Below are 56933 nucleotides of genomic sequence, written 5' to 3'. Positions count from 1 at the left end.
CGCGGACCTTTAGCGCCGTTCCTCGTCCCTCAAGGCCTGCACTTTTCCCAGGAAAGCCACTTCTGCACGTAGGCGCTCGTTTTCACGGCGCAGCTGCTGCAATTCGGACTCTGGCTGCGCCCCTGTCACGGGAGGTGACTTAGGTCGACCCTTTGGTTTCGGACGCAAGCCGTCTTCGCCGTCATCTCGGTAATAACGAGCCCACTTTTTGATCAGATCCGGAGAGGACAGCCCAAGCTCTTTTGCCAGAGCAACTCTGCCCTCTCCGGCCAGATACCGCTGCACAACGGCGAGCTTGAACTCAAACGAAAACCGCCGCTTGGTTGACTTGGCCACTAGTGTCGAACCTCCGCGCACTCTCCACCGCTGATGTAGCCGGCTGACAGCGTGTGAACGGACTCCTAGCTTTGTTGCCACGGACTTGGCGCCCCAACCGGTCTCGAACAACGCTACCGCGGCTTCGCGCTGTTCCTCAGATAACGAACTGCTGTCCTGCATAAAACTGCTCCCCGAGAGTCGAACTGATTTTTCAGTCCAACTTTCGGGGAGCAGTTCAAATCCGGCAGCGGCCTCTCGCCACACTGGGGGTGTCGGGTCAGGAGGCCCGGCGGGCCCGGGCGGCGCGGCGCTTCAGCGCCCGGCGCTCGTCCTCGCTCATGCCTCCCCACACGCCGGCGTCCTGGCCGGACTCGATGGCCCACTGCAGGCAGGTATCAATCACTGGGCAGCGCCGGCAGACGCTCTTGGCCTCTTCGATCTGCAGGAGTGCCGGCCCGGTGTTCCCCACGGGGAAAAACAGTTCCGGGTCCTTGTCCAGGCATGCCGCGCGGCTACGCCAATCCATGCTGATCACATACTCCTTTAAATGGTGTCCGGTGGTTTTTGTGAAAACATTCACGAACAGACTCATAGAAAAGGGAGCCCGACCGGCCCCCTCTGCGCTTCGCCATCAAGCGTTTCATGTTAAATCCGCGTAAACAAGAGGTCGTGCGGACTTAACCGGCCGTAATACCTGAGTCATTCGTCACAGGGTGATATGGTTCGGCTCCAAGGGGGAGCCGGTGCCCGGCTATCTGGAGCCGTTAATCCGACTATCTAAGGTAGGGTGCGAGTGTGTCAATGCCTGCACCCTCATCCCTCCCTGCCGCCCGTCCGATCGCCATCAAAATCGTCGCGGCGGCAGTGGTCCTGGAAGCACTGGTGCTCTTGGGCGGAGCCGCCCTGTACGCCTACGGGCTGGCCACCCAGACCCCGATCTCGCTGTCCAGCAGCGTCTTCCTGCTGGTCCTGATGCTGGTCTTCGGCCTCTGGCTGCTGGTCGTCGGGCATTACCTGTTCCGCGGGTACCGCTGGACCCGCGCTGCTGCCCTGGTGTGGCAGATCTTCGTGGTCGTCGTGGCCATCTCCATGATCCAAGGCGGCCAGCTGCTGCTGGGCCCGGTCCTGTTGTTGGCGGCCGCAGCCTCCTTCGTCCTGCTGCTGACCAAGCCCGTGACGGATTTCCTGGTCAAGGGCTCCGCACCCCGCGCCCTGTAGCCACCGCCACCTGCAGCGGGACGGCCCGGCCGGCCTCAATCCGGTAGCCCCGTCCCGGCGGTCTCCACCCGTCGTCGAGCCGCACACCGAAGAAGTCCGCGTCCGCGCCCGCCCGCGGCGCCAGGACCAAGCCGCGCCCGCGTGCCCTGGCCTGCAAGGCCAGCGGAACCTGCTGCGGCAGCAACGGACCGGGGCGCGCAGCCACCACGGCCGAGGCGCCGGCGACGACCAGGGCCGCGACGGCACCGTGGGCACGCACGCCCAGGTCCTCAGCGTCGTCGACCAGCAGGACTGCGCCGCGGCCGACGGCCACGCGGCCGGCCCAGAAGTCGTCGGCGTCTCTGCCGTGCGGCGGTGCGACACAGGGCCTCAGTCCCTCCAGCGCCCGCTGCAGCAGGACCATAAGGTTGGTCTTCCCGCTGCCATCGGGGCCCAGCACCAGATACACCTCGCCGGCGGCCAGCGGCAGCGTGGAGGGCTCAAGCTCGTCGCCCTCCACACCGATCACCGGAAACCCGCGGGCCGCGCGCGGCAGCGTGGCCGCGGAAACCGTCAGCGGCAGCGCTTCCACCCGGAAGGGGCGGGCGCGGGCCGCCACCGGCGGCGGGCAGCCGGCCGGATCGGTGGCCAGCTGGCAGACCCCGCCGTCGCCGCCGACCCGTCCCTGCACCAGAGCCCTGCCGGGCACGGCGTCCATGGGCGGAAGCCGGGGCCAGCCCAGCAACGTTTCGGGACCGGCCCCGGTCGGCAGGTAGAGCCGGTTGCCCATGAGCGGCAGGAAACGGCTGCCCGACAGTTCACGGTCTCCGGTCACGGCCAGGACGACCCCGGTCGCCCCGCCGTCGCGGGCCAGATCCTGCAGGCAGTCTTCGGCCCAGCCGAGCCGGCCGGCCCGGAAGCCACCGAGCCAGCGGCCCCACCCGCTGACCAGGACGAGCAACGGAACGGCGGCCGCCGGTTCGGCCGGACCCCCGGCCGAGGTTAGGCTGCCGAGCCGGGAGGAAACCTCGTTGGCCAGGCGGCGCAGCACCCTTGCCGCCCGTTCGCTGTCCTGGGGGCCGACGTAGGCGCCGGTCCGGCCGGCGTTCGCGGCGAAGCCCAGCGAACCGTCACCGTCCAGTACGTAGCAGTGGCGTTCCACCGGCCCGCCCAGGAGCTGCGCCGCCAGGACCCGCAAAAACTCCCGGTGTCCTCCACCCCCTACCCCGAGAACGGCCAGGTGGCCGTCGTGCTCCGGCTGCCAGCGCAGCGGCACCTGCCGTTGCCGGGACGGCATGTCCAGCAGGCCGATCGGGATGCTGCCCCCGTCCTGGGGCGCGGCGGCGGCGGAAACCGGGCTCCCGCCGTCGCCGCCGCCGGGAGACCGGGCGGGGCCGAACAATCCGGGCACCGCCAGGTTGGCGACGGCTAGGCTCGCCGGCAGGGCCGGCGGCAACGGCCGGGCTTCCGGCAGGCCGAGGCCACGGGAGGCGGCCGCTGCCTCGGCCACCAGCTGCTCGACCACTCCGGTGCCCTCGGAAGCCGGCGCTGCCGGTGGTTCTGCCGCCAGCCATCCGTCCACGGTCCGGAAGAGCGGGAAGTGTCCGGCGGCCGGCAGGGTGCTGCAGGCGGACTGAAAGGGGACCGCATCCTGCGTGCCGACGCGCAGGTAGGCCCGGCCCCTCGCGGTCACCGGAATGTCGGCGGCCACGGCCGAGTCCAGCAGGTCGCGGGACTCGGCCGTGTTCTGCGTCCGCAGCACGATCATGGTGGTGATATTCGCGCGGATGTCCGAGGAGACGGCGCCCTGCGGCCGTTGCGTGGCCAGCACCAGGTGGATGCCCAGGGCGCGGCCCACCGTGGCCACGCGCATCAGCTCGGGAAGCGCCTGCGGGGCGTCCTCGGCCAGCATCCGGAATTCGTCTACGACGACGACGAGCCGCGGCAGCGTGCCGGGCGGGCAGGCCGCGATGTCCCCGACGCCGCGGCCGGCCAGCAGGGCCTCGCGGCGGCGCACCTCCGCCTGCAGCCAGGCCAGGGACCGGCCAACTGCCTCCAGCGTCAGGTCCGTGAGCAGGCCGGCGCAGTGCGGCAGCCGGGCCAGCGGGCCGAGCCCGGAACCGCCCTTGAAGTCGATCAGCAGGAAATTCACCGTGGCCGGGGACCTGGTCAGCGCCAGCGAGAGAACAAGGCTCCGCAGCAGTTCGGACTTGCCGGAGCCGGTGGTGCCGGCGACCAGCAGGTGCGGGCCGTGGACGGCCAGGTCGAGCGCCAGCGGTCCGGCGGCGCCGGCACCCGGCAGGGCGGTGAGGCCGGGATGGCAGTCGCCGCGGGACCAGCGCTCCGCCAGCGGCTCCCGCGGCAGCATCGACTGCAGGCGGCAGCGCGGCGGCACCGAACCGGTGGTCGGCAGCGTCGCGCCCGGCCCGGCCGCGGCGGCCAGCCGGGCAAGGCGGTCCAACGTGGGGGCCTGCATCAGATCCGCCGAAAACACGACGTCCCCGCCGTCTGCGCTCAGGCGTGAAGACTGTCCGGCCACGATGATCCGGGTCCCGGGACCGGCCGGACCGCCGAACCAGAGCTGCGCGGCCGGCCGTCCGTAATCCGCCAGTACGCGGGCCGCCTCGCCGCCTCGTCCGGCTACCAGCAGCACGAGGCTGCCGCCGCCGGCGGCGAGCCGCTCCGCCAGTTGCCCGGGCCGGTCCACCAGTTCCACGCCGGGCAGGAACCGGGCCGACGCGCGGACGGACTCCGGCAATGCGTAGCAGACGACGCGCAGGTCGGTTCCCGCCACCCGTGCGGCCAACTGCAGCAGGGCCGAACGCAGCAGCCCGTCCAGCCCGGACGGTGTTCCCTGGATCCGCAGCGGGGACCCGGCGAGCACGTCCACGCACAGCGGAACATCCCTGGCGGGAGCCTGGACCACCGGCGCCGACGCCGAACCGATGTGTGCCGGCAGGCTGGCCGTCCCCAGCCGCAGCCACACGTGGGCCGGGCGGGCCGGAGGGGCGGGGACCCCGGCGGGACACCGGACCCCCGTCCCGGCCCGCAGCAGGGACACGGCCAGATCCGCGGCGCCCGGGGCCGCGAGGTGCCGCCGCCGGGCATCGGCTGCCGCCGCCGCGTGCACCGCGGCCCGGTAGCGGCGGCGCTGCCGGCGCCCGGCGGCGTAGGGCACGCCGGCGGCCAGCAGGGACATGGCGCTGAAGACCAGGAAGAACCACAGGCCCGTCAGCAGGGCCAGCGCGAACCCGGCGAGCAACGGAAGCCCGGCCAGCAGCAACGCCGTCCTGGTCCGTTGCTCCGGAGGCTTTTCAGCCACGGGCACCGGATCGGCCAGGTCCGTGTCCGGCCAGAATGGTTCGTCCGGTTCGCTGCCCACGACCAGCAGCAGCCGGGTGGCACCGATCCGCACGCTGCGGCCCGCCCGCAGCACGACCTGCCGGGTGCGCCGGCCACGCCAAACGATGCCGTTGGACGAGCCGGCGTCGCGCAGCACCACCTGGCGGTCGGTGACGTCCACGGTGGCATGCAGCCGCGACAGCGCCGGATCCGCGATGGTCAGCGCGCAGGCATGCCGACCGACGCTGAAGCTGCCGCGCCCGAGGGCGAACAACCGGCCGGCGTCGGGCCCGGCGGTGACGGCCAGCAGCAGCGGCGGCAGCGCGGGCGGTTCCCGGCACGGCACCACCACCGCGTCCGGGGCGCAGACGACGACGGCGCCATCGACCAGCGGGGACACTCCGGCGGTGAGGGAGGACAGGCTCAGTCCGGCCACCGTGAAGGCAGCCCCGGGCAGGCGCGCGCCCAGCCAGGCCGCCAACGGCGCGGCGCTGCTTCCGGATTCCAGCCCCGCGACGGCATCGGCATGCGCCGCGACCCAGGCCGCCGCGGTGGCCGGAAGCCCGGGGGCCGCCGCCAGCGTCAGATGAAGGACCATGACAAGGAACCTAGGCCGAAGGCAGTCCCGCTTTCCCCTGCATCGCTCGGTATGTGGATAACCTGCGGAACCGGAGGCTGGCGCGAACAAGCGATACCCTTGACTCTGGGCCGAAGGGCCGACACACCGACACCACGAGAAAAGGCCTTAGCTCTTGAAGATCGCTGTCATTGCTCTGGGAAAGATCGGGTTGCCGTTGGCCGCCCAGTTCGCCTCGAAGGGGCACGAGGTCGTCGGCGTGGACGTCAACCCCGCCGTGGTCGACCTGGTCAACGCGGGCAGTGAACCGTTCCCGGGGGAGGCTGGGCTCCAGGACAGGCTGGCAGAGCTGGTGCCTGCGGGCAGGCTGCGGGCGACCACCGACTATGCGGACGCGGTGCCGGGAGCGGACGCCGTGGTGCTGGTGGTTCCGCTGTTCGTGGACGCGGAGGCCAAGCCCGACTTTGGCTGGATGGATGCCGCCACGCAGGAGCTGGCCCGGCACCTGACGCCGGGCACGCTGGTCTCCTACGAGACAACGCTGCCGGTGGGAACCACCCGGACCCGGTGGAAGCCGATGCTCGAGGCCGGCTCCGGCCTGGTCGAGGGCGAGGACTTCCACGTGGTCTTTTCCCCGGAGCGGGTGCTGACCGGGCGGGTGTTCGAGGACCTGCGCAAGTATCCCAAGCTCATCGGCGGGCTGTCCGGGGCCGGTGCGGCGGCGGCGCAGGAGTTTTACGAGGCGGTGCTGGACTTCGACGACCGTCCGGACCTGCCGCGCGGCAACGGCGTCTGGGACCTGGGCTCGGCTGAGGCCTCCGAGCTGGCCAAGCTCGCCGAGACCACCTACCGGGACGTGAACATCGGGTTGGCGAACCAGTTCGCCCGCTATGCCGCGACCGCCGGGATCGACATCTACCAGGTGATCGAAGCGTCCAACTCCCAGCCCTACAGCCATATCCACCAGCCCGGCATCGCCGTCGGCGGGCACTGCATCCCGGTGTACCCGCGGCTGTACCTGTGGAACGATCCGTCGGCCACGGTGGTGGCCGCGGCCCGGGCCGCGAATGCGGGCATGCCGGACTACACGATCGGCCTGCTGGAGGGCGCCTACGGCGACCTGGCCGGCGCGCGCGTGGCCGTGCTGGGCGCCGCCTACCGCGGCGGCGTGAAGGAGACGGCGTTCTCCGGGGTGTTCGGCGCGGTGGAGGCGATCAACGCCCGGGGTGGCACCGCCGTCGTGCATGATCCGATGTTCAGCGACGCCGAACTCGCCGCCCTGGGCTTCACGCCCTACCGGCTGGGCGAGCCGGCCGACGCCGCGGTGGTGCAGGCCGACCACGCCGAATATGCGCAGCTGGGACCGGACGACCTTCCCGGCGTGAAAGTGTTCGTCGACGGCCGGCGGGTCAGCTCGGCCGAACGGTGGCCGGGCGTGGCGTACCGGGTGATCGGCAAGGCCTGAGGGCCGGGCGAAGACGCAATGGACGGTGGAGCAGCGGTCGTGAACGGAAAGAAGGAACCCATGGCGTTCATCGCCGATACGGCGGACGTCGCCGACGCCGCCCGGCTGGGCGAGGGCACGAAGATCTGGCACCTGGCGCAGGTCCGCGAGGGCGCGGTGCTGGGAGAGAACTGCATCGTGGGACGGGGCGCCTACATCGGCACCGGGGTGCAGGCCGGGGACAACTGCAAGATCCAGAATTATGCGCTGGTGTACGAGCCGGCGCGGCTGGGCCGCGGGGTGTTCATCGGCCCGGCGGTCGTGCTGACCAACGACACCTACCCGCGGGCGGTTGCCCCGGACGGGTCGCTGAAGAGCGCCGACGACTGGACGCCGGTGGGCGTGGACATCCGCGACGGCGCGTCGATCGGCGCGCGGGCGGTCTGCGTGGCCCCGGTGACCATCGGCGCCTGGGCCACCGTGGCGGCCGGCTCCGTGGTCACCCGCGACGTGCCCGACTTCGCCCTCGTGGCCGGGGTTCCGGCCAAGCGGATCGGCTGGGTGGGCCGGGCCGGACAGCGGCTAATCCAGGACCCGGCGGACCCGTCGGGGTGGGTGTGCCCGGCGACCGGCGCCCGGTACCGGGAGGACGAGGGCGTGTTGCACGAAGTGTCGGACGAAACCGGAGGAGAACAGCTGTGAGCAAGGACTTCATACCGGCGGCGAAGCCGATCATCGGGGACGAGGAACGGGCCGCGGTGGACGCCGTGCTGGCCTCCGGCATGCTCGCCCAAGGGTCGGAGGTCGCAGCCTTCGAGCGGGAGTTCTCGCAGGTGCTGCTGGACGGCCGACACGCGGTGGCGGTCAATTCCGGGACCTCCGGCCTGCACCTGGGCCTGCTGGCCGCCGGCATCGGTCCCGGCGACGAGGTCATCGTCCCGTCGTTCACCTTCGCGGCCACCGCGAACTCGGTGGCCCTGACCGGCGCCACCCCGGTGTTCGCCGACATCGAGCCGGAGCACTACTGCCTGGACCCGGAGGCGGTCCGGGCCGCGGTGACCGGGCGGACCAAGGCCGTCATGCCGGTGCACCTGTACGGACACCCGGCGGACATGGACGCGCTGGGCAGGCTCGCCGCGGAGAAGTCGCTGCTGCTCTTCGAGGACGCCGCCCAGGCCCACGGCGCGTCGCTGGGCGGCCGGCCGGTGGGCACGTTCGGCGAGTTCGCGATGTTCAGCCTGTACCCGACCAAGAACATGACCTCCGGCGAAGGCGGCATGGTGTCCACCGGCAGCGACGAGGTGGCGCGCCGGCTGCAGCTGCTGCGCAACCAGGGCATGGAACGCCAATACGAAAACGAACTGGTCGGCTTCAACGCCCGGATGACCAACCTGCACGCCGCGATTGGCCGGGTGCAGCTGGGCAAGGTCCTCGGCTGGACCGAACGGCGCCGGGCCAACGCCGCGTTCCTAGACGCGAACCTGGACGGCGTGGGCACGCCGAAGGTGGCCGCCGGGGCGGTCCACGTCTACCACCAGTACACCGTGCGGATCGGCGCGGGGGAGCGGGACCGGTTCGCCGCGGCGCTGAAGGACGAATACAACATCGGGTCCGGGGTCTACTACCCGATCCCGAACCACCGGCTGCCCTCCTTCAACGTCGCCGCGGACCTGCCGGTGACCGAAGCCGCGGCCGCCGAGGTGCTCTCGCTGCCGGTGCACCCCTCGCTCGACGCCGAGGACCTGGACCGGATCGCCACGGCGGTCAACGCCCTCGCGAAGGCAGGGGCGTGAGCATGGCGGGGACCGGCAAGACCGTGCTGCGCGCCGGGCTGATCGGCCTGGGCATGATGGGCCGCCACCACGCCCGGGTGCTCCGCGAGACCGAGGGCGTGGAACTGGTGGCCGTCGCGGACGCGTACGGCGACCCGCACGGCGCGGCGCCCGGCCTGCCCGTTTTCGGCGGCGTCGAGGAACTGATCGCGGCCGGTATCGACATCGCCATGTGCGCGGTGCCCACCGGCCTGCACGAGGAGGTCGGCCTGGCCCTGGCCGAAGCCGGCGTGCACACCATGGTGGAGAAGCCGATCGCCGACACCGTGGCGGGCGGCGAGAAACTGGCCGCCGCGTTTGAATCGCGCGGGCTGGTCGGCGCCGTCGGCCACATCGAACGGTACAACCCGGCGCTGCAGTCGCTGCGCGCCCGGTTGGAGGCCGGCGAACTCGGCCGCATCTTCCAGATCGCCACCCGCCGGCAGGGCCCGTTCCCGGCCCGGATCGCCGACGTGGGCGTGATCAAGGACCTGGGCACCCACGACATCGACCTCACCGCCTGGCTGGCGCAGTCCGAGTACCAGTCCGTCAGCGCGCGCACCACCATCCGCTCCGGCCGCGAGCACGAGGACATGGTCGCGGCCACCGGACAGCTGGCCAACGGGGTGATCACCAGCCACCTGGTCAACTGGCTCTCGCCGATGAAGGAACGGGTCACCATGGTCACCGGGGAGCGCGGCGCCTTCGTGGCGGACACGCTGACCGCCGACCTGACGTTCTACGAAAACGGCACCATCGACACCGAATGGGAATCCGTGGCGAACTTCCGCGGCGTCTCCGAAGGCAACATCACCCGCCTGGCCATCCCCAAGCGGGAACCGCTGAAGGTCGAACACGAGGCCTTCCGCGACGCCGTGCTCGCCACGCGCGGACTGCCGCCCGGTTCCCCGGCCGCCCAACACGACGGCGGTGCGCGCCCCGGCCGCCCGGCGGCCAGCATCGTCACCATGCGCGAAGGGCTGAACACGCTGCGCGTCGCCGAAGCCATGATCGCCAGCGCGAAGGAATCCCGCACCGTCGGGCTGCACGCCTGATGGGCCTGCGGATCGTGGTGGCCACCCGGATCTATGCGCCGGAGGCCGGCGCCGCGGCCTACCGGCTGGCCGCCACCGTGCGGGCCCTGACCGAGGCCGGCCACCAGGTCACCGTGCTCACCACCCGGCCCCCGAAGGGGCTCCGGGCCGCGGCGGGGGAAACCGCCGGCCACGGCGCCCGGATCCTCCGCTGGCCCGTGCTGCGGGACGCCAGCGGCGCCGTGCGCGGGTACCTGCAGTACGCCAGCTTCGACATCCCGCTGTTCTTCCGCCTGCTGGCGCAGAAACCCTTCGACGTGCTGCTCGTGGAGCCGCCGCCGACCACCGGCGTGGTGGTCCGGGCCGCGGCCGCGCTGCGGCGCCGCCCCTACGTGTACTTTTCCGCCGACGTCAGCTCCGACGCGGCGGCCGGAATCGGCGTGCACCCGCAGGTGGTCAAGGTGCTGCGGGCCGTGGAACGCTGGGTCGTGACCGGCGCAGCCGGCGTCCTGAGCATCTCGACCGGCGTGACCCAGGCGCTGGCGCGGCTGACCTCCGGACGCGCCAGGGTGGCCGAGGTGGGCACCGGCATCGACACCGGCACCTTCAGCCTGAACGGGCCCCGCGATGCGCACCCCGGCCCCACCTTCGTCTACGCCGGCACCATGTCCGAAATCCAGGGCGCCGGCGTGTTCGTGGACGGATTCCTCAAGGTCATGGACCGGTACCCCGACGCGCGGCTGCTGATGTACGGCGGCGGCGTGGAGCTGGAGGAGCTGCGCCGGCGGGCGGCACCGGCGGGGGAGCGCATCCGCTTCATGGGAACGGCCGACGGCGGCACGATCGCCGGCGCGCTGCGCTCGGCCGCCGCGGGGCTGGCCTCCGTGCGGCCGGCCCGCGGCTACGACTTTGCCTTCGCCACCAAGGCCTTCGTCTCGCTGAGCTGCGGCACGCCCGTGGTCTACGCCGGCGTCGGCCCGCTGCGACAGCTGGTGGCCGACCACGGGCTGGGCCAGAGCGTGGACTGGGACGCCGGCCAGGTGGCCGAGGCCCTGGCCGCGGCGGTGGAACGGACCCCGGACGACGCCGAGCGCCGCCGGCTGTCCGCCTGGGTCGAGCGAAACTACTCGCTGCGCGGCGTGGGCGCCCGCGCCGCCGAGGCCGTCGCGGACGCCGCGAGAGGCTCTCGGCCGCGCTGACGCCGGCCCCGTCGCGGACGCCGCGAGAGGCTCCCGGCCGCGCTGACGCCGGCCCCGTCGGGGCTTCGGCAGGGCCGCCAGGATGCCTCCGGCGACGGCCTCGGTCCGGGGCCCCGGCAGGGTCGAGGAAGCCTCCGGTGTCGGCCTCGGTCAGGGCGTCAGCAGGGCCGCGAGGATGCCCCTGGTGACGGCCTCGTCCTCGGCCGAGCTGAGCGCCGCCGCGGCTCCGTGCGCGTTGGCCTTGTACTTGTCCACCTGTTCGGTGGTCAGCGACGCCAGCGCCCGGGCCAGCGACTCGGTGCTGAAGTCCTCGGTCACCACGCCCAGGTCGTAGGCCTGCATCAGTGCCGCGGTCTCCGGGGACGGGCTGAACACCAGGGCCAGCCGCGCCTGGACAAAATCGAAAAACTTGTTCGGCAACATGAACCGGTGGTTCATCGTCTGCGGCGGAAGGGAAAAGACCCCGACGTCGTAGGCATTGAGCGTGGCGGGCAGCTCTTCCGGCGGCACCGCGTCGTGGAAAGTGATGCGTACGTCGCCGTCGGCCAGGTCCTTGAGCTGCTGCCAGTAGCGTCCGCCGTCGCGCGCCTTGACCAGATACAGATCCAGCGTGAATCGGTCATCCAGCAGCTTCACGGCGTCGATGGTGCCTTCCAGGTTGCGGCCGGGTATCGCGGCGCCGCTGTGGACCAGGCGGATCTTCCCTGGCAGCGGCGCCGACGGTTCCAACTGCCGGAACGGCCCCGCGTTGCGGACCACCTCCACGGTGCAGCCGAACTGGTCGGCATACATCCGGGCGATCGAGCCGTTGACGGCGGTGACCGCGGCGCTTTTCGGCAGGTACTTGGCGCACACCCTGTGCATGTACGGCGCGACCAACAGCCGCCAGGGCAGCACGTGGGAGCGTTCCTCCGGCGCCCACTCGTGCATGTCTCCCCACACCGGGGCCCCCTGCGCCACGGCGTGGGCCAGGGGCAGGGACCGCGCCTCATTGGCCACGACCAGGTCGAAGCGGCGTCCAGCCACCAGATCGCGGGCCTGCTTGACTGCGGGTGCAGCCAGCTCCACCGCATAATACTGGCGCAGCGCCAACAGCAGCACACCCAGCGGCGTCTGCGGCAGCGAGGGCAGCGACGCGTCGATTTCGAGGTGGTGGGTGGCTCCGGGGGGACGCTTGCCGTAGCTGAGCGTCGTGACCTCGCCGGCCTCGGCCAACAGCTTCAGCTGCCGCAGTACCCGGGAATCGGCCTGGATATCCGAGAACGAGATACACAGGATCTGCTGGGCCACCACTGCTCCTTGTCGCTGACGCCGGGCGAGTGCCGGACACTGAAAGATTACCGTCCGGGAATCGATCCGTGGCGGCGCGACGGCGCACCGGGCGCGCCGGGCCGCGGGCGAGGAGGCCGGCACGCCGGGGTGGCGTTCAGGACACCTGGCTAGGATGGCGATAAGCCGAGCCGGCTGCAGCCCACCCACCAAGGTCCGGGAGCCCCGTGAAGATCGCCATCACCAAAAGCACGTTGCGGATTCCGCCAACGTACTTCGCCACGGCACACGCCGAGCGGTTGAAGGACAGGCACGACTTCCGTGTCTTCACGCTGGTGGCGGAGATCGAGGATTCGTCCGTCACGATCCCGGTCACGGACTTCGTCCCGGTGCCGCGGCTGGGCTTCCGGCGCCGCGAGCTCATGATGCCGGCTTTCATGCCGGCCATGACCGTAGCCGTGGGCCGGTTTGAACCGGACATCATCCATCAGCACTTCGCCACCTGGTCGACGCCCGCCGTGAAGGTCTCCATCGTGTCCGGGACGCCGCTGATCACCACCATGCACGGCTCCGACCTCGTGTCGCTGGGGAATCCCGCGGACACGGTGATGGCCCGGTGGCACCACCGGAACGTCCTTGCCGCGGCGGCGCACAGCACCCGCATCCTGGTGGTCAGCAACTACATGGCCGGCCGTGCCGCGGAGCTGGACCTGGACACCGCGAAAATCCAGGTGCATTACCAGGGCGTCGACACCGACTACTTCGAGCCGGTCCGCTACCAGGCCGATGAAGTGCCCGTGGTGCTCTTCGTCGGCCGGCTGAACACGCAAAAGGGCATCCGGGACCTGTTGGACGCCTCGCTTGCCGTCTGGCGCAAGGCCCGGCACCGGCTGGTGGTGATCGGGGACGGGCCCTTGCGGGACACCGTCGCCGAGCAGGCCGCCAGCCATCCGCACATCGACTATCTGGGCCGCCAGGACCGGAGCGCGATCCGCTCCTGGCTGCAGCGGGCACATGTCCTGGTGGCACCCAGCCAGGAAGCCGGCGGCGCCCGGGAAGCCGCCGGCCTGGTGCTGCTGGAGGCACAGGCGTGCGGCACACCCGTGCTGGCGTACCGCAGCGGCGGCATTCCCGAAATGATGGACGACGGCGTCACCGGCCTGCTGGCACCCGAGGCCGAGTACAACCAGTTGCAGGACGGGCTGCAGCAGCTGCTGCAGCTGGGCAGCGCAGAGTACCTGGCCATGCGCCGGGACGCGCGCAAGTTCGTGGTGGACCAGCGGAGCCTGGCGGGCAGCGTGCGGGAGCTGGACGGCCACTATCAAGACGTCGCAGCGCAACCGCAGGCCACCGGACGGCAGGGCCCGCCGCCGCCGGAACAGCCGTGACCATTCCCTGTGTGGAATACTGGGCGGGTGAGTCGCTGCTGGGTCGTCGTGCCGATGTACAACGAGGCCACCGTCGTCGGCTCGGTCGTCCGGGAGCTGCTCGAGACCTTCCCGCACGTGGTGTGCGTGGACGACGGCAGCACGGACGACTCCGCCGCCCTGGCCCGCAAGGCGGGCGCCGTCGTCGTTGTCCATCCGGTGAACCTGGGCCAAGGCGCCGCCCTGCAGACCGGCATCGAATATGCAGTACAGGATCCGCAGCTGGACGCGGTCATCACGTTCGACGCGGACGGCCAGCACCGGGTCCAGGACGCCGCGGCGATGCTGGCGCGGATCCGGGACGGCGAAGCGGACGTGGTGCTCGGTTCCCGCTTCCTCGACGGGCGGGGCGAAGTCTCGGCGCTCAAGCGCCTGGTGCTGCGCACGGCGGCCATCCAGTCCCGAATTTCCACCGGCTACCGCCTCACCGATGCCCACAACGGGCTGCGTGCCATCTCCGCCGACGTGGCCCGGAGAATCCACCTGACCCAAAACCGGATGGCGCACGCCTCCGAACTGATCCACCAGTTCGCCGCCCTCGACGCCCGCGTGGTGGAGCAGCCGGTACACATCGTCTACACGGAATATTCCAAGTCCAAGGGGCAGTCCCTGCTCAACGGCATCAACATCCTCGCTGACCTCTTCTTCCGGTGAACCCATGCTCATAGTCGTCCAAATCGTCCTGGTCCTGGCCGTCGCCCTCGGCGCGCTGGCGCTGATGCGCGGGGGCCAGAACGCCCGGCACCAGGCCGTGCGCCGCATCCTGCTGATGCTTTTCGCGGTCATGGCCGCGCTGTCCGTGTTCTTCCCGGGCATCCTGACCGCCGTGGCGAATGCGCTGGGCATCGGCCGCGGCACCGACCTGGTGCTGTACGGGCTGATCGTGTGCTTCCTGATCTACATGGCCAGCTCCTTCCAGCGCACCCGGCAACTCGAGGAGCGGATCACCAAGCTCGCCCGACGCATCGCCCTGGACGAGGTACCCAAGCCGGATGACATCGGCGAACCGGACGACGCGGCACGGCCGGGAACCGGGCCATGACGGCGCCGGAGAACCCACGCCACCACGACGGCGGTCCGGAAGCCGAAATCGTGATCGCCGTGCATACCGCTGACCGGCCGGTCCGCCGCGCCGTGGACTCGGTCCTGGCCGCCGCGCCGGGGCGCGTGGGCGCCACCGTGGTGTGCCACAACATGGACCCCGGTTCCGTGCGCGGGCAGCTGGCCGGCCTTCCGGAGACCGTCCGGGTGCTGGAACTGGCCGACGGGGTGCCGTCCCCGGCCGGGCCGTTCAATTACGGGCTGGGCCAGGCCCGGGCACGGTATGTCGGCATCATGGGGTCCGACGACACACTGGAACCCGGCGCGGTGTCCGCCTGGCTGGACGCCGCGCACGCCACCGGCGCGGTCGCCGTCGTCGCACCCCTCCGCTACCGCGGCGGCCCACGCATCCTCACGCCCCGCGCCCGGGTGATCAGGGGCCCGCTGGTGGACCCGCTGCGCGACCGCCTGGCCTACCGGACGGCACCGCTGGGACTGATCCGGCGCGAGGCGGTCGGCCGGTTGGGCCTGCGGCTGACCGAAGGGCTGCGCACCGGGGAGGACCTGGAATTCGGCCTGCGCCTGTGGTTCTCGGGCGAGAAGATCGCCTACCCGGCCCACGCCCCGGCGTACCTGGTGGGACAGGACGCGGACGAACGCGTCACCGCCGCCGTGCTGCCGCTGCGCACCCAGTTCCAGGACGTCGAGTCGCTGGTGTCCGGGGACTGGTTCCAGGCGCTGCCCGCCGCCCGGCGCGAGGCCATCGCGGTGAAGCTGCTGCGCGGCCACGTCATCAGCGCGGCGCTGCGCCGAGGCGCGGACTTCGCCTGGGGAGCCGAGGACCGGGAGGCGATGTCCGCCGTCGTCCGCTCCCTGACCGACGCCGCCCCCGGGGCGCCGCGCCTGCTGGGGGCCCCGGATGAACGGCTGCTGCGGGCCCTGCGGGATGCGGCCTCCGCCGCGGACCTTGCGTTAGACGTACGACGGCGGGAGGCCGCCGGCGCGCTGCAGCGCACCTTCACCCGGCGCTGGCCGGACAACGCCCGGCGCGAAGCCCCGCTGCGGACCAACCTGAACTCGCTCGCGTTCACCGCCGCCTGCCGGCTGCGCGAGGCCCGGCCGCAGGCAGGCCCGGCCGCTTCGGCGGGTCGTCCCGCCGGGGCCAACGGCTCCTCCGCCGCCCCGGAATCCGCCGAACCCGACGTAAGGCAGCCCCGTGACTGATGCCCGATCCCTGCTGGTCCTCTCGCTCTCGCCGCTGCGCAGCGACCCGCGGGTGCTCAAGCAAATCACCCTGTTCAAGGACAAGTACCGGGTGTTCACCTGCGGCTACGGCCCCGCGCCGGACGGCGTCGCCGGGCACTTCGAGCTGGACACTGCGCTGGCCAGCTGGCCGCGCGATCCACGGGGGCTCGCCCTGCGCCGCTACGTGGACGTGTATTGGAACATTGCCGCCGTCGCGCAGGCCCGGAAGCTGCTGCGCGGCCAGCGGTTCGACGCGGTGCTGGCCAACGACACCAACACCGTCCCGCTGGCGCTCAGCCTCGGCCCGGACCGCGGCGTCCACGCCGACCTGCACGAATTCGCGCCGAAGGAGCACTTCAACAAACCGGCCTGGCGGGCGCTGGTCGCTCCCTACGTCCGCTGGCTCTGCCGCACCTACCTGCCGGCCGTGCGCTCGGTGACCACGGTGGCGGAGGGCATCGCCGAGCAGTACACCAAGGACTTCGGCGTCGCCGCCTCCGTGGTCACCAACGCCGCCCCCTACGCGGACCGGCAGCCGCGGCCCACCGGCGCGAAGATCCGGATGATCTACAGCTCCGCGGGACAGCGCTACCGCAAGATCGAAGACATCATGGAGGCCATGCGCGGCGCGCCGGAGAACCTGGAGCTGGACCTGATCGTGATGCCCAACGAGCCGGCCTACGTGGCCGAGCTCAAGGCGCTCGGCGAGGAACTGCCGCGCGTGCGGTTCCGCGAGCCCGTCCCGTACAACCGGCTGGTGGACACCGTCGCCGAATACGACGTCGCCGTCTCCATCATTCCGCCTACCAACTTTAACCTGGCGCACGCCCTGCCGAACAAGTTCTTCGAGGCCGTGCAGGCCCGCACCGGACTGATCATCGGGCCCTCGCCGGCCATGGAGACGCTGCTGCGCCGGCACGGCCTGGGCGCCGTCACCGCCGACTTCACCCCCGCGGCCCTGGTGGAGGTGCTCAAGACCCTGACGCCGCAGCTGGTGGACGAGTGGAAGGCCAACGCGCACGCCGCCGCCCGCGAGCTGTCCTCCGAGCACCAGATCAAGGGCTGGGAGCAGGCCGTGGACGGTCTGTTCGCCCGGCAGGAGGCCTGAGCGGTGGCAGCAGAACCGCGCGTCCTGCACATCTATGACGCCGCCGACGTCGGAGCCACCCTGGTCAAGTACGGCCGGCGGGCGGGGCGCCCGTGGCGGCACTTCAACGTCATCCCGCCGGAGGGCGCCCCGTCCTCGGCCGCGGGCCGGGCCGGGAAACTCGCCGCCGGTGCCGCCTGGCAGGCGCGGCGGGCCGCCGCCATCCTGCGGTCGGACCTGCTGCACGTGCACTCGGGGTCGCGGATCGGCGTGGTGCGGTCCCGGCCGGTCAAGCCCTTCGTGCTGCATTTCCACGGCACGGACATCCGCACCCAGTACTACGATCCCGTCCGCCGGCCCGCGCTGCAGTGGGGCGCCGACCACGCCGTGCAGGTGCTGTACTCCACCCCGGACCTGCGGGAACACGCGGAAACTGCCCGCGCCGACGCCGTGTACCTGCCGAACCCGGTGGACCTGGAGGAACTGCCCGAGTGGCGGCCCGCCGCCAGGCCGCGGATCGTTTTCGCCTCCCGCTGGGATGACTCCAAGGGCGGCCAGCGACAACTGGAACTGGTGCGGGCCCTGCAGGTGGCCGCCGGCGCGGAGGTGGAGCTTCAGGGGCTGGAGTGGGGCGGTGGCGCCTCCCGGGCGGCGGAGCTCGGCGTCGTGATGGTGCGGAAGATGCCCAAGCCCGCGTACCTCCGCTGGCTCGCCTCTGCACATGTGGTGATCGGCCAGACCGCCGGCATCCTGGCCATGAGCGAACTGCAGGCCATCGGCATCGGGGTTCCCGTGGTGATGCAGCCGGGGGAGGGGTACTACCGGTCGCCTCCCGTGCTGCAGGGGGAGTCGGCCGAAGCGCTCGCGGCCGCCGCCGCGGCGGCGCTGGAGAACCCGTTCCGCACCTCCGCGGCCCTGGACGGCCGCGCCTGGCTCCGGGAACACCACGACCCGGCCCGTCTGGTGCACCGGCTGGCTGGAATCTACGCCGCGGCGGCAGCCGGCTAGGCTTTGACGCCTCCTACGCGGGGCCTAAAGCGGCCGGCGGCGGGGGCCGGCTCAGCGGTGTTCTTCTACCGGCTTCCCAGCCGTGCCGAGGCCGGCCAGGGCAGCCTGTTCGGCGAAGTCCGGCACGGTGGCCACCACCTCGTCGAAGGTTCCGGCGGCCGCCACCGTTCCGCCGCGCATGAAGAACACGATGTCGGCGTCCCGGATCGTCGCCAGCCGGTGCGCCACGGTGATGACGGTGACGTCACCGTGCAGCTGCCGGATTGCCGTCGTCACCGCCGCCTCGGTGGCGGTGTCCAGCGCCGAGGTGGCCTCGTCCATGACGAGCACCCGGGGGTTGTCGTACAGGGCGCGGGCGATGCCGAGCCGCTGGCGCTGCCCGCCGGAGAGCGCCATGCCGCGCTCGCCGACCAGGGCGTCCAGGCCGCCGTCGCGCCCCATTACCGTGTCCAGCAGCTGCGCGCGTCGCAGCGCAACGGTCACGCGCTCGCGGTCCACGCGGGACTGGTCCCAAGCCAGGGCGACGTTCTGGGCGATCGAGGCGTCGAAGAGCGAGACCTCCTGCGGCACGTAGCCGATGCGGCGCCGCCAGGAATCCAGCACGAACTCCATGGGCTCGCCGCCCACCAGGATGCGCCCGCGGCTCGGCTCGAGCAGGCCCAGGAGCAGGTCCACCATCGTCGACTTGCCGGCGCCGGACGCCCCGACAAAGGCCACATGGCTGCCGGCCGGAATTCGGATGTTCACGTCGTGGAGGGCCGGCGCCGCGGTATCCGGGTAGCTGAAGGCGACGTCCTGCAGCTCGATGTCGGCGGCGTTGTCCGGCAGCTCGTGCTGCGGGCGCTCGTCGCGCAGCCGCGACATTTCGGCCTCGCCCTCGTGGATGTCCTCGACTATCTGCCGGGCAAAGGACGCGCTGGTATTCACGGAGGACTGCACGGCCTGCATGCGCGTCAGCGAGGGGATCAGGCGGAACCCCGCGACGGCGAACAGGCCGACGGCGCTGACCGCCCCGGCCGGTCCGCCGGTCAGGTAGCCGACGCCGCCCAACAGCGCGAAGCCCAGGACCAGGGCGGTCTCCAGCACGTAGCGCGGGATCTGCGAGATCTGGATGGCGCCGGCGCGGGCTATCGAGGACTTGGTGCGGGTGCCGTGCACCTGTTCCTGCACCTCGGGCCCGCGGCCGGCCAGGGTGATTTCCTTGAGCGCGCCCAGCGCCTCGTACAGCGTCTTGGCGGTGCGGTTGGACCATTCCCGGTTTTCCCGCCCGATGGCGACGGCGCGCGGGGAGATCACCTTGGCCAGCAGCAGCGCCACCAGGCCCAGGTAGATCATCGTCACCACCGCGATCAGCGGCTGGGCCACGAACAGCACGACGACGACCGCCACCAAGGTGCCCAGCTCGCCGAACAGGCTCATCGCCGGCATCAGGACACCCGAGACGGTGATCCCCACGCCGACGTCGACGGAGCGGACGATCTCGGCCGAGTTGCGGCCGAGCCGCTTCTCCCAGGGGGAGGCGAGGTAGGCGGCGAAGAGGCGGTCGCCGATGGCCACCTCGTGCCGGGCGAAGCGCTTGGTGGCGAAGCGCAGCAGCAGGACCGCCAGCACGCCCTTGAGCACGATCAGCAGGCAGATGAACGCCAGCAGCGGCAGGGCCAGCCCGTTTTCGGCGACGTTGCCCACGAGGGGCAGCTCGACGTCGGAGCTGCCCACCAGGGCCGGCAGCAGAGCGGCGATTAGCCCCAGGGCGACGACGTCCAGCAGGGCCAGCGCCGCCGACGCCGCGCCGTAGCCGGTCAGAAAACGCCGGCTGCCCTCGGGCAGGGTACGCAGCAGCGGCACAAGGACGTCGAGGATGCTTTTCATACTGCCCCTCAGCCTATTCCATCGCGCCCGTATCACCCGTGACGGCTGCTGGCCAGCGGCGGACCGAAGATGAGACGCTTTTTCCACAATCGGGGTGCGGGGGCTGGCCGGTCCGAAGACCGGCCGCTAGGGTCGGTGGACACACCCGGCCGCAAGTCGCAGCTTCGCGGCGGGGATGCGCCCGAACTCTGAGGGGGGAGAAGGGATGGAGGGAATCCGGATCGTCGAGGGGGAGGTCCGTGAACTGATCCGCCAACGCGGCCTGGACCCTGTTCGCCAAGGTTCGGAGGTCCGACGGCTGGTTGAAGCCGCGGTGACTGACTACGACGAACGGTCCCTGCTGGGCTCTCTTCCGCGGCTCGGACATCTGGACCATGCGCGCAAGTACGTTTTTGACGCCGTGGCCGGATTCGGCCCGTTGCAACCGCTGCTGGACGACCGCTCGATCGAAGAAATATGGATCAACTCTCCGTCCGAGGTCTATGTAGCCAGGGGCGGCGAATCCGAACTGACGTCCGTCTCGCTCACCCACCAGCAGGTGGCGGATCTGGTGGAGCGGATGCTGAAGTCGTCCGGGCGCCGCCTGGACTTGTCATCGCCCTTCGTCGATGCGGCCCTCCCGGACGGATCGAGGCTGCATGTTGTCATTCCGGACATCACCCGCCGGCACTGGGCGGTCAACATCAGGAAGTTCATCGCCCGTGCTTCGCGGTTGGAGCACCTGGTGGAACTGGGCTCGCTGACGCCGGAAGCAGCCCGTTTCCTGGGAGCGGCAGTCAGCAGCGGTCTGAACATCCTTGTCTCGGGCGCAACCCAGGCGGGCAAAACCACCATGCTCAACTGCCTGGCCGCCGCTATCGGCAGCCGGGAGCGGGTGATCACGGTGGAGGAGATCTTCGAACTGCAACTGCCCCTGCGCGACGTCGTAGGGCTCCAGTGCCGGCAGCCGAATCTTGAGGGGGAAGGCGCCATACCGCTGCGGCGGCTGGTCAAGGAGGCACTGCGCATGAGGCCCGACCGGCTGATTGTTGGTGAGGTCCGGGAAGCCGAAAGCCTTGACATGCTCGTGGCACTCAACAGCGGGTTGCCGGGGATGTGTACGGTCCATGCCAACAGTGCCCACGACGCCATCACCAAGATTTGCACCCTGCCGCTGCTGGCTGGGCAGAACATCTCGTCCGCGTTCGTGGTTCCTACTGTGGCATCGTGCATCGACCTGGTGGTCCACTGTGTCCGGCGGCCGGACGGCAGGAGACAGGTCGCGGAGATCGTGTCGCTGGGCCGGCGGGTGGAGAACGGGATTATCGAAACGTCCACGTTGTTCAGCCGCCAAGACGGCCAGCTTGAGGTGAGTCCTTCTGCCAGCCCCGCGGAGGAAAAGTTCGCGCGCGCGGGATATGAAGTCATGCAGCTGTTGGAACCGGTGCCATGACGACGGCGGCGGGGCTCCTTGGCGGAGTGGGGCTCTTCTTGATTTGGTGGTCTTGCTGGGAAAAACCGCCCCCACAGGTGCGGCTGAAGCGGCCGGGCCGGCTCTCGCGGATGATCAGCCAGGCGGGCATCGAGAGGGTATCGCCGACTGCGCTTATGGCCAGCTGCGTGGCCATGGCAGCTGCAACTTTCCTGATGGTGTTGGCACTCGCAGCATCCGGTCCCATCGCGGCCTGTTTCGGTTTGTTCGGGGGATGGCTCCCGTTCGCCCTGGTGAGTTGGAGGGCTCGCCGCCGCGCCGCCGTCTTGCGCGAAATCTGGCCGGACGCAGTCGACCACCTGCGTTCGGCCATCCGGGCAGGACTCTCGCTGCCCGAGGCGCTGGTGCAGTTGGGAACGCGAGGCCCGGTGGAGCTGCGGCCAGCCTTCAGCGAATTCGCCTCCGATTACCGTGCGGGCGGGAATTTCGATGACGCCTTGGAGCGGCTCAAAGCAAGGCTGTCCGATCCGGTGGCCGACCGGATCGTGGAGGCGCTGCGCATGACGCGTGAAGTCGGCGGTACCGACTTGGGCAGATTGCTCGGGACGCTGGCGGAGTTCCTCCGCGACAGCGCACGGACCCGCAGCGAACTTGAGGCCCGCCAATCATGGACTGTCAACGCTGCCCGGCTCGCCGTTGCTGCCCCTTGGATCATCTTGATGCTGCTGGCTACCCGGCCGGAAGCTGTGGCTGCCTACAACACGACCGGTGGGGCCGCCGTCCTGCTGGGCGGGCTCGTGGTGTCGATCGTGTGCTATCGGCTGATGCTGCGCATTGGGTCGCTCCCCGAAGAGGAGCGGGTGCTCCGGTGAACCACCTAGCTGCAACGACAGCGCTATTGGGCATCACGTTGGGGGTGGGCCTTTGGCTAACGGTCGTCCGGCTGCCATTCTTACGCCGCAGGCGCTTCGCGGACCGGATCGCCCCGCAATTGAAGTCGATCGAGATGAAGTCACGGCTGCTCGACGGCGGACCGGAGAACGTCACGCCATTCGGCCCCCTGGAACGGATTTTCCGCCCGGTGCTCCGTGACTCGGTCACCTGGCTTGGAAGGTTCAATTTCGGTTCCACCTTGCTGTCCAAGCGGTTGCTGCAGGCCGGACGCCGGCAGGGCACCGTCGATTTCCGCGCCGAACAATTGCTGTGGGCAGCGGCGGGTTTCGTCATCGGCATTGCGTGGACGATTACCTCGGCGGCGGGAAATTCGCTGGACCCGGTACTTGCGGTGATTCTCACCTTGGGACTGGCAGTGGGCGGGTTCATGCTTCGGGACTACCTTCTGAGCGTGCAAATCCAACGCCGTGAGGAAAAGATGCTGGCGGAATTTCCCAGCTTGGCGGAGTTGATGGCACTAGCCGTCAGTGCCGGAGAGAGCGCCACGGGAGCACTGGAAAGAATCTGCCGCAGCGCCCAGGGTGAGCTGGCCGGCGAATTTGCGGTGGTGCTCGCACACACGCGATCCGGTATGCCCATGCTGGCGGCGTTGCAGGACTTTTCACGCCGCACCCGCTTGCCAGCGCTGGTGCGGTTCGTCGACGGGATCACCGTTGCCATGGAGCGCGGAACTCCGCTGGCGGACGTCCTGCGGGCGCAGGCCCAGGATGTGCGCGACATGGCGAAGCGGAACCTGATGGAGTCGGCCGGAAAGAAGGAAATCGGCATGATGATTCCGCTGGTGTTCGGGGTCTTGCCGCTGACCGTGCTGTTCGCCGTGTATCCGGGACTAGCGCTGATCAGTCTCGGCTGGTGAAGTCGACGGGTGGAAATTCTCACTGGGGGTTATAGGGGAAGGATCTACGAAATGATGAAACTCTCGCTCATGTTCACTGTCACGATCTCGCTGCTGTGGAGCGGAACTCTGGATCGATTGCGACGTGCGGCGCGGGCCGCAGACGGCGAACGCGGAGATGTGCCGGGGTGGGTGATGATCACCCTGATGTCGGCCGTGCTCGTGGCCGGCATCCTGGCCCTGGCTAAACCGGCCCTGGAAGGACTGTTCAATGACGCCATCGGCCGCGTGACCCAGCCCTGACGTGGCATCGAGCGACAATGCCCGCGGCGTGCGGCCGTCCACCGCTGCCAGCGCCGGCAGCGATTCCAGTCCGGGGCGGGATCGTTCCGACCGAGGCTCCGCGAGTGTGGACTTCGTGTTGGTGGGCGGGATCCTCACCCTGATATTCGTGTCGATCATGCAGCTGAGCCTGGTCTTGCACGTGCGCAACACGCTGATCGACGCCGCGGGGTCGGGTGCACGCTACGGAATTTTGGCCGATCGAGGCGCCGCCGACGCGCACGAGAGGACGGTTGAGTTGATCTCAGCGTCGCTGACCGACAGTTACGGCCAGGATGTCCACGTTGAAGAAGTCGTCCGGTCCGGCGTCCCCACGTTACGGGTGACGGTCCGGGCTCCGCTGCCTGCGCTCGGTCTGATCGGTCCCGAAGGCGCGCTGGAGGTCCACGGTCATGCGGCTCTTCCGCGCTGACGGGTCACCGGACGCGGCGCCGGGCTCAGGGGCGGCCCGGACCCATCCCGAAACTTGCCGGAGGGCTCGGTGACGGACTTGTGGCAGCGGCTGAAGGACCGCCTGCAGGGAGAGGATCAGGAGCGGGGGAGCGCCGTCGTTGAATTCGTCTTCCTTGGCACGCTGCTCCTGGTTCCGGTGGTCTATTTCGTCATCGCGGTCTCACAGGTGCAGGCCGCGTCGTTCGCCGTCGTGAATGCCGCGGACCAAGCGGCGAAAGTGTATGCGGGGTCCAACGAGTCCTCAGCTGCTGGTCAGGCCGCGCAGCAGGCGGCGCTGTTGGCCGCCGAGGACTTCGGTTTTGGCCCGGAGGGTATGGATATCAGGATTAGTTGCGGCAATGGAGCGTGCTTGGAATCAGGCTCTTGGGTCACCACGGAAGTCGAGATTTCGATCCCGCTCCCGTTGCTGGACGGCACGGGCCTCACCATGGCCACCGTGAACTCGTCGGCGACCCAAATAGTGGAACGGTACCGATGATGCCCGAAAGACCTTCAGTCGCCGGGAGTGCCCGTCGCCTCAACGGCGCCGGAAGTCGAAGGGACAGCAACGATGATGAGGGTCAGGTGCTGGTTCTGCTCATCGGCTTTGTGTTGCTGAGCTTGTTGATCCTGACAGTGGTGATGGGTGCCTCCGCGGTGTATGTGGAGCGGAAAAAGCTGCTGTCTGTTGCGGATGGAGCCGCGCTGACTGCCGCAGACACTTTCGCCTTGGCCGACGTCGAGACAAGTTCGGGGACGCCCGTGCCAACGCTGGATGACGGTTCCGCGAGGGGATCCGTCGCGCGTTATTTGTCCGACACGGGCGCGTACGGAAGGTTTGACCAGTTGACCGTAGCCGGCGAAACCGGCTCACCGGAGCAGCGCACGGCGCACGTGGTGCTGAGTGCGGTCGTCCGGCCGCCGGTGGTCAACTTCCTCGTTCCGGCAGGCATACCGATTACCGTTTCCAGCGACGCGCGCTCGGAACTCAGACGCTGAGGTTCCAGCCCGAACTCTGCCGGGCGCCGAGGGGCAATTGACGCACCTGGTCCTTGTCCCCTAGAAGGGCATCACGGTGGTTAGGTACCCGTAGTACCGGCCCGGGACCGGCCGAAGAGGGTCGCCGATGTACCCGTACTGGGGATTCTCTTGGTTGTACTCCGCGACGGCTGCGCGGAATTGCTCTATCACGGCCGTCCCGTCGCCCTGGCAGACCCCGCTCTCCAGGCACCGGGCCACCGAACCGGCGACGATCGGACTGGAGAAGCTGGTGCCGTGTGCGTTTGCGTACCGGTCTCCCGGGACCGTTGAGGTCATGCACACCCCGGGAGCTGCGACGGTGTGCTCCTGGTCGGCAGGCTGGGCGGCGAAGTTGGAGAAGAGGGCGAACTCGTCGTCGGGATTGGGAAAAGGTCCTCCTGCGCAGCTCGCTGTTGCCGCACCACCGGGGCGGCCGTCGTAGTCAGCCATGGCGGTGGCGGTGAGCACCTCGTCATACGCGGCCGGAACAGTGTTCGAGATGTCCGCGGTGGCGTTGCCGGCGGCGACCGTCCAGACGACCCCCTGCTCGGCGCCCTGGCAAATCATCTTGTGCAGGGGATCGACCCCGTTGCCACAGCTTCCCTGATCTTGGCCGGGTCCGCCGAGGCTGATGTTGGCGACCCTGATGTCGTTGCCTGGGTCCTCATCCGTGTGAGTGGAGACCACCCAGTCGGCGGCGCAGAGAATGGCTGCTTCTGCGATGGTGCCGTCGTCTGCGATAACCCGGACGGACCACAGCGGGGCGCCGCTCGCGCTGCCGATGATCCCTGCGTTGTCGTTCTTCGCGCCAAGGATCCCGGCGACCATGGTTCCGTGCCCGAACCGATCGACGGGAGCTACCTCGGCCGGAGTACCTGATGAGCAGTCCACCCCGCCGCGCACGTTAAGGTCCGGATGCGTGCTGTCGATACCGGTGTCGATCACGGCGGCGTTGACCGAAATCTGCCGGCCGTCCTCGGCTGCCTCCTCCGGCGTGCCGCCGACCCGCAACCACCCGGGCGGGAGGAATTCGGCGCCGCTGGTTCCGTTATTGGCACCGGAAGCGTTTTCCGGCAACGCGAATTGCCGCTCGAGCGCAACGAATTCAACGGCCGGGTCGGCAGCAAGCTGCTTCGCTTCCGAGACCGTCATGGTGCCGGAGTATCCCTTCAGCGCGTGTTCGTAGGTGTTGGACCGCGTAAACCCGTACTTCTCCCCGTGGGCCGTGGCGGAGGAATCGACATTCCCGGTGCTGTCCTTGAGGACGACCGTGTAGCCGTGTTCTTCTCCCGCGGCGGCGGCCCCCGCGGCGCCATATTCAGCGGCAGCAGGACCGGCGGCGGCGGGTTCGGAAGCGGCGACGACGGTTGCTGCGGCCAGCACGAGCGCGCCGAAAGCTCCCAGGATTCTTCGCGTTTTTGGTGGTTGCGGCGGGCCGTCGTGCCGGCTTTCGGGCTTCTGCCTCTTCCGCAGGCTCTGAACGGATCCGTGACTTTGACTGGGCATTGCAGCCTCCCCCAATAAGTGGACTTAGATCGGGCCCCAACCCCATACGCGGCACCTGCATCCCGCACTCTCCAAAGGTTATTGCACGCGCCCGCGCTTGAGCTAGGGGCTGTCAGGCGCCGTCTTGGTGGGACAGAGGATTCCCCGCCATGGCGTAGGCTGGGAGGACCATGGCTGAGATCGACTTTCCCGCTGAAATCCGCGCTCTGCGCGCCACGTATGAATCCATTGAAGCCGTCTCCGACGCAGAGGCGATCCGCAAAGACATTGCCCAACTGAGCGAGCAGGCGGGCGTGCCGGATCTGTGGGACGACCCGGCCGCGGCGCAAAAAATCACCTCCAGGCTCTCGCACCGCCAGAGCGAACTGGAACGGCTGGAGAAACTGGCGGCACGGATCGACGATCTGGAAGTCCTGGTCGAACTGGGCCAGGAAGACGCCGGCGACGCGGACTCCATGGCCGAGGCGGCCAGCGAACTGGCCTCGCTCAAGAAGGCGCTCTCCGAACTCGAAGTCGTCACGCTGCTCTCCGGTGAGTACGACGAGCGCGAGGCCGTGGTGACCATCCGCTCCGGCGCCGGTGGCGTCGATGCCGCCGACTTCGCCGAGATGCTGATGCGCATGTACCTGCGCTGGGCCGAACGCCATGGCTACCCGACCCAGGTGCTGGACACCTCCTACGCCGAAGAAGCCGGGCTCAAGTCGGCCACGTTCGAGGTCAAGGCACCCTATGCCTTTGGCACCCTCTCCGTGGAGGCCGGCACCCACCGCCTGGTGCGGATCAGCCCCTTCGACAACCAGGGCCGGCGCCAGACCTCCTTCGCCGCCGTCGAGGTCATCCCGCTTATTGAACAGACCGACTCGATCGACATCCCGGACAACGAGATCAAGGTGGACGTGTTCCGCTCGTCCGGTCCGGGCGGGCAGTCGGTGAACACCACCGACTCCGCCGTGCGGCTGACCCACATCCCCACCGGGATCGTCGTCTCGATGCAGAACGAGAAGTCCCAGATCCAGAACCGTGCGGCCGCGCTGCGCGTGCTGCAGTCCCGGCTGCTGCTGCTGCAGAAGGAGCAGCAGGACGCCGAGAAGAAGGCGCTCGCCGGCGACGTCAAGGCGTCGTGGGGCGACCAGATGCGCTCCTACGTGCTCAATCCGTACCAGATGGTCAAAGACCTGCGCACCGAACACGAGGTCGGCAACACGGGCGCGGTGCTCGACGGCGAAATCGACGACTTCATCGACGCCGGCATCCGCTGGCGCGCCAACAACCGCAACGCGGAAAACTAGCCGCCAGTTCTCTGTTGCGCGAAGCCCGGCCCTCCATAAGGAGCGGCCGGGCTTTGCTGTCTAGGGAAGTGCCCAGGGGCGCCCTGGCTGAAGGCATCCAGCCGCGAGGCATCTCCTCCTGCGGTCGCTTCGCCGTGCCCCTCGCCTGTCTGGCTGTGCCCGCCGCCCGAAGTCTCGGCCGCCTGCAACCGAATCGTGACCTTTGCGACGCCGCGCGACTGTTGACACTTCTGTGAGCCACACCATAGATTTGCCGTAATCTGAATCACCTTTCAGGTTGGGGGACCTGACCATCAGGTTCAGACAGTTCCAGAGTTACTCCTCAAGAGATTTTTCAACGAAAGGCATCGGAGTGAAGGCAACGAAGAAGTTCCTGATGGCCGCGGCGCTGGTCACCGGACTGACCGTGAGCGCGTGCGCGCCGACCGCCGGCGGCGACACCGCCGGAGCGGCCGGCGAGGAAGGCAGCGCCCCCGAGAGCATCAACGTGGGCATCGTCTATTCCGAATCCGGCCCGCTGGCCGCCTACGGTGCGGCCTACTACCAGGGTCTCCAGGCAGGCATCGACTACGCGACCGAGGGCACCGGCGAGGTCAACGGCACCAAGCTCAACCTGACCTACCACGACGACGGCGGTGACCCCGACAAGGCGGTCAACGTCGCCAAGGACCTGATCGGCAAGGACTACAAGATCCTGGCCGGCACCGTGGTGTCCGGCATCGCGCTGAAGCTCGCGGAGCAGGCCGCGCAGAACAAGGTCCTCTACATCTCCGGCCCCGCCGCCACCGACGCGCTGCAGGGCATCAACGACTACACCTTCCGCTCCGGCCGCCAGAGCCTGCAGGATGTGGCGACGGCCGGCACCTTCGTGGACGACCTCAAGGGCAAGAAGGTCGTGGTGTTCGGCCAGGACAACGCGTTCGGCCAGGGCAACCTCGCCGCCGTCGAAGCAGTCCTCGGCGAGCAGGGCGCCCAAGTCGATGACGTGCTGGTACCCGAAGACGCCACCGAGTTCACGCCGTTCGCCCGCCAGCTGATCGACGCCAAGCCGGATCTGGTCTTCGTGGCCTGGGCCGGTGCCACATCGGGATCCATGTGGCAGGCACTGAGCCAGCAGGGCGCGTTCGACGCCGCCCCGATCGTGACGGGCCTGGGCGACGCCGCGACCTTCGGCGCCTACGGCAAGGCCTCGGACAAGATCAGCTTCCTGAACCACTACTTCCCGGGAGCAGCCGGCAACGACGTGGAGAAGGCCATGATCGAACACGTCGAGGCCGAGGGCAAGAAGGCCGACCTCTTCACCCCGGACGGCTTCGTCGCCGGCCAGATGATCGTGCAGGCGGTCAAGGAGGGCGGCAACGACGTCGACGCCATGGTCGAGGCGCTGGAGGGCTACAGCTTCGAAGGGCCCAAGGGCGACACGACCATCCGCGCCTCCGACCACGCGCTGCTGCAGGAGATGTACCAGGCCAAGCTGGTGGAGAAGGACGGCGAGTGGGTGCCTGAGCTGATCAAGGCCATCCCGGCCGACACGGTGGCTCCGCCGGAAGCCAAGTAACCGCAGCAAACCACAGGCAGACCCGCACTGCTGCAGTACGGGGCGCCGCCGACCTAACCGGCGGCGGCGCCCCGGCCCGCGGACAGGGTCCTCGACCGGACAGAAAGTGACATGATGACCTCCCCAGATCAGCCCGCGCTCACGGTGCAGGGCCTCGGCCTGCAGATCGGCGGCGCCCGCATCCTCGAGGATGTCGGATTCTCCGTCGCGACCGGAGAAATGGTCGGCGTGATCGGACCGAACGGTGCCGGTAAGACCACCCTGTTCAACCTCATCTCCGGCGTCCTGAAGCCGACGGTCGGTTCCATCACGCTCGACGGCAAGGACGTCACGTCGGCCTCGATCCACAGCCGCGCCCGCGCCGGCCTGGGCCGGACATTCCAGACCTCCAGCCTGTTCCCGCGGCTCAGCGTGCTGGAAAACGTCCGGCTCGCGGCCCAGGCAGCCCTCGGCGGAAGCGTCACGGTCTTCCGGTTTCCCTCGCGGACGGATTCCGCGACCGCCGCCGCGAAGCAGAACGTGGCCGAGGTCGGGCTGGAGGACAAACTGCACACCGCGGCCGGCGACCTCGCCCACGGCGACAAGCGCAAGGTGGAGATCGCGATGCTCCTGGCCGGCAACCCCTCGGTCATCCTGCTCGACGAACCGATGGCCGGGGTGGCCTCCGGGGACGTGCCGGGGCTGAGCGCGATCATCCGCCGGATGCACCGCGACCGCGGCTGCACCGTGATGATGGTCGAGCACCACATGGACGTGGTCCTCGGGCTGGTCGACCGCGTGGCGGTCATGCACCACGGCAAGCTGCTGGCCATCGACACCCCGGACGCGGTGATGGCCAATCCCACCGTCCAGAGCGCCTACCTGGGAGAACCCGTATGAGCCAGCACCCGGAAAGCCGCGCGGCCGCGCCGCAGGACGCTGCAACACCCGCAGCCACCGCGACGGCCACGGCCACGTCGCCGTCCGCGGCACCGCCGGACCGCCACGCCCGCCCGGTGCTGGAGGTCGCGGGGCTCAGCGCGCACATCGCCGGCCAGCAGGTGGTGGAAAACGTCAGCTTCTCCGTGCCCGCCACCGGCATCACCGCACTGCTGGGCCGCAACGGCGTGGGCAAGACCAGCACCATCAAGGCCATCATCGGCCTGATCTCCCGCAGCGGCAGCGTGACGCTGGACGGCACGCGGATCGACAAGGAAGCGACCTACAAGATCATCCGCCGCGGCGTGGGCTACGTCCCGGAGGACCGCGAGGTCTTCTCCAAGCTGACCGTGGCGGAGAACCTGCGGCTGGCCGAACGCGACGCCTCCCCGCGCCGGCAGCTGGTGGAGGAACTGTTTCCCGACCTGCTCAAGCGCGCCTCGCAGATGGCCGGGACGCTCTCCGGCGGGCAGCAGCAGATGGTCTCGCTGGCGCGCGCGCTGCTGAATGAGAACAAGCTGCTGCTGATCGACGAGCCGACTAAGGGGCTGGCGCCCAAGATCGTGCAGGAAGTCTCCGAGACCCTGGAGCGGGCCGCCGCCACGGTGCCGATCCTGCTGGTGGAGCAGAACCTGCAGGTGGTCCGCCAGCTGGCCGCCGGCGCGGTGGTGCTGTCCGGCGGGCGGGTGGTCCACACCACCGACAGCGCGCTGGATTTCCTGGACAACGAAGACCTGACCCAGCGGCTGCTGGGCGTCCACGCCGAAGGCGGGCACGACGACGAGGCCGCCCCCGCCGGCGCGCACGGCCACGACGAGGCCGCCCCCGCAGCCGCCGAGACCGGCACCGACCCGAACGGGGTGCACAAGTGAGTACCATCGTCCTGCTGACCGTCACCGGCCTGGGCCTGGGCGCGCTCTACTTCCTGGTGGCCTCCGGGCTGAGCCTGATCTACGGGCTGATGGGCGTGCTGAACTTCGCGCACGGCTCCTTCCTGACCCTCGGCGCGTTCGCCGGCTGGGAAGTGGCCCGCCGCGCCGGCGCCGACAACTGGTGGACCTTCCTCGGCTCCCTCCTGGTGGGCGCCGTCGTGGGGGCCCTGTTCGCCGCCTTCACCGAGTTCGTGCTGATCCGCAAGCTGTACGAGCGGCATATCGAACAGGTCCTGGTCACCGTCGGCCTCTCGCTGGCGTCGGTCGCGCTGTTCGACGGGATCTGGGGCACCGACCCGGTCTACATCTCCGGACCCGAATGGTTCAGCCAGACCACCAGAATCCTTGGCGCCGACATTGCGAACGACCGCTTCGTGGCCATCATCGCGGCGGTGTTCGTGCTGCTGGGCCTGGTGTTCTTCCTCAAGCGCACCCGCTACGGCATGATCATCCGCGCCGGCGTGGAAAGCCGCTCGATGGTCACCGCGCTGGGCATCGACGTCCGCAAGGCGTTCACGCTGGTCTTCGCCATCGGCGGCGCCGCGGCCGGCCTGGGCGGGGTGCTGGCCAGCCACTACTTCGGCTACGTCTCGCCGCTGCTGGGCGGATCGCTGCTGATCTTCGCCTTCATCGTCACCGTGATCGGCGGCCTGGGCTCGCTCACCGGCGCGGCCATCGCCTCGGTGGTGGTGGCGCTGCTGCAGCAGTTCGCGAACTTCTACCTCAACGGCACGGGGGACTTCGTCGTCGTCGTGGCCCTGGCCCTTGTCCTGCTCTTCCGGCCCTCCGGCCTGCTCGGGAGGAAATCATGACCACCAGCAAGACCGACCCGCAATCGGACGCGCAGCCGAATCCTGCCGCCGCAACCGCCGGGCACACCGAGGCCCCGGGCACCGGAGACAGGACGCCGCGGCGCGGACGGAAGGGCAGGAACGACGGCGGGGCTGTTGCCGGCGGGGTCCGCGGGCTGCTCAAGTGGGCCGCCGGGGGAGCGGCCGTGGTGCTGCTGGCCCTGCTGCCGCTGCTGAACCTCTCCCTGCCGGGCGTGCTGCCCGGGCCCACCTACACCCCGGGTTCGCTGCAGCTGATCGCCATGTGCATGCTGATGGCCGCCGCGGCGCTCAGCTACCACCTGCTGCTCGGCGTCACGGGCCTGCTGTCCTTCGGCCATGCACTGTACTTCGGCGCCGGGGTGTACGGGCTCGGCGTCATCCTGGACACGTTCGACATCCCGCTGCTGCCGGCCATGGGCCTGACGCTGCTGCTGGTGATCGTGCTGGCCCACGTGGTCGGCGCGGTCGGCCTGCGCGTGACGGGCATCCCGTTCGCCATGGTCACCTTGGCCTTCGCGGAGGCCGGCCACGTGCTGGTGGGCCGCAACCCCGGCCAGGCCACCGGCGGTGAAGAGGGCTTGACCCTGGCCACGGAGAACCTGCCCGAGGCCCTGCTGGGCGTGGCCAACACCCGCAACCTTTACTGGCTGGCGCTGATCGTGCTGCTGGTAGTCTTCGCCGTCGTCAGCTGGGTGCAGTTCAGCCGCGCCGGCCACGTGGCCGCGGCGGTGCGCGAGAACGAGCTGCGCGTGCGGGTGATCGGGCTGCAGCCCTACCTGGTCAAGCTGCTGGTGTTCGTGGTCGGCGGCGTGCTGGCCTCGGCGGTGGGCATGGTCTACCTGCTGCTGCAGTCCGGTGCCGTCCCGCGCAGCCTCTCGGCCGACTTCACCATCACCCTGCTGGTCATGGTGGTGCTCGGCGGCGTGGGCTCGCGCTGGGGAGCGGTCATCGGCGGCGTCTTCTACACGTTGCTGGACCAGCGGCTGACGGCGCTGGCGCAGTCGGAGGCCATCGCCAACCTGCCGGACATCCTGCGGATCCCGCTCTCGGAGCCGCTGTTCATCCTCGGTACACTGTTCATCCTGGTGGTCCTGTTCCTGCCCGGCGGCATCACCGGCGCGGTGCAGCGGGCCACCCTCAGCCGCGGCCAGCGCCGCCAGGCAGCCGCCCGGCAGCGCGACATCCTGGAGAAAGCCGAGTGAACCTGCAGCCCCATCCGCCCGCCGGAGGCCTCCACACCCTCGGCCGCTGGACCGCCGACCGCGCCGTGTCCACCCCCGACCGGGTGGCGATCGACGACCGCGGGGTCAGCCTGCGCTACCGCGACCTCGATGCCCGGGCCGTCGCCCTGGCCGCGGGCCTTCGCGCCGCCGGCTACGGCGTGGGGGACCGGATCGCCACCCTGACCGGCAACTCCGCCGACCACGTGGTGCTGTTCTTCGCCTGCGCCAAGGCCGGCCTCGTGCTGGTCCCGCTGTCCTGGCGGCTGTCTCCCGGGGAGATCGCCGAGCAGCTGCAGCTGGCGGACCCGGCGCTGCTGCTGGTGGAGGATGAATTCGACGCGCTGGCCGCCGCGGCCGCCACGATGCTCCCGCTGCCGCCGCGCACGGCGGCGCTGGGGCCCTCGGGGGTGGAGCGGCACGTGCCCTGCCCCACCCGCCGGCTGGACAGCAGCGCGGGGCCCGTGCGGCGGGACGTGCGCGACGACGATGCCCTTCTGATGATCTTCACCTCCGGGACCGAGGGGCCGAGCAAGGCCGCCATCCTCACCCACGCCAACTGCTTCTGGACCAACCTCTCGCTGTCGCGGACCATGGAACTCTCCAGCTCCGACGTGGTGCTGGCCGCGCTGCCGCAGTTCCACGTGGGCGGCTGGAACATCCAGCCGCTGCTGGGCTGGTGGACCGGCGCCACGGTGGTGCTGGAGCGCACGTTCGACCCGGGCCGGATGCTGCAGCTGATCGCCGAACGCAGGGTCACCACCATGATGGGCGTCCCCACCCAGTACGCCATGCTCGCCGAGCACCCCGGCTTCGCGTCCGCCGACCTGTCCAGCCTGCAGCACGCGATCGTCGGCGGCGCGTCGATGCCCGCGCCGCTGCTGCGGATCTGGCACAAGCGCGGCGTGGCCCTGAGCCAGGGCTACGGCCTTACCGAGGCCTCGCCCAACGTGCTCTGCCTGCCCAACGAAGACGCGGCCTCCATGATCGGCTACGCGGGCAAGCCCTACCCGCACGTCAGCGTGGCTGTGGCGCACCCGGCCACCGGCGAAATTCTGGACGGGGCGGCCACCGGTGAGCTGCTGGTCTCGGGACCGGGCGTGTTCGCCGGCTACTTCCGGAACCCGGATGCCACCGCGGCGGCGCTCGCCGGCGGCTGGCTGCGCACCGGCGACCTGGTGGAACGCACCGCGGACGGCTTCTTCCGGATTGTGGACCGGATCAAGGACCTCTACATCTCCGGCGGCGAGAACGTGGCCCCGGCCCAGGTGGAGCAGGTCCTGCTCTCGCACCCCGCGGTGGCCGAGGCCGCCGTCGTCGGGGTTCCCGACGACCGCTGGGGCGAGACCGGGCTGGCCTACGTGGTGGTCCGGCCGGGCCGGATCACCGACGCCGAGGAACTGGCCGAACACTGCCGGGCGCAGCTGGCCGCCTTCAAGGTCCCCGGCCGCTTCGCCTTCGTGCCGGCGCTGCCGCGCACCGCACTGAACAAGGTGGTCCGGGGGAGGCTGCGGGAGGCCGCCGTCCGCCCCGACCGCCACCCGCTGACCGCAGGATCGGAGCAGGAATCATGAGCGCTGCACCACGCACCGCCCGGGGCACCCGGACGCGGGCCAAGCTGCTGGAGGCGGCCGAAGCGGTGTTTGCGTCGGTGGGCTACCACGAGGCCTCGATCGTCAAGATCACCGAGCAGGCCGACGTCGGACTCGGCACCTTCTACCTCTACTTCGAGGGCAAGCAGGCCGTCTTCGACGAGGTCGTCGAGGACCTCAACCGGCGGGTGCGCCACGCGATGACCGAGGCGGCGAAGTCGGCGGAGAACCGGCTGGAGGCCGAGCGGGCCGGGTTCAAGGCGTTCTTCCGCTTCACCGCCGAACACCCCGCGCTCTACCGGATCATCCGGCAGGCGGAGTTCGTGTCGCCCGGCGCCCTGCGGATGCACTACACGCGCATCGTCAACGGCTACATTGAGGGACTGAAGGCGGCGCAGGCCACCGGCGAGGTCCGCCCGATGGACCCGAACGTCGCGGCGTGGGCGCTGATGGGCATCGGCGAACTGATCGGCATGCGCTGGGTGCTCTGGGAGGACGACGACGGTGCGCAGCCCGTCCCGCGGGAAGTGCCCGACCACGTATTCGAAGAAATGATGCAGTTCATTGAGCGGGCGCTGGCGCCCGGACAGCAGACGACGGAAGGACCCACCCATGGCTGAGAAGACTCTGACGGGCCGCAGCGCCATGGTGACCGGCGGGGCCAGCGGCATCGGCGAAGCCTGCGCGCGGGCCCTGGCCGACCGCGGCGCGAAGGTCACCGTGGCCGACCTGGACGGCGCCGCCGCCGAACGCGTGGCGCAGGAGATCGGCGGGGTCCCGTGGCAGGTGGACCTCAGCGACACCCGGGCGCTGGAAACGGCGGCGGTGGACACCGACATCCTGGTCAACAACGCCGGGATCCAGCGGATCAACCCCATCGAGGAGTTCGACCCGGAGGCCTTCCGGCTGATGCTCCGCTTGATGCTCGAATCCCCGTTCCTGCTGATTCGCGCGGCGCTGCCGGGCATGTACCAGCGCGGTTTCGGCCGGATCATCAACGTCTCCTCGGTGCATGGGCTGCGGGCGTCGGCCTACAAGTCCGCGTACGTCTCCGCCAAGCACGGGCTGGAGGGCCTCTCGAAGGTCACCGCGCTGGAGGGCGGCGCGCACGGGGTGACCAGCAACTGCATCAATCCCGGTTACGTGAAGACGCCGCTGGTCGAGAAGCAGATTGCCGACCAGGCCCGGATGCACCAGCTGCCGACGGAGGAAGTGGTCGCCAAGGTGATGCTCACCGAGAGCGCCGTCAAGCGCCTGGTCGAGCCGCACGAGGTGGCCTCGCTGGTGTGCTGGCTCGCGGGGCCCGACGCCGGCATGGTCACCGGCGCGTCCTACACGATGGACGGCGGATGGTCCAGCCGATGAGCGCCGAACCTGCAGCCCTGCCCTACGCCGCCCTGGACGTGCCGGTTCGCGGCGGCACCCTGCGCACCGGCGTGTGGGGACCCCGGGACGCCGAGGCGCCGGCCATCCTGGCCGTGCACGGCGTGACCGCCTCGCACCGCACGTGGGGCTTGCTGGCGCAGGAGCTCGACGGCGTGCGCGTGATCGCCCCGGATTTGCGCGGCCGCGGGCGCAGCAACGGGCTGCCCGGCCCGTTCGGGATGGCCGCGCATGCCGACGACCTCGCGGAGGTGCTCGCGGCGCACGGCGTCGGCCGGGCCGTCGTCGTCGGCCATTCCATGGGGGCGTTCGCCTCCGTGGTGCTGGCCCGGCGCCACCCGCGCCTGGTGGAGTCCCTGGTGCTCGTCGACGGCGGCCTGCCGCTGCAGGTGCCGGCCGGGCTCAGCGACGAGGAGGTCATCCAGTCGGTGCTGGGCCCGGCGGCCGAACGGCTGGCCGCCACGTTCCCCAGCCGGGAGGCGTATCGGGACTTCTGGCGCGTGCACCCGGCCTTCGCCGAGCATTGGAACGCGCTGGTGGAGGACTACGTGGACTATGACCTCGCCGGCGAGCCGCCGCTGTTGCGGCCGGCGACGAATTACGAGGCGATGGCCCGCGACACCGCCGACCTGAACAGCGGCGCCGTCCTGATGGACGCGCTGGACTCACTCGACGTCCCGGCGGTGCTGCTGCGCGCCCCGCGCGGCCTGCTGAACGAGGAAGCGGGCCTGTACACGCCCGGATACGTGGACGGCTGGGCGCGCCGGCTGCCGGCGCTGCGGGTGCGCGAGGTGGCGGGAACCAACCACTACACCATCGTCATGGACAGCCCGGGCGCGGCGGCGGTGGCCGATGCGGTGCGCGACGCCATGGCCGGCCGGGCGTCGGGACGGGCCGCGGGCAAGGGGCCGGTCCGGTGAAACGACACACCGAACAGGCTGCAGGATAAACTCAAGACTGCGTGCCTATAGTCGAGAGGCTGAGGTTTCTTCCCCCAAGCACAAGCCCTCGTCCTCGGCCTGAGGCACAAAGTAGTCATGATTCGATTCGATAACGTCACGAAGATCTACGACCAGAACTCTCGTCCGGCCTTGGACAAGATCAGTCTGGAGATCGACCGCGGCGACTTCGCGTTCTTGGTCGGCTCGTCCGGGTCCGGGAAATCCACGTTCATCCGCCTGGTCCTGAAAGAAGACCGCGCCACCCGTGGCTCGGTCTACGTCGCCGGCCAGAACGTGGCCAACATTCCCAGCTGGCGCGTGCCCAAACTGCGCCGCGGCATCGGCGTCGTGTTTCAGGATTTCCGGCTGCTGCCCAACAAGACCGTCTTCGCCAACGTGGCGTTCGCCATGCAGGTGATCGGGCGCAGCCGCGCGGTGATCCGCGAGACGGTGCCCGAGGTGCTCAAGACCGTGGGCCTGGAGGGCAAAGACCACCGCATGCCGCACGAGCTTTCCGGCGGCGAGCAGCAGCGGGTCGCCATCGCGCGCGCCGTCGTGAACAAGCCCGGGATCCTGCTGGCCGACGAACCCACCGGCAACCTGGATCCGACCACGTCGCTGGGGATCATGAAGGTGCTGGACCGGATTAACCAGAACGGCACCACCGTGGTGATGGCCACCCACGACAACGTGATCGTGAACGAAATGCGCAAGCGTGTGATCGAGCTGCGCGATGGCGTGCTGGTGCGCGACCAGTCCGAAGGCATCTACCTGGGCGAACCGGAGGAGGCCAAATGAGACTGGCTTTTATCCTCGGTGAAATCGGTTCCGGCCTGCGCCGGAACCTGTCCATGGTGGTCTCCGTGGTGCTGGTGACCTTCATTTCGCTCAGTTTCGTGGGCGCGGCCGGCATGCTGCAGATGCAGATCAACCAGATGAAGGGCTACTGGTACGACAAGGTCCAGGTGGCCATCTTCCTGTGCGTTGACACCTCGACGACGGCCAGCTGCGCGGCCGGCCCCGTGACCGACGAACAGCGTGCGGAAATCGAGTCCACGCTGACCAGTCCGGCCGTGGAACAGTACGTGGACACCTACCTGTACGAGTCGCAGGACGATGCCCTGGGCCACTTCCGCGACCAGTTCGCGAACTCCCCGATCGTGGACTCGGTGACGGCCGACCAGCTGCCGGAGTCCTTCCGCGTCTCGCTGGTGGATCCGCAGAAGTACGAGGTCATCAACGAGATCTTCTCCTCGCTGCCCGGCGTCGAAGTAGTCGTGGACCAGCGCGAGATCCTGGAAAAGGTCTTCAGCGTCATGAACATCGCCTCGCTCGTGGCGGTGGGCATCGCCGTCGTGATGATTGTCTGCGCCATCCTGCTGATCGCCACCACCATCAGGCTTTCCGCCTTCAGCCGGCGCCGGGAAACCGGCATCATGCGCCTGGTCGGTGCCTCCAAGGCCGTGATCCAACTGCCGTTCGTGCTGGAAGGGGTGATCGCCGCCGTGCTCGGGGCGCTGCTGGCCTCGGTCACCCTGTGGGCCGTGGCGCACTTCTTCATCGGCGGCTGGCTGGCCAGCCAATACCCCGACACGGCCTTCATCTCCTCCAGCACCATGCTGGTGATCGGTCCCGCACTGGTGCTGCTGGGCGCCGTCCTGGCCGGAATATCGTCCCTTTTGACCCTGCGCCGCTACCTTAAGGTCTAGACTCATGAAACGTGCACAGAACTTGACATTGGGGAGCCAGGCTGTGAGCCGTACCAAGGCGCGGAAGAAATGTCTTCCGCAAGGGATTTTGAGCGCCGCCATGGCCGCCCTGCTCGCGTTCTCGCTGGGCTCCGCCGGCCCCGCCCAGGCAGACGACCTCGACGACCGCAAGGCCGCCCTCGACCAGGAAATCCAGCAGATCGAATCGTCGCTGGAGTTCCTCAATGCCGACATCGTCGAGGCGGTCAAGGAACTGAAGCAGCACCAGAGCAGGCTCCCTGCGGCCCAGCAGAAGCTCTCCGAGGCCGAGGGCCGGGTGGACGCCGCCACCAACAAGGTGGCCGCACTGGCGCAGCGCGTGGACCTGGCGCTGCAGACCAAGGACAAGATCAACCAGCAACTGGCCAGCGATGCCGAGGAGTTGGAAGAAACCAAGAAGGTCATCGGCCAGATCGCCACCCAGGCCTACAAGCAGGGCGGGGTGCCGTCCAACCTGTCGCTGTTCTTCGGTTCCGACGGCGACGCGAACCTGGCCAGCACCATCGACCTGGCAGACCAGGCGCTGCGCAGCCAAAACGCGGCACTGGACAAGCTGGCCCAGCAGAACGCCACGAACGTGAACTCCCGGGCGCGGCTGGAGGCCGTGGAGGAGGAAATCCGTGACCTGAAGGCGCAGGCCGAGGAGGCACTGGCGGCCGAACAGGTCGCCCGCGACGAGGCGGCCGCCGAAAAACAGAAGGTTGACCAGCTAATCGCCGAGACCTCGGCGCTGTCGGACAGCCTGCAGGCCAAGAAGCCGCAGATCGAGCAGGAGTTGGCCAAGACCGAGCAGGCCCAGAACCAGGTGCTCTCGCAGATCAAGGAGCGGCAGGAACGGCTGCGCCGCGAGGCGGCGGAGAAGGCCCGGCGCGAGGCCGAGGAGCGGCGCAAGGCCCAGGAGGCCTGGGAGCGGGAACAGGCCCGGATCAAGGCGGCACAGCAGGCGGCGCGCAACAGCGGCCAGCCGGTGCCGCAGCTGGTCCCGAGGGTGCCGCCGCCCCCTCCGGCCAGCCAGGCGCCGTCGTCGTTTGGCTTGATCAACCCGGTGAACGGGCCCATCACGTCCGGCTACGGCTGGCGGCCCACTCCGGCGGGCACGATGGACTTCTACGGCACCGGCGGCTACATGCACAGCGGGATCGACTACGGTTCCGCCTGCGGCACGCCGATCTACGCGCCGGCGGCCGGCACCGTGGCGCGCGCCGACAGCACGGTCTGGGGCGGCGGAAACAGCGTGACGATGAGCCACGGCGTGGTCGGCGGCAACGCGCTGGACACCAACTTCTACCACATGACCCGCTACGTGGTGTACGCCGGCCAGAGCGTCGGCCGCGGCCAGCTGATCGGCTACGTGGGCAGCACCGGCAACTCCACCGGCTGCCACCTGCACTTCGAAACCATCGTCAACGGCAGCTTCGTCAATCCGATGAACCTGCTCTAGGTCTCGGCGGCGGCACCCGGCGCGGCGCGGCTTATCCGGCCGTGACGCCGCTGCGGCGCTCCTGCCGTGGCGCGGCTATAATGGAACGTTCCGACGACGAAGGAGTACCCCGTGCCCAGAGAAAGTGGCCGAAAGGTAGTGGCCACCAATCGAAAGGCCCGGCACGACTACCACATCATGGATACCTACGAGGCCGGCCTGGTCTTGATGGGGACCGAGGTGAAGTCTCTGCGCGAGGGCCGCGCTTCGCTGGTGGACGGCTTCGCCATCTTCTACAACGATGAGCTGTACCTGGAATCCGTCTACATCCCGGAGTACCTCAACGGCAGCTGGACCAACCATGCCGCCAGGCGCCGGCGGAAGCTCTTGCTGCACCGGGCCGAGCTGGAGAAGATTTCGCGCCAGACCAGGGAGTCGGGCTACACGATTGTTCCGCTGCAGCTGTACTTCAACGACGGCCTGGCCAAAGTGGAGATCGGCGTGGGCCGCGGCAAAAAGGACTACGACAAGCGCCAGACGCTGCGCGAGAAGCAGGACAACCGCGAGGCCCTGCGCGCCATGCGGGAAAAGAACCGCGGGGCCTGAGGCACTGCTTCGCCGCTGCCGCCCCGCTCGGCGGGCCGGAAATCGTTGCTGCTTCGCGGCTGCCGCCCCGCCGGGCCGCCGACCGAAGCCCTGCGTGGCATCAGCCCGCCGTCAGGGACCGGCGCACCAAATCCAGCCACCCCAGGAGCCCGCCGCCGGCCAGCGCCTTCCGCTGGCGCTGCGCACCGTTGCCCTCCAGCCGCAGCCGGGCCGCCTGCTCACGGACCCAGCCGCCGTCCCCGTGCTGCTCCAGCGCCTCATCGATATGGCGCAGCAACAGCTCGAGGACATCGTGTGCCGGCCAGAGGGTGGCAGAATCCAGATGCACCAGTTTCTCCGACAACCCGAAGCGGGCCGCCTGCCAGAGCGCAACGTCCAGATGTTCCGGATGGAAGTTGGTGACCGGGCGACCCGAGAGGACGGCGTCCTGCTCGGTGGCGACCAGCGCCCGGACCAGCCCGGCCAGGAGCACGCTGTCGGCCGCCGTGAGCTGGCTGTCGGCGGCCCGGACCTCGATGGTGGGGTAGTGGTCGGCCAGCCTGGCCAGCCAGGAGAGGTGCCCGGGATCCGGTACCACCCCGGAGGCGTACAACTGCCGCACGCGGACGCCGTAGTCGTGCAGGTCGGCAAAGAACGGCGGGCAGCCCTGGACCTGCCAGCGGCGGTACAGGATGGTGCGCCAACTGGCGAAGCCGCTGTCAGCGTGCCGCCAATACGGTGAGTTGGCGGCCACCGCCGTGAGCAGCGGGAGCCAGGGGCGGAGCCGGTTAAGGACCTGCAGCCGCACCTCCGGATCCGCCACTTCCACGTGGATGTGCATGCCCGTCACGTACTGGTCGGCGATCAGCGCCGGCGCACGCTCGGCGATGCTGCGGTACCTGGGGTTGTCGGTCACGGATGCGGGGCGCAGGTCGGCGTCGAAAATCACGCCGATGCCGGCCGCGGCCGCGCCCGTTGCCGCGGCGCTGCGGGCCAGCTCGTGGCGGAAGTCCAGCAGGGCATCCGCGGCCTCGGACAATTGGCGGCACACCGGGGTCGAGGTCTCCACCTGGCAGTCGAGCAACTCGTAGCTCACCCATTCCGGGGTGGTTTCCAGGCGCAGGGCGGCCCGCACCGCCGGACCGGTCGTCACCGGCAAGCCAGTACGCGGGTCCATCAACAGGAATTCTTCTTCGATGCCGAACGTTGCCGGGGTGGACACCGGCGGCGGCGTGCCTGGGGGTCGGCCCACAACCATGGTTTGAGCGTAAGTCCCGCGACCGCACGCTGGCTATGCCGGGGCGGCGGGAATAGACCGGCGCAAACATGGGTTACACTGGATGGTCCGGGACAGGTAACTGCCCGGCAGCAATGGTTATTTTGATAACTACATACGGGGATGACAGGTTTCGACGATGTTAGTCGCGCCAGGGGAAGCGGGCCGAGGATGCAGAGTTATCTCGGAAACGCTCTCTGCAAACCAATAAGTGCCGAATCTAAGCGCACTGACTTCGCACTCGCTGCCTAAGTAGCGGTGCAAGTCCGTCAGCCCGGGGATGCTCTCGCCCCGGATGCTGGCGTCATTAAGAGAGCCACTGCTGAATACCTTCGCCGTTGGGGTATTCGGGACATTTAGACGGCTGGGCCCGGGTCAACCACCTGTTTGCGGGATGGTTGGGGCCAAGAAAACCCGAAGCAAACTGCGCCCGGAGAAGTCCTGGCAACACAACATCGGACGGGGGTTCAATTCCCCCCATCTCCACTGATTTAGCCCCGGTTTTCCGGGGCTTTTTCTTTGCCCTCGTGGGCGGCACCTGGACGACGACGGCGAACCTCGCCTGGGTAAGGTAAGCACGGCATGGGAACGGTCCGGCCCGGGGGATCTCCCCGGGCCGGACCGTTCCGCCGTGGCTTTGACAGGCTCTCCGGGCCAGGCTGGCTCGCGCTATCTAAGGCGTGCGGTGGAGAGCGAGTACCTGTTGGCCGTGTTGTACCCGGTCTTGGATCCGGTAACCCGCACCTTGATCGTGTCGTACCGGTCCGTGGCGGTGAGCCGGTAGGTCTTGCCGGTGGCGCCGCGGATGGCCGTGCCGGAGCGGAACCACCGGTACTTCAGCGTGGTTCCCGCCGTCCAGGTGCCGGGATACGCGGTCAGCGTGTAGCCGGGCCGCAGCGTGCCCTTGATGACCGGCGCGGACGTGCGCAGGGTGCCCTTGGCAATCACGGACGTCTTGGCCGAGGAACGTTTCAGGCTGGTGTAACCGCTCTTGGATCCGGTCACCCGGACGGAGATCTGTTTGCCCGCGTCGGAGCCGGTGAGCACATAGGTGCGGCCAGTCGCCCGCGAGATAGCCGTCGTGCCGCGGTACCACTGGTACTTCAGCGTGGTGCCCGAGGTCCATGTCCCGGCACCGGCGGTCAGCCTGTGGCCGACCTTCTTCGTGCCGGTGACCGTGGGAACCGCCCCAGTGAGGGTGCCGTAGGCGATGGGCCCACTGGAAGCGGAGGTCATCTCCTTGGCGGCATAGCCCGGGGCTGTGCCGGTGACGCGGACGGTCAGGTGTTTCCCGGCGTCGGCAGCGGTGAGGACGTACCGGCTGGCGGTGGCCCCGCTGATTTCCGTCCCGGACCGGTACCACTGGTAGGCAAAGGTTGTGCCGGCAGTCCAGTTGCCCGGGGCCGCGGTCAATGCGTAGCCGACCTTGCGGGTTCCGCTGATCGTCGGTGCGGATCCGGCCAAGACGCCTTCGGCGATACGGGGCGTCGTGGCGGAGGTATTGCTGGCAGCGTAGTCGTCCTTGGTCGCGTGGACCTTCAGGGTAAAAGTGTGTCCGGCGTCGGCGCCGGTCAGGGTGTAGGTGCGGTCTGTGCCTCCGGGGACAGGGTTTCCGCTGCGGTACCACTGGTAGGCGACGCTGACCGGTTCCGGCCCCCAGTCGCCCTGGGTGCCGTACAGGACGCTGCCGACGCGCATGACTCCTGAGATTTTCGGGGGACCGTAGGGGGCGGGGCGGAAGTCGAGGGACGCTGCGGCGTCGACCAGCCCGGCTCCGCATCCTTCGGCACAGGTACCGGGAAGTGGGCGGGACTTTCTTTTGAGCTGGTCTTCGATCTGCGCCGGCGTCCAATTCGGACGTACGGCAAGGATGAGGGCGGCCAAGCCGGCGACGTGCGGTGCGGCCATCGACGTGCCCTGGAGGTAGGAGTATCCCTCGGCGCCCGGGCTGGTCGTGCCTTGGTTGTGCGTGGAATAGATGAGGTTGCCCGCTCCGGTGCTCCTGTCGCCGCCGGGGGCGGTCACATCGACCGTGGTCCCGAAGTTCGAATAAGGGGCGCGGTTGCCTTCGCGCCCGCTCGCGGTCACGGTGATGACGTTCCTGCAGTTCGCCGGAGCGGACAGGGATGCATCCTTGTTTTCGTTGCCGGCCGCCACCACGACGGCGGAGCCGGCGTTCACGGCATCGTTCACCGCGGACTGGAAGGTGGCGGAGCAGAGTCCGGAGCCGCCGAGCGAGAGGTTGATGACTCGGGCTGGGTTGGCGTTCGCCGGGATGTTCGGGACTTTGCCTCCTGCCGACCAGATCACGGCGTCGGCGATATCTGACACGTAACCGCCGCATGCCCCAAGGGCGCGGACGGGCAGGATATTCGCGCCGGGGGCGACGCCGGCGACTCCCTGTCCGTTGCCGGTGACGGCGGCGATGGTCCCGGCAACGTGGGTCCCGTGCCAGGAGGAGTCGGAGGACCAGTTGTTGGTGCCGCACTCTTTTGCGCCGTACCAGTCGCCTTCATCCCGGGGGTCCGCATCCCGGCCGTCGCCATCGCGGGCAGAGACCGGGTCGGAAATCATGTCGTAGCCGGGCACCACGTTCGCGTTGAGGTCGCTGTGATTGGTGATGCCAGTATCGACGACGGCGACGGTAACGCCATCGCCGCGGCTGACATCCCAGGCGCCCGGCACGCGCATCCCGGCCTTGTCCTCGAAAAGGTCCCACTGCAGACCGTAGTGCTCGTCGTTCGTCGCCGCCGGTTGCATACGCTGATCCGGTTCTGCGAATTCGACGGCCGGGTCCGCCTCGAGCAGGACCACCAGGTCCTCGGCCTCGGAGTCGGTGAGCGCCTTGCCGGTGGTGATCACCCGGGCCCCGGTGGCCATGGCGCGCAGTTCCTTCACACTGACGCCCAGCTCCTTGGCCGTACGCCCGTAGGCTTTCCCCCTACCGGTGGAGCTGTTCCCTTGCTTGTCCTTGAACTTCACGATAAATCGGTCGGTCGGCACGTCCCGGGGGCTGAGGTACTTGGACGGGGCGTGAGGTAGGTCGGACTCATCAGCGGCCGAAGCCGGAAGGGCGGCGAGTGTTCCGCCGAGGACAGCGGCGGCCGTGAATGAGGCCAGTCCGGCGAGGAGGCGGCGGGGCAGGGGCGAAGGCATGGGTGTCATCCTTACGGGCGGGGTCCCGGGGAGTTGGTGCAGGACGGACGGAATGCGACGTTGCGCCCACGCGACCCAGTGTAACGATTATCCTCCGGTGTTACAGCACCTTTTTCCGGCGCCTGAATCGTCTCTCGCCCGCCTGGATCGTCTCTCGCCCGGTCGCCGATAGTCCCTCGCCCGGCCGAGCGTAGTCTGACGGGCGCCCCACAACCTTGTAAAGACCCGAGTCCGGTTTGGGGGCCATTCGGTGACTTTTCGCCCCTTCCGCTTGCAAGCCCGCCGGCTCCGGATGTAACGATTAAGTTGCAACATTCCCAACGATTGGAGCAACACATGTCATCGTTTGCTAAAACCAAGGCACGGCAGCTGGCTGCTGGAGTCTTCGTCGCAGGCGTGGTGACTGCCGGAGGCGCAGGAGCCGCTTCTGCTCACGAAACACAGGATTCGCTCGTGGCCATCACGGCCGAGGACGTAACCATCGTGCCGGCCCCGGTCGAGGAAGCTGAACCGGTCGTCGAGGACGTTCCCGCCGAGGAAACCCCGGCTGAGGAGCCGGCTGCCCCGGCACCGGTCGAGGACGAAGCCCCGGTCGGGGACGAGGGTGAAGAGCCCGTCGAGCCTGTCCCCGGGGAGGAGCCGGTAGAGGAGGTTCCGGTCGAGGAACCGGCTCCGGTGGAGGAGGAGCCTGCACCGGCCCCCATTGAGGAGCCTGTCGTGGAAGAGCCGGCCCCGGCCCCGGTTGAGGAGCCGACCCACGCGTGGAAGGCCGTTAAGGCCGAAACCGACGCCGCGTGGAAGTCGGCGAAGGCCGAGGCTGATGCCGCGTGGAAGTCCGCCAAGGCGGAGGGAAGCGCGGACTGGAAGGCCGTTAAGGCTGAAGGAAAGGCAGACTGGAAGACAGCCAAGGCCGAAGGAAAGTCCGTGTGGAAGGCGGCAAAGGCCGCTGAGAAGGGCGTCGGCGAGGACGAATAATCCCGTCGGCTCCGCCATCGGGGGGGGCCTCCGGGGGGGGAGGCCGCCCCTCTGCGTGCGGGCAGGAGGGCAAGGCCGGGTCCGGCGCCGGAACCGGTGGCGAATCGGCTTTCTTCTTAACCTCTCGCCCAGCCGGTCGCCCGCCCCCAGGGGTCAGTCGCCGGGAAGCGCCACGTCGACGATTCCGGTGAACCTGGTGCCGATGCCGTCATACTCGCTGCGGACCCATCCCGCGGGCGGCGCGGGCAGCTCCCCGGGATCATGGTGCCGGCAGTAGACATAGGTGAATTCGGGCCACCATTTCTTCGGCCGGGCAGACTCGGTAGAGCCGCAAATGCTGCACTGCAGCGCTGTCCAGACAGGCCGCTTGCCCGTGCGGTTGGCGCGCGACTGGGCCAGCCATGCCGGTGGGTTAGCGTCCATCGCGGCGAGTTCCTCCTCGGATATGCGGGAGGGGATCCCGTGGCGTTTCGCCATCTCCGGGGGAATATCGAGGAACTGGGCTGCTTCGCGTCTGGTAATCATCACCTACCACCATGGACCGTGAGTCCGGCTGCAGCAACTTCGTGCCGTGCGCCCGCGCCGGGGCGCACTGGTCCGCGCCCGTTTACTTCATCAACCCTGCGCCGCGCCGGTCAACCGCCTGGGTCTGGCGGTGTCCGTCGTGTCACGGGCCGGGTTGCCGGCATAGATGGCGTTTTCCGGCACGTCTTCTCCCTTCATGAGCAACGAGTCGGCCTCGAGTGAGACGCCGTCGCCTACCCTTGCGCCGTAATTGACGAAGGACTCGACGCCGAAGGAACACCGGTTTCCCACCGCGATGTAGTCCGACTTGAATGTACCGTCTTCCATCGAGTGGCCTTGAAGGGCTGTGCCTTCGTTCAAGGCGCAGTCGTCGCCGATTGAGACAAGTGTTTTCTCGGGGATGTTGCAGCCGGCGTCGTAGAGACGCTTGCCCACCTTGACGCCGAGCATCCTCCAGACGATTGATTTGAAGGGCGTGCCGTTAAAGGGTGGGGTTGCGAGCATCTTCCACAGACGTTCGTGGTGCCAGAAGTACGGGTCGTAGATCGAGCAGTACTGCGGCTTCAGCCTGCGGAAGCCCATCACCAGGCGCTCGACGAGGACAGTCAGCAGGACGAGGTATATAACGAAGCCCAACGTTCCAAGGGCTACCGCCAACGCGCCGAATTCATCGTAGATTGTTGCGGAGGCTGCGGCGATGAGTGTTCCGGAGAAGAACAGGAACCAGCGCACACCGAGGAAGATTCCCATGGACCCGATATTGTGGCGGTTCTTGGCCGGCAGGCGCCGGTTCTTCGCCTCTTCGATCTTGAGTTCATCGAACCGGCCGTCCCGCTGAACGGAGCGCGGAATCTCGAACGGCGGGGATCCCAGCAAGCCGGTATTCTCCCGGACCGGGCCGTCGATCGGGATCATGACCTTGGTTGCCAACAAAACGTTCTCGCCAACCCGGGCCTCGAGGGGGAAGGTGAGGTCGTTTCCCAGGAAGTTGCGGCCCGCGATCCTGACACGGGACAGCCGGAACGAGGTGCTCGAGTAATCGGCATTCATCATGTTCAGGCCGTCGGAGACCATGGTCCCGTATCCGATGGTATTCAGGTAGGGCGAATCGTGAGACACCTCGGGGCCGAAGTTCGACCCTGTCTGCTCCACCTTCTTGCCGAGGTCGTAGCCCAGTGCCTTCAGGTAGTGCACGATGTACGAGCTGTCGCCGAAAACATCCTTGTACAGCTTGACGTTCGTCATCCCGGCAACCATCCGCTGGAGCGTGAAATGCACGCCGTACAGCGGGTAGACCTTGTCCGGCTTGAGGGCGAGGTTCAGGAGCCGGGGGATGGCCAGGACCGCGATGAGGCCGCCGAAGAAGGAGGCAAGGAACAAAGTCAGGGTGATGAGCAGGGTGTCGAGGTAGAAGAACGGATTGTCCATTTTCAGGTGTTCGCTGTCCAGGTAGGGCGGCAGCAGTGCTGACAGGCCGATGAGCCCGACCGGCGCGACCAGGACCAGCCGGTTGAATAGCTGCAACAGCGTGAAAACGACCCTGCGGCGGGTGCTGCAGCGTACCGGCGGAACCCTGAGGTAGTTCGTTTCCGTTGGGACCGCGGGGGAGCCGTGCCAGTGCTGACCGTCCGGTATCGCCTGGCCCGTCTGCAGCGAGGACGCATGGCCCAGCTGAGCGCCGTCGCCCATGGCCGTGTCGATGTCCAGCGTCGTCTTTTGCGACACCAGGACATCGCGGCCCAGCGTTACCGTGCCCGTTTCGATGACGCCGCTGCGGGCGCGATAGGCGAGGAAGAATGAATTCTTGTGGATGACCGTGCCGTCGCCGATGCTGACCAGATCGGTGCACACGGGCACCATGCGGGAGAAAATGGCGACGCCCTTGCCGATCTTTGCCCCGAGCGCCCGGAGGTAGAGAACGTAAAGGGGCGAGCCGACGAACAAGACGAGGGGGTTGCTCCGGTTGAGCGTTTTGACGACCCAGAACCGGATGTAGGCCCAGCTCCACAGGGGGATGTCCTGACGCTTCCAGCGGCCTACCATGATCCATTTCAGGACAATCGGAGTGATGGACAGTAGCAGGAACATGGCGGCGCCGAGTCCGACTGATCGCAGCCACATGTCGATCAGGCTGGTTCCTTCGGAAACCCAAACGAACGACATGACGAGCAAAGAGGCAGCGTAGGTCGTGTAGCCCAGGAAGAACATCAGCTGCGCCACGCCGCACAAGATGTGCCGGAGCGCGCTGGGCGACGGCCGCAGGGCCGGCTCCGTCTCGTCCGTCCCGGGTCCTGACAGCTCGGCCGCGGCCTGCGCAGCCGAGAGGACGACGGCGAGCCTGCGGACGGTCGGATGCTGGTAGATGTCCTGCATGGCCACCGGCGGCAGCGCGGCCCGGCGCCGGACGGCGGCCGAAAAACCGGCCATGAGCAGCGAATTGGCGCCGAGATCGTTGAAAAAGTGTGCCGTGGCGGAGACTTTCTCCACCCCCAGAACCCCCGCGAGGCAACCGGCCAGTATTTCCTCTGCCTCCGTTACCGGTGCGCTGTACTCGTGAGTGCCGCCGGTGAGCCGGGGTTTGCTGGGCTGCGGCAGCTTCTTCCGGTCGGCCTTGCCGCTGGGCATGACGGGGATTTCGGTGCAGCGTTCGAGGTAGGCCGGGACCATGTAGCCGGGCAGGGTCTCGCTCAGTTTTTCGGCGATGCTTGCCTCGTCGACCGCCGCGGTGTCCTGGCGCAGCGTGTAGTAGGCAACCAGCTCGACGAGTCCGGGGGCTGGCTCGTAGGTGCTCACTACCGCCTGGGCGATGCCGGGCACCTGCAGCAGGACGGACTCGATTTCGGTAAGTTCGATGCGGTAACCGCGGACTTTGACCTGCGTATCGATCCGGCCGTGGTACTCGATGGTTCCACTCTCGGTGAACCGCCCCAGGTCGCCCGAGCGGTAGATCCGGCCCGAGGGATTGTTATCGATGCCAAGGAAGTCATGCATGAAGGCCCGCTCGGTCAGGTCGTCGCGGTTGATGTATCCGCGGGCCAGCCCGATCCCGGCGATCCCGATTTCGCCCAGTTCTCCCGGCGGCAGCGCTCGCGGTTCATCCGGATCAAGGATCACCACCGAGTACGTTGGCAGGGGAGTGCCCAGAGTCACCGGTTTGTCCGGATGGACCGCGTCCCAGGTCGCAGTGACGGTTGCCTCCGTTGGACCGTAGACATTCAGGAATCTACGGCCGGGACGGTGCCATCGGGTGATGAGGTCACGCGGACAGGCCTCGCCGGAGACCAATAGGAACCGCAGGTCGGGCAGGTCCTCGTCGAGGGTGGCCAGCAGCGTTGGAACGCAGCACATGGCGCTCACCCGCTGGTCCCGCAGGAACTGGCCCAGTTCCATGCCAAGCAGGCTGACGCCGCCGGGCTTGGGCACCAGGGTTGCACCCACCATCCACGGGACCCAGATCTCCTCCACCGAAAAGTCGAAGGCGATCGTCATCCCTTGGTAGACGCGGTCCGTCGGCTGATAGCCGTAGGCTTCGGCTGCCACGAGCACGAAGTTGCAGATGCTGGGATGGTCGATGGCCACACCCTTGGGGCGGCCTGTCGAGCCGGAGGTGTAGATGATGTAGGCCAGATCGCCCGGGGGCCCCGCCTGTTCTCCCCGGGGCAGGCGCGAGGAATCCTGCACGGCCACCAGCGGGTCCTCCTCGTCGAGGCAGAGGATGGTCGCACCCGTTGGGGGCATCCGGTCACGAAGGTGGGACAGCGACAGGACAAGCCTCACGCCGGCATCCTCGACAATGTAGGCGAGACGGTCGGAGGGGTAGCCGGCGTCGAGCGGGACATAGGCGGCACCGGCCTTCAATACCGCCAGGATGGCCGTGTAGGACCGGGTTGGCTGGTCAAAGAGCAGCGCGATCCGGTCGCCCGCCCGCGTGCCGCGCGAGATCAGGTACCGCGCAAGCTGGTTCGCCCGGGCGTCGAGTTGATCGTAGGTCAGCGACGACCCGACGCCGTCGACGGCGAGCCGTCCCCCCTCGCCGTCGCGCCGCAGTTCGTCGCAGCGGTCCTCGAAGAGCCGTTCCAGCCTGTCCCCGTCGTGCCAACGTACCCTTCCATTGCCGGGGGCGCCGGTGAGGATGGTGCTGGCGGCCCCGGTGGGGCCGGAGGATTTCGGCCGGTGGCCTGTCTCGGTCAGGCGCCGCCGGGCCCTGCGCCCTGCCGGAGCGCTCATGCCGCTTCCCGCTGTCCTGGTGACCGGACAACCTGTACCAGGAAGCCGCAGGCGGCGTGCGTCTCCCGGGCGGACGCGGGGAAGTGCGCATGTGCCATGGCAGTCCTCCTCGCCTCGGGAGCCGACAATGGGGTTGGGCAGTAGTGTCGATTAAGGTGCCGACGACGGGCCCTTAACAAATTGGACGACGTCCGGTGTTACGCGCGCGTTACCGGGCGGACTGCCACCGACGAGAGGCCACGGCATCGGCCGCAACGGGTCTGAGGGATCGGTTCCCATCCGCGGCCGAAGCCCGCCGGCGCCCGGTCCGCCGTCACCGCGGCGTCATCGCGTGACGGCCGTCAGATCCGTTTCCGGATGCATGCTTTCTCCGCGTTGACAACGTTGCACACGGTGGGAAGCTGGAATCGGGGAGAAGCGGGGCAGTGGCTCGGTGGCCATTTATGCCCTTGGGGGAGGGCACGGAAATGAAGGCGACAGAACGCCTGTGGGAGGTCCAACTCTTGGGCGGATGGCAGATCCGCCAGGGAAAAGTTCCCGTCAGGGTCACCATCCGGCAGCAGCGCCTGATTGCCGCCCTGGCCCTTCATGGCAGCGAGCCACGCGCGTTTCTGGCCGGCCTGCTGTGGCCGGACAGTTCGGAGAGGCAGGCGGCGGGCAGCCTGCGGGAGGCGATCTGGATGATTTCCCACCAGCTGCCTGGACTGCTGGAAGAGAGCAGGGATCCGCTGGCACTCGCGCCGGACGTCAGCGTGGACGTCCACGAAGTCCGCCGGCGACTGGCCGCCCTCGACGGGGGCCGCGGGGTCCGCCAGCGGCCGGCCATGCTCGACCTGCTGCGCACGGCCGAACTGCTGCCCGGATGGTATGAGGATTGGGTCATGGCCGAGCAGGAACGGTGGAGGCAGCTGAGGCTGAAGGCCCTGGAACGCCTCGCCGGCCAGTACCTGGAGCGCGGCGAGATCGACCGGGCTACGGACGCAGCGGGAATCGCCATCGCCCTTGAGCCGCTGCGCGAAAGCGCGCAGCGGCTGTTGCTTCAGGCCCAGATCGCCGAGGGCAACCATGCCCAGGCGCTGCGGGCGTTCGAGGCCTTCAGGTCCCGGCTCCGCAAGGAATATGGGGTGGAGCCTTCGGCCAGGATCATGAACCTCATGGCACCTCTGCTCGCGCCGCCGGCTGCGGCGGGCGGCAGGTCGGGGCCGGAAAGCCCGCCGCCCGTCTGAGGACCAGTGCGCCGGAGGACCAGTGCGCCCCGGGCTACGGCTCCGCGGTCAGGGACGAGGCATACAGGTCCATCAGCGCCGGCAGCCCGCCGGATTCCATGGCCCTGCGCTGCCGGTCGGCGCCGGTGCCCGTGGCGAAAAGCCGTTCGATGCTGGCATCCACCCACGCCGAGTCGCCCTCTTCCTCGAGGGCGGGCCGAATGTAGCGCAGCAGCATGCCCACCACATCCCGCGCCGGCAGCAGCACGCCGGACTCTGGATCCACCAACCGGTCGGACAGGCCCTGCCGTCCGGCCTGCCAGACGGCGGCGTCCAGAAGCTCCGGCTCGGGCTGCAGGAAGGACCGGGAGGAAGCCTCATCGGTCAGCACCGTGGAGATCAGTCCGCGAACAACCGCCGCGATCAGCACGGAGTCCTGGGCCTCGAGCTGCACGTCGGCGGCACGGACTTCCAGCGTGGGGTAGCGGTCGGACAGCCGTGCCAGCCACGTGATGACGCCGCGGTCGATGACCACGCCGGAGTCGACGAGGCGCTGGATCCGGCGCTCGTAGTCCGCCGCGTCGCGGAACACCGGCGCGCAGCCCTGGATGGGCCAGCGGCGGTAGTGGACGATCCGCCAGCTGCCGAACCCGCTGTCCCGGTCCAGCCAGTAAGGTGAGTTGGCGCCCAGCGCCACCACCGCCGGCAGCCACGGCCTGATCCGGTTCAAGGCCTGCACTCCGGCCTCCTTGTCGGGGACGGACACATGCACGTGCTGGCCGTTGACGAACTGGTCGGCCACGATGCCCTTCGCGCTGGCCTTGAGCTGGTGGTAGCGCTCCTTGTCCGTGACCTCGGGGTAGTCGTCCTGGATCCGCGGGGCCGTGCCGGTGGCCGCTGCGCGCACGCCGGTCTTCCGGGCGGCGGCATCGAGCTCGCGGCGGAAGTTGAGCAGTGACTCCTCGGCCTCGGTGAGCGTGGAGCAGACCGCGGTGGCAGTTTCAATCTGGCAAGTGAGCAACTCGCGCTGGATCTCATCCCTGGCTACTTGCACCGAGCCTTCCAGGTTTTCGGCGACCGTGTCCGCCACCGGGGCGGGTAAGCCGGTGGCCGGATCCAGCAGCAGGTATTCTTCCTCAATTCCCAGAGTTGCCATGGGGCACCTTTCTTCTGCCGACGCTCGGACAAGCCGAGCCTAACCGATCGGCAGGCGGTTATGCTCGCGGCCGGGGCCGCCCCCGGCCCGCCGGGACGCCGTCAGGGCAGGCGTCCGAATGCTTCAGGACGGCGCCGCGGCGAGGGCGGCCGCCCCGAGTCCGAGCGCGGCGGCGCCGGTGCCCAGCAGCAGGTTGGCCGCAAGATTGACGACGGCGGCCCGTGTGCGGCGCTCTGCCCACAGCTTAACCGTGGCGACGGTGAAGGAACTGAAAGTGGTCAGTCCGCCGGCCAGGCCGCTGGCCAGCGCCAGTCGCCAAGGCTCGGCCAGGCGCCACGTTTCCGCCGGGCCCGGCTCCTGGCCCACCACGCCGCCGGCGACGAGCCCGAGGATAAACGACCCGGTGACATTGACCAGCAGGGTGGCCCAGGGCCAGTGCTGCTCCGGCCGCCGGCGGGCGGCCTGCAGGCGGGCGAGCCAGGTGTCGGCGGCGAAGCGCAGCAGGGCTCCGGCGGCGCCGAACAGCCCGACGAGCAGCGCCGTCACGCGGCGGCCGCCCGGGTGGTCCGGCGGCCCAGCTTGCGGCCGGCGTGCAGCCCGGCGACGGCGGCGGCCAGCCCCGCGGCCAGGGACAGGCCCAGATACAGCAGCCAGTCGGCGTGGCGGCCCTGCGCCGCCAACTGGTCGACGGCCAGCGCAACGGCGGAGAACGTGGTGAACGAGGCGAGCAGCCCCGGGCCCAGCGCTGCCCGGAGCCAGAATGCGGTGCCGGGACGTTCGGTCCAGAGGGCCGTGAGGACGCCCAGCAGCAGGCTGCCGACCACGTTGATGGCCAGCGTGGTCCACGGGATGGGGCCGTCTTCAGGGAAGGCGACGCCGAGCAGGTAGCGCGCCTCGGCGCCCGCGAAGCCGCCGACGGCGACGGCGGCCCAGGCGCCCGGGCCCGGCAGCGCGGACGGAGCCGCCGCGATGCGAAGCCGCGCGCGCGGCGTCGTGCTCACGAAGCGAGCCGGCAGCCGGGATGCGGATCGCCGTGCACCCACAGGGCGGCGGCGGCCTGGTCGCCCAAATCCAGCTCCCGGGCCGCCCCGTCCGGGCCGAACCGGACCACCAGCGCACCGCCGAAGGGGCGCCGGCCGACCACCTCCACGCGGTCGTCGAGTCCGATCCGCTCGGCGCTGAAGAAGCGCAGGAGGTCGGCATCGGCGTCGCTGATCCGGGTGATCCGGCCGGTGTGTCCGCCGTCGAGCTCTTCCAGCTGCACCGCGCTGGGGACGTGGACGGTGCCGTCCGCCGCGGGGATGGGGTCGCCGTGCGGATCGCGCTGCGGGTGGCCCAGCTTGGCCGCCATCCGGTCGATAAACATGTCGGAGACGGTGTGTTCGAGCAGCTCGGCCTCGTCGTGGACTTCGTCCCAGGCATAGCCGAGTTCCTGCACGAGGAAGGTCTCCAGGACCCGGTGCCGGCGGACCATGGTCAGGGCCAGCCGGCGGCCGGCGTCGGTCAGTTCGATGGCGCTGTACGGCCGGTGGTCCACCAGCTGCAGCTCCACCAGCTTGCGCACCATCTCGGAGACCGAGGAGTTGGCCACCCCGAGCCGGCCGGCCAGCTGCGAGGAGGTGATGGGCTTGTCCTGCCACTCGGTGAAGGCGTAGATGACCTTGACGTAGTCCTGCACGCTGGACGAGCCGCTGCTCAGCGCGGTTTTCCTGGCCGGGGGCATGCGTCTCACTCTCTCGTCGAACGTCTGTCAGGACGGCAGGTTGGCGGCGGCGGCGCCGGAGCCGGGCTGCGCGGGGGAGCCCGCCCCTGCGCGGCGCCGGGCCAACTGCCAGATTACCCCGGTCCGCGGCGCGCCCAGGTAGACCACGAGGAAGACCAGGGCCTGGGCCAGGACCACCGCCGCGCCGGTGGCGACGTCCAGGTAGTAGCTGGCGTAGATGCCGGCGACCGAGGCGGCTGCGGTGACGGAGGCGGCAATCGCCAGCATGGCATCGAACCTGCGGGTCAACAGGAACGCGGTCGCCCCCGGGGTGATGAGCATGGCCACCACCAGCACGATGCCGACCGCCTGCAGCCCGACGACGACGGTGATCGCCAGCAGCCCGAGCAGCAGCACCGACAGCCAGCGGGTGCTGAGCCCGATGGCGTGGGCGTGGATGCGGTCGAAGGCGAACAGCGTCAGGTCGCGGCGCTTGAACAGCAGCACGCACAGCGCCACGGCGCCGAGGATGAGCACCTGCAGCAGTTCGCCGTCGCTGACGCCCAGCACGTTGCCGAAGAGGATGTGCTGCAGGTCGGTCTGGCTGGGCGTCTTGGAGATGATGGCCAGACCGGCCGCGAAAAACGCCGTGAACACCACGCCGATCACGGTGTCGCCCTTCAGGCGGGTGGAGGATCGCACGCCGCCGATCAGCGCCACCGCCGCGGCGCCGAAGATGAACGCGCCCAGCGAGAACGGCACCCCGACGATGTAAGCCAGCGCGACGCCGGGGAGCACGGCGTGGGAGACCGCATCGCCCATCAGCGACCAGCCCATCAGGATCAGCCAGCAGGACAGCACCGCCGACACGACGGAGGCGGCCAGCGTTACCACCAGGGCGCGGGTCAGGAACCCGTACTGCAGGGGTTCCAGCAGCCAGTTAAACAGCTCCACTGCGTGTTCCTTCCCCGGGACCGGCCAGCGCTGAGCCGAAGGCCAGGGCCAGGTTCTCGTTGGTGAGCACGTCTGCCGGCCGGCCGTGCGCGAGTATTCTCTGGTGCAGCAGGATGGCCTCGTCGCACAGCTGCGGGATGCCGGCCAGGTCGTGGGTGGAGATCAGGATCGTCCTGCCCTCGTCGCGCAGTTCCTTCAGCAGGGCGATCAGGACCGCCTCGGAGGCCTTGTCCACCCCGGCGAAGGGCTCATCGAGCAGCAGCAGGCCGGCGTGCTGAGCTGTGCCGCGGGCCACGAAGGCGCGCTTGCGCTGGCCGCCGGAGAGTTCGCCGATCTGCCGGTGCTGCAGGTGGCGCAGGCCGGTGCGTTCCAGGGCTGCGTCAACCGCCTCCCGGTCGGGCCGGCGGGGGCGGCGCATCGGTCCGAGCCGACCGTAACGGCCCATCATCACGACGTCGCGCACGGAGACCGGAAAAGTCCAGTCGACGTCTTCGGACTGCGGCACGTAGCTGGCCAGGTTCAGCTTCCTCGCCTGCCGGGGCGACAGCCCAAACAGTTCCACCGTGCCCGACGCCGGGGGGACCAGTCCCATCAGCGACTTGAACAGCGTGGACTTCCCGGAGCCGTTGACCCCGATCAGCCCGCAGATGGTTCCCGGCGCCACCGTAACGGAAACGCGGTCCAGGGCGACGACGTCGTTGTAGGCCACGGTGAGGCCGAGGACGGAGATGGCGGCGGCGCCGGGCGGGAGGTGGGGGGTGCTCACGGGGCCAGTCCTTCCTTGATCAGGGAGATGTCGTGCCGGATCAGCTCCAGGTGGGTGGGCACTGGGCCATCCGGTCCGGAGAGGGAGTCCACGTACAACGGCGTGATGAGGCGGGCGCCGGTGGCGGCGGCGACCTGCTGCATCGATTCCGGATTGACGGTCGATTCGCAGAACACCGCCGGGATCCGATGTTCGGCGACCTGG

General features: G+C 69.1%; 52 protein-coding genes and 1 other RNA gene (1 of these 53 cut by a window edge). 36 read left to right on the top strand and 17 right to left on the bottom strand.

What is annotated here, in order from left to right; translation table 11 throughout:
* Positions 1–9: 9 nt before the first annotated feature.
* Positions 10–336: a transposase gene (locus tag AC5RVZ_RS18840; RefSeq protein WP_494067257.1), complete on the bottom strand. Its 327-nt coding sequence runs from the start codon at positions 334–336 to the stop codon at positions 10–12.
* A 259-nt stretch (positions 337–595) separates the two neighbouring features.
* The gene (locus AC5RVZ_RS18835; RefSeq protein WP_086994524.1) at positions 596–844 is read right to left on the bottom strand and encodes a WhiB family transcriptional regulator; all 249 of its coding nucleotides are present in this window, start codon (positions 842–844) and stop codon (positions 596–598) included.
* Positions 845–1119: 275 nt separating this feature from the next.
* Here AC5RVZ_RS18835 and AC5RVZ_RS18830 point away from each other — a divergent pair, with 275 nt between their 5' ends.
* Entirely contained in the window at positions 1120–1536 is a 417-nt protein-coding gene (locus AC5RVZ_RS18830; RefSeq protein ID WP_494067256.1) for a hypothetical protein, read from the top strand.
* Here the strand turns inward: AC5RVZ_RS18830 and AC5RVZ_RS18825 are convergent.
* On the bottom strand, positions 1508–5455 hold the full coding sequence (locus AC5RVZ_RS18825; protein ID WP_494067255.1) for an FtsK/SpoIIIE domain-containing protein: 3948 nt from the start codon (positions 5453–5455) through the stop codon (positions 1508–1510). The genes AC5RVZ_RS18830 and AC5RVZ_RS18825 overlap by 29 nt on opposite strands.
* Positions 5456–5609: 154 nt before the next feature.
* Between AC5RVZ_RS18825 and AC5RVZ_RS18820 the strand changes: the two genes are divergently transcribed.
* Genes AC5RVZ_RS18820 through AC5RVZ_RS18800 form a run of 5 tightly spaced genes read left to right on the top strand, consistent with a single transcriptional unit; the run spans position 5610 to position 10922 of the window.
* A complete protein-coding gene (locus AC5RVZ_RS18820; protein ID WP_494067254.1) occupies positions 5610–6899 on the top strand; it encodes a nucleotide sugar dehydrogenase in 1290 nt (429 codons plus the stop codon).
* A gap of 60 nt (positions 6900–6959) precedes the next feature.
* A complete protein-coding gene (locus AC5RVZ_RS18815; RefSeq protein ID WP_494067253.1) occupies positions 6960–7580 on the top strand; it encodes an acyltransferase in 621 nt (206 codons plus the stop codon).
* The gene (locus AC5RVZ_RS18810) at positions 7577–8671 is read left to right on the top strand and encodes a DegT/DnrJ/EryC1/StrS family aminotransferase (protein WP_494067252.1); all 1095 of its coding nucleotides are present in this window, start codon (positions 7577–7579) and stop codon (positions 8669–8671) included. The genes AC5RVZ_RS18815 and AC5RVZ_RS18810 overlap by 4 nt, the downstream gene beginning before the upstream one ends.
* Positions 8672–8673: 2 nt before the next feature.
* Positions 8674–9744 carry a Gfo/Idh/MocA family protein gene (locus tag AC5RVZ_RS18805; RefSeq protein WP_494067562.1) on the top strand — a complete coding sequence of 357 codons (1071 nt, stop codon included), beginning with the start codon at positions 8674–8676 and terminating at the stop codon, positions 9742–9744.
* Entirely contained in the window at positions 9744–10922 is a 1179-nt protein-coding gene (locus AC5RVZ_RS18800) for a glycosyltransferase (protein WP_494067251.1), read from the top strand. Before AC5RVZ_RS18805 ends, AC5RVZ_RS18800 begins: the two co-directional genes overlap by 1 nt.
* 150 nt (positions 10923–11072) lie before the next feature.
* On the opposite strand, the gene AC5RVZ_RS18795 is transcribed toward AC5RVZ_RS18800, so the two are convergent.
* The gene (locus tag AC5RVZ_RS18795; protein ID WP_494067250.1) at positions 11073–12212 is read right to left on the bottom strand and encodes a glycosyltransferase; all 1140 of its coding nucleotides are present in this window, start codon (positions 12210–12212) and stop codon (positions 11073–11075) included.
* A gap of 206 nt (positions 12213–12418) precedes the next feature.
* Between AC5RVZ_RS18795 and AC5RVZ_RS18790 the strand changes: the two genes are divergently transcribed.
* From AC5RVZ_RS18790 to AC5RVZ_RS18765, 6 genes are read left to right on the top strand one after another with little or no spacing between them, the layout of a single operon-like run.
* Positions 12419–13579 carry a glycosyltransferase gene (locus AC5RVZ_RS18790; RefSeq protein WP_494067249.1) on the top strand — a complete coding sequence of 387 codons (1161 nt, stop codon included), beginning with the start codon at positions 12419–12421 and terminating at the stop codon, positions 13577–13579.
* A gap of 27 nt (positions 13580–13606) precedes the next feature.
* Positions 13607–14272: a glycosyltransferase family 2 protein gene (locus AC5RVZ_RS18785; protein WP_494067248.1), complete on the top strand. Its 666-nt coding sequence runs from the start codon at positions 13607–13609 to the stop codon at positions 14270–14272.
* A gap of 4 nt (positions 14273–14276) precedes the next feature.
* The gene (locus AC5RVZ_RS18780) at positions 14277–14660 is read left to right on the top strand and encodes a DUF2304 domain-containing protein (RefSeq protein WP_494067247.1); all 384 of its coding nucleotides are present in this window, start codon (positions 14277–14279) and stop codon (positions 14658–14660) included.
* Entirely contained in the window at positions 14657–15883 is a 1227-nt protein-coding gene (locus tag AC5RVZ_RS18775; protein WP_494067246.1) for a glycosyltransferase, read from the top strand. Before AC5RVZ_RS18780 ends, AC5RVZ_RS18775 begins: the two co-directional genes overlap by 4 nt.
* On the top strand, positions 15876–17012 hold the full coding sequence (locus tag AC5RVZ_RS18770) for a glycosyltransferase (RefSeq protein WP_494067245.1): 1137 nt from the start codon (positions 15876–15878) through the stop codon (positions 17010–17012). The genes AC5RVZ_RS18775 and AC5RVZ_RS18770 overlap by 8 nt, the downstream gene beginning before the upstream one ends.
* Before the next feature lie 3 nt (positions 17013–17015).
* Positions 17016–17999 carry a glycosyltransferase gene (locus AC5RVZ_RS18765; RefSeq protein WP_494067244.1) on the top strand — a complete coding sequence of 328 codons (984 nt, stop codon included), beginning with the start codon at positions 17016–17018 and terminating at the stop codon, positions 17997–17999.
* Between the two features lie 51 nt (positions 18000–18050).
* Here AC5RVZ_RS18765 and AC5RVZ_RS18760 read toward each other — a convergent pair whose 3' ends face one another.
* Entirely contained in the window at positions 18051–19868 is a 1818-nt protein-coding gene (locus AC5RVZ_RS18760) for an ABC transporter ATP-binding protein (protein ID WP_494067243.1), read from the bottom strand.
* 205 nt (positions 19869–20073) lie between these two features.
* Here AC5RVZ_RS18760 and AC5RVZ_RS18755 point away from each other — a divergent pair, with 205 nt between their 5' ends.
* The 7 genes from AC5RVZ_RS18755 (at position 20074) to AC5RVZ_RS18725 (ending at position 24841) form a co-directional block, all read left to right on the top strand.
* A complete protein-coding gene (locus tag AC5RVZ_RS18755; protein ID WP_494067242.1) occupies positions 20074–21300 on the top strand; it encodes a TadA family conjugal transfer-associated ATPase in 1227 nt (408 codons plus the stop codon).
* Positions 21297–22151: a type II secretion system F family protein gene (locus AC5RVZ_RS18750; RefSeq protein WP_494067241.1), complete on the top strand. Its 855-nt coding sequence runs from the start codon at positions 21297–21299 to the stop codon at positions 22149–22151. The genes AC5RVZ_RS18755 and AC5RVZ_RS18750 overlap by 4 nt, the downstream gene beginning before the upstream one ends.
* Complete coding sequence (locus AC5RVZ_RS18745; protein WP_494067240.1) at positions 22148–23089, top strand: type II secretion system F family protein; 942 nt, start codon at positions 22148–22150, stop codon at positions 23087–23089. The genes AC5RVZ_RS18750 and AC5RVZ_RS18745 overlap by 4 nt, the downstream gene beginning before the upstream one ends.
* Positions 23090–23158: 69 nt before the next feature.
* Positions 23159–23371, top strand: coding sequence for a hypothetical protein (locus AC5RVZ_RS18740; RefSeq protein WP_494067561.1), 213 nt, complete (start codon positions 23159–23161; stop codon positions 23369–23371).
* A 1-nt stretch (position 23372) separates the two neighbouring features.
* Positions 23373–23822 (top strand): TadE family protein, encoded by a 450-nt coding sequence (locus AC5RVZ_RS18735; protein WP_494067239.1) that lies wholly within the window; start codon positions 23373–23375, stop codon positions 23820–23822.
* 69 nt (positions 23823–23891) lie between these two features.
* The gene (locus AC5RVZ_RS18730; RefSeq protein ID WP_494067238.1) at positions 23892–24341 is read left to right on the top strand and encodes a hypothetical protein; all 450 of its coding nucleotides are present in this window, start codon (positions 23892–23894) and stop codon (positions 24339–24341) included.
* Positions 24342–24427: 86 nt separating this feature from the next.
* Positions 24428–24841: a pilus assembly protein TadG-related protein gene (locus AC5RVZ_RS18725; protein WP_494067237.1), complete on the top strand. Its 414-nt coding sequence runs from the start codon at positions 24428–24430 to the stop codon at positions 24839–24841.
* 60 nt (positions 24842–24901) lie between these two features.
* Here AC5RVZ_RS18725 and AC5RVZ_RS18720 read toward each other — a convergent pair whose 3' ends face one another.
* Positions 24902–26245 carry a S8 family peptidase gene (locus AC5RVZ_RS18720; RefSeq protein WP_494067236.1) on the bottom strand — a complete coding sequence of 448 codons (1344 nt, stop codon included), beginning with the start codon at positions 26243–26245 and terminating at the stop codon, positions 24902–24904.
* Positions 26246–26538: 293 nt separating this feature from the next.
* Between AC5RVZ_RS18720 and prfB the strand changes: the two genes are divergently transcribed.
* The 14 genes from prfB (at position 26539) to smpB (ending at position 40808) form a co-directional block, all read left to right on the top strand.
* Positions 26539–27657: a peptide chain release factor 2 gene (prfB, locus tag AC5RVZ_RS18715; protein WP_494067235.1), complete on the top strand. Its 1119-nt coding sequence runs from the start codon at positions 26539–26541 to the stop codon at positions 27655–27657.
* Positions 27658–28009: 352 nt separating this feature from the next.
* Positions 28010–29215, top strand: a complete 1206-nt coding sequence (locus tag AC5RVZ_RS18710) for a substrate-binding domain-containing protein (RefSeq protein WP_494067234.1) — start codon at positions 28010–28012, stop codon at positions 29213–29215.
* A gap of 114 nt (positions 29216–29329) precedes the next feature.
* Complete coding sequence (locus AC5RVZ_RS18705) at positions 29330–30094, top strand: ABC transporter ATP-binding protein (RefSeq protein WP_494067560.1); 765 nt, start codon at positions 29330–29332, stop codon at positions 30092–30094.
* Positions 30091–31005 (top strand): ABC transporter ATP-binding protein, encoded by a 915-nt coding sequence (locus AC5RVZ_RS18700; protein ID WP_494067233.1) that lies wholly within the window; start codon positions 30091–30093, stop codon positions 31003–31005. The genes AC5RVZ_RS18705 and AC5RVZ_RS18700 overlap by 4 nt, the downstream gene beginning before the upstream one ends.
* Positions 31002–31877, top strand: a complete 876-nt coding sequence (locus AC5RVZ_RS18695) for a branched-chain amino acid ABC transporter permease (RefSeq protein WP_494000186.1) — start codon at positions 31002–31004, stop codon at positions 31875–31877. Before AC5RVZ_RS18700 ends, AC5RVZ_RS18695 begins: the two co-directional genes overlap by 4 nt.
* Positions 31874–33100 carry a branched-chain amino acid ABC transporter permease gene (locus AC5RVZ_RS18690; RefSeq protein WP_494067232.1) on the top strand — a complete coding sequence of 409 codons (1227 nt, stop codon included), beginning with the start codon at positions 31874–31876 and terminating at the stop codon, positions 33098–33100. The genes AC5RVZ_RS18695 and AC5RVZ_RS18690 overlap by 4 nt, the downstream gene beginning before the upstream one ends.
* On the top strand, positions 33097–34692 hold the full coding sequence (locus AC5RVZ_RS18685) for a class I adenylate-forming enzyme family protein (RefSeq protein WP_494067231.1): 1596 nt from the start codon (positions 33097–33099) through the stop codon (positions 34690–34692). Before AC5RVZ_RS18690 ends, AC5RVZ_RS18685 begins: the two co-directional genes overlap by 4 nt.
* Positions 34689–35330, top strand: a complete 642-nt coding sequence (locus AC5RVZ_RS18680; RefSeq protein ID WP_493979076.1) for a TetR/AcrR family transcriptional regulator — start codon at positions 34689–34691, stop codon at positions 35328–35330. The genes AC5RVZ_RS18685 and AC5RVZ_RS18680 overlap by 4 nt, the downstream gene beginning before the upstream one ends.
* Entirely contained in the window at positions 35323–36075 is a 753-nt protein-coding gene (locus AC5RVZ_RS18675) for a 3-hydroxybutyrate dehydrogenase (protein WP_494067230.1), read from the top strand. The genes AC5RVZ_RS18680 and AC5RVZ_RS18675 overlap by 8 nt, the downstream gene beginning before the upstream one ends.
* Positions 36072–37013: an alpha/beta hydrolase gene (locus tag AC5RVZ_RS18670; RefSeq protein WP_494067229.1), complete on the top strand. Its 942-nt coding sequence runs from the start codon at positions 36072–36074 to the stop codon at positions 37011–37013. The genes AC5RVZ_RS18675 and AC5RVZ_RS18670 overlap by 4 nt, the downstream gene beginning before the upstream one ends.
* 117 nt (positions 37014–37130) lie before the next feature.
* Entirely contained in the window at positions 37131–37832 is a 702-nt protein-coding gene (ftsE, locus tag AC5RVZ_RS18665) for a cell division ATP-binding protein FtsE (protein ID WP_493979073.1), read from the top strand.
* On the top strand, positions 37829–38743 hold the full coding sequence (ftsX, locus tag AC5RVZ_RS18660) for a permease-like cell division protein FtsX (RefSeq protein WP_494022786.1): 915 nt from the start codon (positions 37829–37831) through the stop codon (positions 38741–38743). Before ftsE ends, ftsX begins: the two co-directional genes overlap by 4 nt.
* Before the next feature lie 43 nt (positions 38744–38786).
* Entirely contained in the window at positions 38787–40223 is a 1437-nt protein-coding gene (locus tag AC5RVZ_RS18655) for a peptidoglycan DD-metalloendopeptidase family protein (RefSeq protein WP_494067228.1), read from the top strand.
* 111 nt (positions 40224–40334) lie between these two features.
* Positions 40335–40808, top strand: coding sequence for an SsrA-binding protein SmpB (smpB, locus tag AC5RVZ_RS18650; RefSeq protein ID WP_493979070.1), 474 nt, complete (start codon positions 40335–40337; stop codon positions 40806–40808).
* Positions 40809–40908: 100 nt separating this feature from the next.
* Here the strand turns inward: smpB and AC5RVZ_RS18645 are convergent, their stop codons facing one another.
* On the bottom strand, positions 40909–42045 hold the full coding sequence (locus AC5RVZ_RS18645) for a carboxylate-amine ligase (RefSeq protein WP_494067227.1): 1137 nt from the start codon (positions 42043–42045) through the stop codon (positions 40909–40911).
* 137 nt (positions 42046–42182) lie between these two features.
* On the opposite strand from AC5RVZ_RS18645, the gene ssrA reads away from it, so the two are divergent.
* Positions 42183–42552: a transfer-messenger RNA gene (gene ssrA / locus AC5RVZ_RS18640) on the top strand.
* A 180-nt stretch (positions 42553–42732) separates the two neighbouring features.
* Here the strand turns inward: ssrA and AC5RVZ_RS18635 are convergent.
* Entirely contained in the window at positions 42733–45219 is a 2487-nt protein-coding gene (locus AC5RVZ_RS18635) for a S8 family serine peptidase (protein ID WP_494067226.1), read from the bottom strand.
* Between the two features lie 453 nt (positions 45220–45672).
* On the opposite strand from AC5RVZ_RS18635, the gene AC5RVZ_RS18630 reads away from it, so the two are divergent.
* Positions 45673–46194, top strand: a complete 522-nt coding sequence (locus AC5RVZ_RS18630; protein WP_494067225.1) for a hypothetical protein — start codon at positions 45673–45675, stop codon at positions 46192–46194.
* Between the two features lie 153 nt (positions 46195–46347).
* Here AC5RVZ_RS18630 and AC5RVZ_RS18625 read toward each other — a convergent pair whose 3' ends face one another.
* Positions 46348–46719, bottom strand: a complete 372-nt coding sequence (locus AC5RVZ_RS18625) for a hypothetical protein (protein ID WP_494067224.1) — start codon at positions 46717–46719, stop codon at positions 46348–46350.
* Positions 46720–46809: 90 nt separating this feature from the next.
* Positions 46810–50766 (bottom strand): Pls/PosA family non-ribosomal peptide synthetase, encoded by a 3957-nt coding sequence (locus AC5RVZ_RS18620; protein ID WP_494067559.1) that lies wholly within the window; start codon positions 50764–50766, stop codon positions 46810–46812.
* A gap of 647 nt (positions 50767–51413) precedes the next feature.
* On the opposite strand from AC5RVZ_RS18620, the gene AC5RVZ_RS18615 reads away from it, so the two are divergent.
* A complete protein-coding gene (locus AC5RVZ_RS18615; RefSeq protein ID WP_494067223.1) occupies positions 51414–52172 on the top strand; it encodes an AfsR/SARP family transcriptional regulator in 759 nt (252 codons plus the stop codon).
* A gap of 34 nt (positions 52173–52206) precedes the next feature.
* Here AC5RVZ_RS18615 and AC5RVZ_RS18610 read toward each other — a convergent pair whose 3' ends face one another.
* The 7 genes from AC5RVZ_RS18610 to AC5RVZ_RS18580 all read right to left on the bottom strand — a co-directional run.
* Positions 52207–53307, bottom strand: a complete 1101-nt coding sequence (locus AC5RVZ_RS18610) for a carboxylate-amine ligase (protein ID WP_494067222.1) — start codon at positions 53305–53307, stop codon at positions 52207–52209.
* 123 nt (positions 53308–53430) lie between these two features.
* Entirely contained in the window at positions 53431–53853 is a 423-nt protein-coding gene (locus AC5RVZ_RS18605) for a fluoride efflux transporter FluC (RefSeq protein WP_494067221.1), read from the bottom strand.
* Positions 53850–54308, bottom strand: a complete 459-nt coding sequence (locus AC5RVZ_RS18600; protein ID WP_494067220.1) for a fluoride efflux transporter FluC — start codon at positions 54306–54308, stop codon at positions 53850–53852. The genes AC5RVZ_RS18605 and AC5RVZ_RS18600 overlap by 4 nt, the downstream gene beginning before the upstream one ends.
* Positions 54305–55030: a metal-dependent transcriptional regulator gene (locus tag AC5RVZ_RS18595; RefSeq protein WP_494067219.1), complete on the bottom strand. Its 726-nt coding sequence runs from the start codon at positions 55028–55030 to the stop codon at positions 54305–54307. The genes AC5RVZ_RS18600 and AC5RVZ_RS18595 overlap by 4 nt, the downstream gene beginning before the upstream one ends.
* A 27-nt stretch (positions 55031–55057) precedes the next feature.
* Positions 55058–55963, bottom strand: coding sequence for a metal ABC transporter permease (locus tag AC5RVZ_RS18590; protein WP_494067218.1), 906 nt, complete (start codon positions 55961–55963; stop codon positions 55058–55060).
* Positions 55950–56729, bottom strand: a complete 780-nt coding sequence (locus tag AC5RVZ_RS18585; RefSeq protein WP_494067217.1) for a metal ABC transporter ATP-binding protein — start codon at positions 56727–56729, stop codon at positions 55950–55952. Before AC5RVZ_RS18585 ends, AC5RVZ_RS18590 begins: the two co-directional genes overlap by 14 nt.
* A protein-coding gene (locus AC5RVZ_RS18580) for a metal ABC transporter substrate-binding protein (RefSeq protein WP_494067216.1) crosses the window boundary here: on the bottom strand, positions 56726–56933 show its 3' end. 701 nt of this gene lie beyond the right edge of the window; only the last 208 of its 909 coding nucleotides appear in the window; its start codon lies beyond the right edge, outside the window — the gene reads right to left on this strand; the stop codon is at positions 56726–56728. Before AC5RVZ_RS18580 ends, AC5RVZ_RS18585 begins: the two co-directional genes overlap by 4 nt.

Source organism: Arthrobacter sp. Cza30 (assembly GCF_059090765.1).
Note: the sequence above shows the minus strand (reverse complement) of the source record. Positions and strands in the feature narration are given on the sequence as shown.

Excerpts from the sequence above, each read along its gene's own strand:
- AC5RVZ_RS18835 (WP_086994524.1), bottom strand. The coding sequence starts at position 844 with ATGGATTGGCGTAGCCGCGCGGCATGCCTGGACAAGGACCCGGAACTG.
- AC5RVZ_RS18830 (WP_494067256.1), top strand. The coding sequence starts at position 1,120 with ATGCCTGCACCCTCATCCCTCCCTGCCGCCCGTCCGATCGCCATCAAA.
- AC5RVZ_RS18825 (WP_494067255.1), bottom strand. The coding sequence starts at position 5,455 with ATGGTCCTTCATCTGACGCTGGCGGCGGCCCCCGGGCTTCCGGCCACC.
- AC5RVZ_RS18815 (WP_494067253.1), top strand. The coding sequence starts at position 6,960 with ATGGCGTTCATCGCCGATACGGCGGACGTCGCCGACGCCGCCCGGCTG.
- AC5RVZ_RS18805 (WP_494067562.1), top strand. The coding sequence starts at position 8,674 with ATGGCGGGGACCGGCAAGACCGTGCTGCGCGCCGGGCTGATCGGCCTG.
- AC5RVZ_RS18800 (WP_494067251.1), top strand. The coding sequence starts at position 9,744 with ATGGGCCTGCGGATCGTGGTGGCCACCCGGATCTATGCGCCGGAGGCC.
- AC5RVZ_RS18780 (WP_494067247.1), top strand. The coding sequence starts at position 14,277 with ATGCTCATAGTCGTCCAAATCGTCCTGGTCCTGGCCGTCGCCCTCGGC.
- AC5RVZ_RS18775 (WP_494067246.1), top strand. The coding sequence starts at position 14,657 with ATGACGGCGCCGGAGAACCCACGCCACCACGACGGCGGTCCGGAAGCC.
- AC5RVZ_RS18760 (WP_494067243.1), bottom strand. The coding sequence starts at position 19,868 with ATGAAAAGCATCCTCGACGTCCTTGTGCCGCTGCTGCGTACCCTGCCC.
- AC5RVZ_RS18755 (WP_494067242.1), top strand. The coding sequence starts at position 20,074 with ATGGAGGGAATCCGGATCGTCGAGGGGGAGGTCCGTGAACTGATCCGC.
- AC5RVZ_RS18750 (WP_494067241.1), top strand. The coding sequence starts at position 21,297 with ATGACGACGGCGGCGGGGCTCCTTGGCGGAGTGGGGCTCTTCTTGATT.
- AC5RVZ_RS18740 (WP_494067561.1), top strand. The coding sequence starts at position 23,159 with ATGTTCACTGTCACGATCTCGCTGCTGTGGAGCGGAACTCTGGATCGA.
- prfB (WP_494067235.1), top strand. The coding sequence starts at position 26,539 with ATGGCTGAGATCGACTTTCCCGCTGAAATCCGCGCTCTGCGCGCCACG.
- AC5RVZ_RS18705 (WP_494067560.1), top strand. The coding sequence starts at position 29,330 with ATGACCTCCCCAGATCAGCCCGCGCTCACGGTGCAGGGCCTCGGCCTG.
- AC5RVZ_RS18700 (WP_494067233.1), top strand. The coding sequence starts at position 30,091 with ATGAGCCAGCACCCGGAAAGCCGCGCGGCCGCGCCGCAGGACGCTGCA.
- AC5RVZ_RS18690 (WP_494067232.1), top strand. The coding sequence starts at position 31,874 with ATGACCACCAGCAAGACCGACCCGCAATCGGACGCGCAGCCGAATCCT.
- AC5RVZ_RS18680 (WP_493979076.1), top strand. The coding sequence starts at position 34,689 with ATGAGCGCTGCACCACGCACCGCCCGGGGCACCCGGACGCGGGCCAAG.
- AC5RVZ_RS18675 (WP_494067230.1), top strand. The coding sequence starts at position 35,323 with ATGGCTGAGAAGACTCTGACGGGCCGCAGCGCCATGGTGACCGGCGGG.
- AC5RVZ_RS18670 (WP_494067229.1), top strand. The coding sequence starts at position 36,072 with ATGAGCGCCGAACCTGCAGCCCTGCCCTACGCCGCCCTGGACGTGCCG.
- ftsE (WP_493979073.1), top strand. The coding sequence starts at position 37,131 with ATGATTCGATTCGATAACGTCACGAAGATCTACGACCAGAACTCTCGT.
- ftsX (WP_494022786.1), top strand. The coding sequence starts at position 37,829 with ATGAGACTGGCTTTTATCCTCGGTGAAATCGGTTCCGGCCTGCGCCGG.
- AC5RVZ_RS18645 (WP_494067227.1), bottom strand. The coding sequence starts at position 42,045 with ATGGTTGTGGGCCGACCCCCAGGCACGCCGCCGCCGGTGTCCACCCCG.
- AC5RVZ_RS18635 (WP_494067226.1), bottom strand. The coding sequence starts at position 45,219 with ATGCCTTCGCCCCTGCCCCGCCGCCTCCTCGCCGGACTGGCCTCATTC.
- AC5RVZ_RS18625 (WP_494067224.1), bottom strand. The coding sequence starts at position 46,719 with ATGATTACCAGACGCGAAGCAGCCCAGTTCCTCGATATTCCCCCGGAG.
- AC5RVZ_RS18615 (WP_494067223.1), top strand. The coding sequence starts at position 51,414 with ATGAAGGCGACAGAACGCCTGTGGGAGGTCCAACTCTTGGGCGGATGG.
- AC5RVZ_RS18610 (WP_494067222.1), bottom strand. The coding sequence starts at position 53,307 with ATGGCAACTCTGGGAATTGAGGAAGAATACCTGCTGCTGGATCCGGCC.
- AC5RVZ_RS18595 (WP_494067219.1), bottom strand. The coding sequence starts at position 55,030 with ATGCCCCCGGCCAGGAAAACCGCGCTGAGCAGCGGCTCGTCCAGCGTG.